The 45,579-nt window shown below is 30.8% G+C and carries 37 protein-coding genes and 9 tRNA genes; 14 read left to right on the top strand and 32 right to left on the bottom strand.

Annotation, left to right across the window (positions count from 1 at the left end; genetic code table 4):
• On the top strand, positions 1-184 hold a 184-nt coding region (locus N1F73_RS02220; RefSeq protein WP_260359857.1), incomplete at its 5' end, for a hypothetical protein.
• Positions 185-529: 345 nt separating this feature from the next.
• Here the strand turns inward: N1F73_RS02220 and hpt are convergent.
• From hpt to N1F73_RS02140, 16 genes are all read right to left on the bottom strand, one after another.
• On the bottom strand, positions 530-1,066 hold the full coding sequence (gene hpt, locus N1F73_RS02215) for a hypoxanthine phosphoribosyltransferase (protein WP_259290371.1): 537 nt from the start codon (positions 1,064-1,066) through the stop codon (positions 530-532).
• 18 nt (positions 1,067-1,084) lie between these two features.
• Entirely contained in the window at positions 1,085-1,747 is a 663-nt protein-coding gene (locus N1F73_RS02210) for a deoxynucleoside kinase (RefSeq protein WP_260359853.1), read from the bottom strand.
• Positions 1,747-2,418, bottom strand: a complete 672-nt coding sequence (locus N1F73_RS02205; RefSeq protein WP_259290373.1) for a deoxynucleoside kinase — start codon at positions 2,416-2,418, stop codon at positions 1,747-1,749. Before N1F73_RS02205 ends, N1F73_RS02210 begins: the two co-directional genes overlap by 1 nt.
• Positions 2,419-2,461: 43 nt before the next feature.
• A complete protein-coding gene (gene greA, locus N1F73_RS02200) occupies positions 2,462-2,950 on the bottom strand; it encodes a transcription elongation factor GreA (RefSeq protein WP_259290374.1) in 489 nt (162 codons plus the stop codon).
• 50 nt (positions 2,951-3,000) lie between these two features.
• Positions 3,001-3,711 (bottom strand): BC85_0335 family putative methyltransferase, encoded by a 711-nt coding sequence (locus N1F73_RS02195; RefSeq protein ID WP_260359844.1) that lies wholly within the window; start codon positions 3,709-3,711, stop codon positions 3,001-3,003.
• Positions 3,711-4,139, bottom strand: coding sequence for a Holliday junction resolvase RuvX (gene ruvX, locus N1F73_RS02190; RefSeq protein WP_260359841.1), 429 nt, complete (start codon positions 4,137-4,139; stop codon positions 3,711-3,713). Before ruvX ends, N1F73_RS02195 begins: the two co-directional genes overlap by 1 nt.
• Positions 4,132-6,753 carry an alanine--tRNA ligase gene (gene alaS, locus N1F73_RS02185; RefSeq protein WP_260359836.1) on the bottom strand — a complete coding sequence of 874 codons (2,622 nt, stop codon included), beginning with the start codon at positions 6,751-6,753 and terminating at the stop codon, positions 4,132-4,134. The genes ruvX and alaS overlap by 8 nt, the downstream gene beginning before the upstream one ends.
• Before the next feature lie 9 nt (positions 6,754-6,762).
• Positions 6,763-7,887 carry a tRNA 2-thiouridine(34) synthase MnmA gene (gene mnmA / locus N1F73_RS02180; protein ID WP_259290378.1) on the bottom strand — a complete coding sequence of 375 codons (1,125 nt, stop codon included), beginning with the start codon at positions 7,885-7,887 and terminating at the stop codon, positions 6,763-6,765.
• A gap of 51 nt (positions 7,888-7,938) precedes the next feature.
• Positions 7,939-8,241, bottom strand: coding sequence for an MMB_0454 family protein (locus N1F73_RS02175; RefSeq protein WP_259290379.1), 303 nt, complete (start codon positions 8,239-8,241; stop codon positions 7,939-7,941).
• Positions 8,241-8,804, bottom strand: coding sequence for an elongation factor P (gene efp, locus N1F73_RS02170; RefSeq protein ID WP_259290380.1), 564 nt, complete (start codon positions 8,802-8,804; stop codon positions 8,241-8,243). The genes N1F73_RS02175 and efp overlap by 1 nt, the downstream gene beginning before the upstream one ends.
• Positions 8,805-8,969: 165 nt before the next feature.
• Positions 8,970-9,704: a glycerol-3-phosphate 1-O-acyltransferase PlsY gene (gene plsY / locus N1F73_RS02165; protein WP_260359823.1), complete on the bottom strand. Its 735-nt coding sequence runs from the start codon at positions 9,702-9,704 to the stop codon at positions 8,970-8,972.
• 1 nt (position 9,705) lies between these two features.
• Entirely contained in the window at positions 9,706-10,725 is a 1,020-nt protein-coding gene (locus N1F73_RS02160) for a nicotinate phosphoribosyltransferase (protein ID WP_396888684.1), read from the bottom strand.
• 712 nt (positions 10,726-11,437) lie between these two features.
• On the bottom strand, positions 11,438-12,709 hold the full coding sequence (locus N1F73_RS02155) for a CNNM domain-containing protein (protein WP_259290026.1): 1,272 nt from the start codon (positions 12,707-12,709) through the stop codon (positions 11,438-11,440).
• A complete protein-coding gene (locus tag N1F73_RS02150; protein WP_260359814.1) occupies positions 12,709-14,178 on the bottom strand; it encodes a replicative DNA helicase in 1,470 nt (489 codons plus the stop codon). The genes N1F73_RS02155 and N1F73_RS02150 overlap by 1 nt, the downstream gene beginning before the upstream one ends.
• Entirely contained in the window at positions 14,168-14,623 is a 456-nt protein-coding gene (rplI, locus tag N1F73_RS02145) for a 50S ribosomal protein L9 (protein WP_259290028.1), read from the bottom strand. Before rplI ends, N1F73_RS02150 begins: the two co-directional genes overlap by 11 nt.
• A gap of 1 nt (position 14,624) precedes the next feature.
• On the bottom strand, positions 14,625-16,583 hold the full coding sequence (locus N1F73_RS02140) for a DHH family phosphoesterase (RefSeq protein WP_259290029.1): 1,959 nt from the start codon (positions 16,581-16,583) through the stop codon (positions 14,625-14,627).
• Positions 16,584-16,657: 74 nt separating this feature from the next.
• Here N1F73_RS02140 and N1F73_RS02135 point away from each other — a divergent pair, with 74 nt between their 5' ends.
• The 6 genes from N1F73_RS02135 (at position 16,658) to N1F73_RS02110 (ending at position 22,008) form a co-directional block, all read left to right on the top strand.
• Entirely contained in the window at positions 16,658-17,017 is a 360-nt protein-coding gene (locus N1F73_RS02135; RefSeq protein WP_259290030.1) for a hypothetical protein, read from the top strand.
• The gene (locus N1F73_RS02130) at positions 17,004-17,879 is read left to right on the top strand and encodes a UTP--glucose-1-phosphate uridylyltransferase (protein ID WP_396888683.1); all 876 of its coding nucleotides are present in this window, start codon (positions 17,004-17,006) and stop codon (positions 17,877-17,879) included. The genes N1F73_RS02135 and N1F73_RS02130 overlap by 14 nt, the downstream gene beginning before the upstream one ends.
• A gap of 35 nt (positions 17,880-17,914) precedes the next feature.
• Positions 17,915-18,427 (top strand): hypothetical protein, encoded by a 513-nt coding sequence (locus tag N1F73_RS02125; RefSeq protein ID WP_259290031.1) that lies wholly within the window; start codon positions 17,915-17,917, stop codon positions 18,425-18,427.
• A 42-nt stretch (positions 18,428-18,469) separates the two neighbouring features.
• Complete coding sequence (locus N1F73_RS02120; protein WP_260359812.1) at positions 18,470-19,009, top strand: NUDIX hydrolase; 540 nt, start codon at positions 18,470-18,472, stop codon at positions 19,007-19,009.
• 134 nt (positions 19,010-19,143) lie between these two features.
• Positions 19,144-19,234: transfer RNA gene (locus N1F73_RS02115), tRNA-Ser, on the top strand.
• 71 nt (positions 19,235-19,305) lie between these two features.
• On the top strand, positions 19,306-22,008 hold the full coding sequence (locus N1F73_RS02110) for a cation-translocating P-type ATPase (protein WP_260359811.1): 2,703 nt from the start codon (positions 19,306-19,308) through the stop codon (positions 22,006-22,008).
• Positions 22,009-22,563: 555 nt separating this feature from the next.
• Here the strand turns inward: N1F73_RS02110 and N1F73_RS02105 are convergent.
• From N1F73_RS02105 to gpmI, 4 genes are all read right to left on the bottom strand, one after another.
• On the bottom strand, positions 22,564-22,755 hold the full coding sequence (locus N1F73_RS02105; RefSeq protein ID WP_260359809.1) for a hypothetical protein: 192 nt from the start codon (positions 22,753-22,755) through the stop codon (positions 22,564-22,566).
• A 766-nt stretch (positions 22,756-23,521) separates the two neighbouring features.
• A complete protein-coding gene (gene secA / locus N1F73_RS02100; RefSeq protein WP_260359807.1) occupies positions 23,522-26,098 on the bottom strand; it encodes a preprotein translocase subunit SecA in 2,577 nt (858 codons plus the stop codon).
• 133 nt (positions 26,099-26,231) lie between these two features.
• Positions 26,232-27,137, bottom strand: coding sequence for an HAD family hydrolase (locus N1F73_RS02095; protein ID WP_260359801.1), 906 nt, complete (start codon positions 27,135-27,137; stop codon positions 26,232-26,234).
• A complete protein-coding gene (gene gpmI / locus N1F73_RS02090) occupies positions 27,137-28,627 on the bottom strand; it encodes a 2,3-bisphosphoglycerate-independent phosphoglycerate mutase (protein WP_260359799.1) in 1,491 nt (496 codons plus the stop codon). The genes N1F73_RS02095 and gpmI overlap by 1 nt, the downstream gene beginning before the upstream one ends.
• A 225-nt stretch (positions 28,628-28,852) precedes the next feature.
• On the opposite strand from gpmI, the gene dnaX reads away from it, so the two are divergent.
• The 6 genes from dnaX to rsmI are packed head-to-tail and all read left to right on the top strand — an operon-like array spanning position 28,853 to position 33,906.
• Positions 28,853-30,709, top strand: coding sequence for a DNA polymerase III subunit gamma/tau (gene dnaX / locus N1F73_RS02085; protein ID WP_260359798.1), 1,857 nt, complete (start codon positions 28,853-28,855; stop codon positions 30,707-30,709).
• A gap of 13 nt (positions 30,710-30,722) precedes the next feature.
• Positions 30,723-31,013 carry a YbaB/EbfC family nucleoid-associated protein gene (locus N1F73_RS02080; RefSeq protein ID WP_259290039.1) on the top strand — a complete coding sequence of 97 codons (291 nt, stop codon included), beginning with the start codon at positions 30,723-30,725 and terminating at the stop codon, positions 31,011-31,013.
• Complete coding sequence (locus N1F73_RS02075) at positions 31,013-31,600, top strand: toprim domain-containing protein (protein WP_259290040.1); 588 nt, start codon at positions 31,013-31,015, stop codon at positions 31,598-31,600. Before N1F73_RS02080 ends, N1F73_RS02075 begins: the two co-directional genes overlap by 1 nt.
• Positions 31,601-31,609: 9 nt before the next feature.
• Positions 31,610-32,278 (top strand): dTMP kinase, encoded by a 669-nt coding sequence (gene tmk / locus N1F73_RS02070; protein WP_259290041.1) that lies wholly within the window; start codon positions 31,610-31,612, stop codon positions 32,276-32,278.
• Positions 32,265-33,182, top strand: a complete 918-nt coding sequence (locus N1F73_RS02065; RefSeq protein WP_260359795.1) for a DNA polymerase III subunit delta' — start codon at positions 32,265-32,267, stop codon at positions 33,180-33,182. Before tmk ends, N1F73_RS02065 begins: the two co-directional genes overlap by 14 nt.
• Complete coding sequence (gene rsmI / locus N1F73_RS02060) at positions 33,175-33,906, top strand: 16S rRNA (cytidine(1402)-2'-O)-methyltransferase (protein ID WP_259290043.1); 732 nt, start codon at positions 33,175-33,177, stop codon at positions 33,904-33,906. The genes N1F73_RS02065 and rsmI overlap by 8 nt, the downstream gene beginning before the upstream one ends.
• 661 nt (positions 33,907-34,567) lie before the next feature.
• On the opposite strand, the gene N1F73_RS02055 is transcribed toward rsmI, so the two are convergent.
• From N1F73_RS02055 to N1F73_RS02010, 10 genes are all read right to left on the bottom strand, one after another.
• A complete protein-coding gene (locus N1F73_RS02055) occupies positions 34,568-36,580 on the bottom strand; it encodes a leucine-rich repeat domain-containing protein (protein WP_260359788.1) in 2,013 nt (670 codons plus the stop codon).
• 1,264 nt (positions 36,581-37,844) lie between these two features.
• Positions 37,845-39,458, bottom strand: coding sequence for a CTP synthase (locus N1F73_RS02050; protein ID WP_260359787.1), 1,614 nt, complete (start codon positions 39,456-39,458; stop codon positions 37,845-37,847).
• A 146-nt stretch (positions 39,459-39,604) separates the two neighbouring features.
• A tRNA-Phe gene (locus N1F73_RS02045) sits at positions 39,605-39,680 on the bottom strand.
• A gap of 4 nt (positions 39,681-39,684) precedes the next feature.
• Positions 39,685-39,761: transfer RNA gene (locus N1F73_RS02040), tRNA-Asp, on the bottom strand.
• Positions 39,762-39,764: 3 nt separating this feature from the next.
• A tRNA-Met gene (locus tag N1F73_RS02035) sits at positions 39,765-39,841 on the bottom strand.
• Between the two features lie 35 nt (positions 39,842-39,876).
• A tRNA-Ser gene (locus N1F73_RS02030) sits at positions 39,877-39,969 on the bottom strand.
• Position 39,970: 1 nt separating this feature from the next.
• Positions 39,971-40,046 (bottom strand) — tRNA-Ile (locus tag N1F73_RS02025).
• A gap of 26 nt (positions 40,047-40,072) precedes the next feature.
• Positions 40,073-40,149, bottom strand: a tRNA-Met gene (locus N1F73_RS02020).
• Positions 40,150-40,153: 4 nt separating this feature from the next.
• Positions 40,154-40,230, bottom strand: a tRNA-Ala gene (locus tag N1F73_RS02015).
• Positions 40,231-40,232: 2 nt separating this feature from the next.
• Positions 40,233-40,309: transfer RNA gene (locus tag N1F73_RS02010), tRNA-Pro, on the bottom strand.
• Between the two features lie 155 nt (positions 40,310-40,464).
• Between N1F73_RS02010 and N1F73_RS02005 the strand changes: the two genes are divergently transcribed.
• On the top strand, positions 40,465-41,505 hold the full coding sequence (locus N1F73_RS02005; RefSeq protein ID WP_260359785.1) for an HAD family hydrolase: 1,041 nt from the start codon (positions 40,465-40,467) through the stop codon (positions 41,503-41,505).
• Between the two features lie 56 nt (positions 41,506-41,561).
• Here N1F73_RS02005 and N1F73_RS02000 read toward each other — a convergent pair whose 3' ends face one another.
• A complete protein-coding gene (locus tag N1F73_RS02000) occupies positions 41,562-43,943 on the bottom strand; it encodes a transglutaminase domain-containing protein (RefSeq protein WP_260359783.1) in 2,382 nt (793 codons plus the stop codon).
• 79 nt (positions 43,944-44,022) lie between these two features.
• Positions 44,023-45,378: a M17 family metallopeptidase gene (locus tag N1F73_RS01995; protein ID WP_260359782.1), complete on the bottom strand. Its 1,356-nt coding sequence runs from the start codon at positions 45,376-45,378 to the stop codon at positions 44,023-44,025.
• Positions 45,379-45,579: the final 201 nt, after the last annotated feature.

The following is a 45,579-nucleotide window of genomic DNA, read 5'->3' as shown; positions in this document are numbered from 1 at the left end:
TAAAAAGTTCTACCGTGCTGTTAAAAGAAGTAGAGAGTTTGCGATTAATTTATATAACGTGATCAATGAATTAAGAAATTCAAACACAAGAGAAAAAGAATTGCTTGAAAAAAACTTGTTGGTTTCCGAGGAAATTCTTAAATTATTATCTAAAACTTATCAGGAATTAATTAATAAAATTTAAAATGTGCTTTAAAAAAGCACAATACTAGACAATAAAATTCTACATTTAAATCACAAATGTATAAAACAAAAAAAGCCCGTTTTTATTTTTTAAAAAAGGCTTTTTTTGTTTCTTAACTCACATTTCGCATAGATGAAATTAATTTTTATAGTAAGAAATGTTCTATATCTTGATAAATGATATTGAGTATTCATGCATCATTGACATCTTTATGATTTATTGTAATTAGTCAAATTAGCTCTGTTAAAATTGTGAATTCGAGTGTTAAAAAGTAATCTAAAAAAAATTCAAGCGTTGTTTTATTAGCCTGAACTTAAATTGATTAATATCAAATATTATTTTAGTTTATTTTTTATTCGGATCAAAAATACCAATAAAAGGAACGCTGCGGAATTTTTCCTCATAGTCTAAACCATATCCAACCAGAAAAGCATCAGGAACAACAAAAGCTGCTTTATCCGGATGAAGATCAACCTTACGATTGCTTGGTTTATCTAGCAGAGTAATTATACGATATGATTTAGGGTGTCTATTTTTTAGCATTGAACTTATTTTATGCAATGTAATACCTGAATCAATAATATCTTCAACAACTAAAACGTCTCTGCCTTCAATATCGGTTTCAATATCCATAATTATTTTGACATTACCGGTAGATGAGGTTCCCCCTTCATAGCTAGAAGCTATCATAAATGCTATCTCATTTTCAACAGTAATATCTTTAATTAATTGTGCCATAAATGGCACAGCACCTTTTAGTAAGCCAACTAGTAATAAATTTTTAGAATCGGCATATGTTTCGTTAACTCACTTTGCCATTTCTTTAATTTTGTCCTCTATTTGTTCACGTGTATAAAGAACTTTTGTGAATCTTTTATCCATACTTCCCCCTTTTTATTTTTATTGCCTTTTATTTTTAAAGTCATAGTTTTCAATACTTTTTATTGCTTCGCCAAGTATTTCAAATTCATTTTTATTATTAGCATCAATAACTATATAGTCGATATTAAAAGAATTCATTAAATGGACATATAAATCTTTATATAATGCGTGCAATTCTTTAAAATATTCTTCATTTTGGGCATAATTGTCAATTTCGCTTTTGCGTCCTCGTTTCATTATGCGTTGCTTAAATGTATCGAAATCAATATCTATAAAAATCGCTAAATCAGGATTTTCGTTAGTGTCAATTAAGTTATTAAACATTGCGTCAAAAGCCACTAAATATTTTTTGGGCTTGTGTTTTAAATTTAAAACAGCGAAAATATAATGCTCAAGATTGAAGCGATCTAAAAATATATGATTCTTGTTTCAATTCAGTTTCTTTTTATTGAATTCTTCAATAGTTTTATTGAAATTTGATGATAATGATTCAATAATATAAGCTTGAAAACCAATATCAATATTCTCTTTTTGTTCGTAAAATCAACGTAAAAAAGTATTGAACACTTCGTCATCTTCAGAAAATTCTTCAAGCAATATTGAATCTGAATAATATTTAGTTAAACCTTTGGCCAGAGTGCTTTTACCACTCCCGATCATTCCGCTAATTCCTATAACCATTATTTATTGTAACGTCCCTTTTTACTGAAATCAAAGCTTTCAATAATTTCAATCGCTTTATCAAAAACCTCTTCTTCGCTCATATCATTTGTATCAAGAATAATATAATCCATATTGAATTTATTTGCTTGACGAATAAAAGTGTCTTTATAAACTGAGTGTAATTGTCTAAAGTATTCTTCATTCATAGCGTAATTTTTAATTTCAACTTCACGACCGCGGGCGAATAAACGTTTTTTAAAAGTTTCAAAACTTACATCTAGATATATCGCTAAATCTGGTGTTTCTTCATCAGTGATTAAGTTTGAAAATAAAGAATCATAAGCCTGCATATATTTTTCGCTTTTTGTTGCTAAATTTACACTGGCAAAAATATAGTGCTCTATACTGAAACGGTCTAGAAAAATATGGTCTTTACTATGTTTTTTACCTAATTCATTGAACTCATTGAACAAATTCGCTAATTTAGATGTGTGATTTTCGACAACATATGATTGAAATCCGATTGTTAAGTTTGGTGTTTTTTTATACAATCATTCAAGAAATTGATTGAAAACTTCATCGTCTTCTTCAAATTCCTTCAACATCATTGAAGTGGGATAATGTTGCATTAATTTCTTGGTTAATACACTTTTACCACTCCCGATCATTCCGCTAATTCCTATTACCATTGTCTCTCCTTGCTAAAAAAATAAGAAAAAAAGTAATTTAAAATTACTTATATTCTACGTTTATTATTCTAATATTGTATTTTGTTGAGGCGTCAACTTCAACGATTTGACCAATTTTGCCATCTGCCAATGCTAACGCAAGGGCCGATTCATTCGAAATTTTGCCATTAAGCGGATCACTGTCATGAATACCCATAATTGTTACTTCACGCAATTCTTTTGTATCTTCTTTTTCGTAAGTTACTGTTGCACCAATACCAATTTTTGTAACACCTTTAATTTCGGTGTTTGATATAACTTCAGCACGTTCGATAATTGCTTCTAATTCACGAATTCTACCTTCAACAATCCCTTGCAATTCTCTGGCTGCATCATATTCAGCATTTTCAGAAAGGTCACCTTGTGCACGTGCTTCTTTAAGCGCTTGTTGAACTTCTAGTCTTTTAGTATTTACTAATTCGTAGTATTCATTTTTATATTTATCTAATGTTTCTTGCGCTAAATAAATTTTTTCTTCTTTTTTGTTTGGCATTTTTAATCCTCCTAATTTAGTTAATTTTTATTTTACCATTTATGTGAGATTTAATTATTATTTTGTTGTTTAACAATATAAATAAATTTGGATTTTATTGCTGATACTTCGTGTAAAACACCAGTAATTTTGAGATCTGTTACCAGTTGTTTTAGGTCAGAATTTTTGGTGCTATCTTGTCTTATAATTAACATCCCTTTTGGTTCTAAAATTGAATAAAATTGTTGAAACAATTCAATGTTTGATTGAGTAAGATTGCTAGCAAATATTAATTTAAATTGCTCTTTTTTCAATTCGCTAATTGAACTGGTTCTAACTTTTTTTGTGAAGTAATGTGGAAAATTTACAACCGCACTATTTCAAAGATTTGCATTAATTTCTTTGTCTACGATAGAAATATTAGCTTTAGTTTTTAAAAGTAATGTTGCTAATTCAAATTCGAGTTTAGGCGAAACAAATAACACATCATTAGCATCATTCAAAAAGACGGTATTAACTCAATTTTCAACATCATAATCATCGCTTTTGGAACCGAAAAAATCTTTTAAATCGTATGGAATCATACCTAAATCGTCGCCTCTTAATTCCATTAATTTTTGACGATTTCTTCTATCTTCTTCATTTTGCAAATTTTGTTTAATTTGGCGTACTTTTCAACGTGACCAAAAGTAAGCACCAATACCAATAGCGGCAACAATAAACATTGACGCAAATAATGTTCATTTTGCTCAATCTGGTAGATTAAGTTTAGCTGAAATCATTAGATTTTATGCCCACCATATTCTAAATATTCTTGCAAAATGATGACAGCTGACAGTGTATCTTTGACACTTTTACGTTTTTTAGCACTCATTTTTGTGTTTTTAAGTGTGTTTTCGGCTTTAATTGTAGTTCCATATTCATTTACTAAAAACGTATCAATATTGAAGTGATCTTTTAGTCTTTTAGCAAATTGTTCGCACATGATTGTGCGTTCGCTTTTGTCGCCATTGCTACGCAATGGATAGCCAACAACAAATCCATCTACATCGTTATATGTTTTTAAATATTGTGTAATTTTATCAATCACAACATCAAAATTCATTTCTTCAAAACGAACAGTATCTAAGGCATTTGCGGCAATTTGTAAAGAATCGGTAACAGCAAAGCCGCATGTCTTAGTTCCTAAATCGAGTGATAATTTACGCATTTAAAACCTCAGTAATATAGTCCAATAGATGAGGTGAATTATCCACCTTACCCATAGCTAGAATTGCTGATCCCCCACCACGACCGTTTGCTTTAGTGCAAATTTGTTTAAATAATTTGTTTGAGTCTGTTAATTTAGTTGCAATCGCCAATAAAATTTGATTTTGATATGGAGATCCTAAAATTATGTATGCATCTTGATATTTTTCTCTTAGAGTTGAAGCAATAACTTTAATTTGTGAGGCATCAACATCTAAATTAAGATATACATTTTTGTCTGCTATTTTTGTTATATTAACATTGTCGAAGTCAAACTCCACATTTGATTTTTCTTTATTAATTTTTCTAAAATCTTCACGAGCTTGTTCAATGTTGGTGTTAATGTTTTCTAACATTAATTCTAAATTATCGCTTTCGCTTAATTTCGATGGTTGATAATTTGCATCAAGAGTTTTGATTTTAGCAACGATATTATTTAATTCTTCAGTACTTGAGCTAATTTGCTCTTTCAATCATTCATCAACTAATTCGTTTGAGGTAATGACTCTGAAACGATATACGCCAGCTTGTTTTTTGTCAACATTAGTGATTTTGAAGTTTTCCATAAGAGCACTATTGCTTAAGTGAGTTCCACCACATAAATCGCTTGTTACATCGCCTCATTTTACAATCCGAACTGCTTTAGGGTCCATGTATTGGTCTTCTTCAATTGTCATAACTGCGTGTAGATTTTTTGCTTGCTCAATAGTTGAGATGATGTATTCACGCTTAATGTCGCGCGCAATTATGTTACGCATTTTGTCTTCGATTTGTTTAACTTGTTCTGGGGTTGGTTTATTATCACCTGGAAAGTCGAATGTAAATCTTTGTTCAGTGATGTCAGAACCTAATTGTTTAATTTGGGCTCCTAAAATATCTCTCATAACTGAAAACATTAAGTGAGTAGCTGAGTGATTACGAGCACAATTCATTCTTACATATTCATCAACAAAACACTCAACCGGATCAATAGCATTAATTTTGCCCTCAACTAAATGTATGTGGTTGCCGTATTTGTCTTTGAAAACATCAATAATTTTAATCTTGTTGCCGTTTTGCAGCATATATCCTTCATCGTGTTTTTGACCACCAGAAGTAGCGTAAAATGGAGTGTTATCTAAAACAACATATGAATTGTTTTCACCTTCTTTAATTCTTTTTTCACTGTCAAATAATTCAATAATTTTAGCAGTATATTGTGTGTAATCATAACCTACAAAGTTAGAAATTTTTTCTTTAATTAAAGACAGTGAATTAATAGCTTTTTGCATTCCACTTTGTTTGTTTCCTCTACTTGCGTCAATATGTTTTTGTTTTGCTTGCTCGAAAGCTTCCATATCAACTTCAATACCTTGCTTTTGTAAAATTTCAACAGTTAATTCAATAGGAAAACCATATGTTTCCAATAAATTGAAGGCAACTTGTCCATCAAAAACTTTTTCGCCTTTTTGGATATATGATTCAAGTAATGTCTTACCATTTTCAATCGTTTTAGCAAACACTTCTTCTTCATCTTTGATTGCTTTTTCTACTGGAACAATATCATAATTGAATGGCAATGAATCGTGCACAACTTTTACTAACTTGTGTAAAAATAAACCTTTAATACCTAATTGCATTCCTTTATAAATTGAACGTCTAATTAAACGACGAATAATGTAACCACGACCTACATTCGATACACTTTCTCCATCGGCTAAGGCGTTGACAACAGTTCTAATGTGGTCGGCAATTATTTTAAAGTTTGTATTCACTTCGCTTTGAATTGGGTCTTTTGTGAAGTAATTATTAATATCATAGGTGTAGTTTGTGTATTTTTCAATTTCGTGAATTATATTTAAAAATAAATCAGTGTCATAGTTTGTTGGTGCATCTTGCATGATAGAAACAATTCTTTCAAAACCGGCACCAGTATCAATATTTTTCTGTGCTAATTCAGTATATTTATTGTCGCCTTCATTATTGAATTGACTAAATACAATGTTTCAAATTTCAATATAACGGTCATTTTCAATATCATTTTGCAACAGTTCAATACCGCGCGAATCATATTTTTCACCACGATCAAAGAAAATCTCAGTACATGGACCACATGGACCCGAACCTACGTCCCAAAAGTTTGTATCTCTATCTCCCGAGATTAAATGAGAGGGATCAATACCCATACTCAATCATTTTTGTTTGGTTTCTTCATCTTCTTTAAAGTAAGTAAAATACAATTTATCTACTGGCAATTTTAGTTCTTTTAGTAAAAATTCATGAGCAAACTCGATAGCTTCATTTTTAAAATAATCGCCAATACTAAAATTACCTAACATTTCGAAAAATGTGTGGTGTCTAGATGTAACTCCTACGTTTTCAATATCATTAGTACGAATTGCTTTTTGTGAGTTGGCTAAACGATTTTTAGGTGGTATTTTTTTACCACTAAAATAGTCTTTTAATGTTGCTACTCCAGAGTTAATTCACAATAATGATGGATCATTAACTGGAATTAAACTTTTGCTCTCTACAATTAGATGACCTTTAGATTCAAAAAAATCTAATCATTTCTTTCTTATTTCTTTTGAATTCATTTTTATCTCCTATACATATGTTTTCTCTTGATTATTTAGGAAAATTTTTTCGATGGTTGCACCGCCAATACATTTATCGCCATCGTAAAGCACAACTTGTTGTCCTGGTGTTACGGCTTGTGCTTTTGATGGGTATTTTACGCGCACGTTGTTGTTGTCGAAGATTTCGATGCTAACAGGAATATCTTGTTGTCTATATCTAAATTTAGCACTTAAATTATTAGGATTATAGTCAGTGTTATTTAATGTCAAACCGCTGGCCTCTAACATGTCTGATTCCAAATAACTCATATCTGAAGCAGGAGCAACATAGACTATATTTTGTTTAATATCATGCCCACAAACATAGTGAGGTTCACTCATACCGCCTAGATTTAAACCTTTTCTTTGACCTAAAGTATAGTAATAACTACCTTCATGTGTCCCTAGTTCTTTATTGTCAACAATTGAAACAATTTTTCCGGGTTGGGCAGGGATGTAATTTTGTAAAAATTGAGTGAAATTGCGCTCACCAATAAAACAGATACCAGTTGAGTCTTTTTTAGAAGCTGTCGCCAAGCCTAATTCGAGTGCGATTTTTCTAATTTCTGGTTTTTCGTACTGAGCTAAAGGCATTAATACTTTTTCAAGTTGTGTGTTAGTTAATTGTGCTAAAAAATAACTTTGATCTTTATTTTGATCTTTGGCACGATATAAATGACCATTTTTAACATCAGCATAATGACCCATGGCTATATAGTCAGCGTTCAAATTATTGAATGCGTGGTCGGCGAATGCTGAAAATTTAATAAATTTATTGCATAAAATATCGGGATTAGGAGTGCGTCCTTTTTGGTACTCAGAAATAAAGTTTTCAAAAACATTATCTCAATATTCCTTAATAAAATCGACACGGTGTAGTTTAATTCCAAGTTTGTTTGCCACTAATTGTGCATCTAGATAATCTCTTTCTTGTGAACACATATCTTGAGCAATTTCTTTATTACCTAAAAAATCATTATTAACAAAAGAATCTCAATTACGCATAAATAAGCCTTCAACATCATAGCCTTGACGCAATAATAATGCAGCGGCAACTGATGAATCAACACCACCCGACATACCTAAAATTACTTTTTTATTTGAATTTGCCATTTTGCTCCTTACTAAATAATAAAGCCAACCACTAGTGTGGCTGGACAAAGTTTAATAATTACCAGTAAAACACACTCTTACATCGTGTGGTTTGATGTCAATCAAACTTTCAAAGCGAGTTTCGAACTCTTTAATGAATTGTTCAATAACATCACCCAAATTTTTATTTTTTTTAACTTTTACATCAATGATAAAAGACGCGTTTGAGTAATCTTTGTTGAAAATTATTTTGGCAATACCGTCTAACTTCAAAAAACTTGTGTCATTAGCACATTGTTGAATTAGTTGTTGCAATGTGTCTTCAGTAACTGAGTATGATTGATTAATGCCACACGATACTGTAATTAAATTCATTATTTATTTCCTCTACTTGTGTATTTACCAGTTTCGGTTGAGATAATAATTAAATCACCTTCTTTGATAAACATTGGAGTATCTAACTCATATCCTGTTTCAACTTTAACTTTTTTCTGTGGATTGTTTGTTGTGTTGCCTTTAACTGCATCTGGTGCTTCAATAACTTCTAAGGTAACAGATGAATCTAATTCAATGTCCAAAATTTCTTCTTGGAATTTTCTGATTTTAACACTGGTTCCTTCTTTTAAAAAGTTTAGTTCTCATTCCACATGGCTAACTGGTATTTCTACTTGCTCATATGTTTCGTTGTCCATTAAAATAATGTTTGCACCGTCATTGTAAAGATAATTCATTGGACGTTTTTCAATATGTGCTTTTTTGATCATTGTTCCACCGGTGTATGACTTAATAGTAATAGCACCAGTTCTTAGGTTTTTAACTTTTGCTTTAACGTTTGCTTGTCCTCTACCTTGTTTTGAGTGTTGAGCTTCAATTACAACAAAAATTTCCCCTTCGTCTTCAAATGTAATTCCACCTTTAAATGTGTTTACGTTAATCATAATTATTCTCCTATTATTTAATATATATTAATTTATAATTCAATTTTATTATAAAAGTTAAAATATAAAAATTAATTTAATAATTGTCTTTAAATTTGATTTAGATTAAAAACCGAAATAAATTGCGATAAAAAACCGAATCTAGACGATTCGGGTTTTTGTGGTCTAATTATTTAACTTTTTTGAACTTAATTTTGACTCAGTACCTTTCAATAATCTTTCAATATTACTACGGTGTAAGATAATAACTAGGATTGCAGCGATTAAGAAAAAAACTGGTGATACATATCAGTGAGATTGTAAATGTGAAATACTGATGTTGTTTGATAAATTAACAAAATTCAGTCAATATCCAGTTATACCTTGTGTAAATCAAGGAATAAAAATCAACGGAGCAATGATTGCTGATGTTAATATCGATCCTAAGGAAACTTTTCTAGAAATTAAAACTATACTGAAAAAAACAACAAAAGCAATTAATCATAAAACTGGATTAATAGACAAAATAAATGCTGATGAACAAGCAACACCTTTGCCGCCTTTAAAATTGAAAAAGACAGGGAAGCAATGACCAATTATGACCCCAAGGCCAATTGATTGTGGGCTCATTCAATATTCTTTAGCAAATTCAGGAAATAAATGATTTTCTAAACCGGCAAAAATTAATGTCGGAATGATTACTTTCATAAAATCAAAAGCAAAAACAATTAAAGCAAACTTTTTGCCATAGGTTCTCAATGAGTTAGTTGCTCCAGCGTTTTTTGAAAAGTGATTTCGAACGTCATCTTTTTTAAATTTTCTCGACATTATGATCGACGTATTGAGTGAGCCAATAAAATAACCAAAAATCATTAAAGCTAAGTTTAGAAGGACAACTATTGTAATTGAAAATGCATCCATTTTAAAATTCACCTTTGTAAGTTACTAATTTTGGATTTTCACGATAGCCACGTCCTTCTTTTGCTTGTTGATGACCATTCAAAATTGTTGCATCAGCTGAGTATGATATAGCAGGAGAAAAAATGCCTTGGCCAACGCCATATGCATCAACAGGCGCGTTCGCTTGTTCGAATTTTGCAATTTTTTCGGCAGTAAAACCACTACTTACAACAATTTTGACATCGTTAGCACCTTCGGCGTCTAATGCTTTACGCAATCTCTTAACTTGTTCAATATTAACACCGTAAAATTCAGGATTATCTTCTTGATTATCAAACATATGGTCTTTCATGTTTTTGGAAGTATCTAGACGAACACCCCACAAACTTTTACCTATTGCTTTGTATGAACTCAAAGACTCACGAATAACGTTATTGTGATAATCAACCAAAGAAATTATTTTTTCATCAGGAAACAACTTTGCGTAGGCTTTCATTGCTTCGTCAGTATTGCCATCAAAATTTTGAATTAAACAATGTGGTATTGAACCAAATGTGGAATCTGTGTCTTGAACAACGCTTTGTGCCTCAGTTGACATTGATGATGCACCCCCTAAATGAGCTGCCTTACCATCAATTTCTTGTAGAAGTCAGTGATCAGCACGATCGCCCATAAAAATCACATCTTTTCCATTAGCCGCCTTAACACAGCGATTCATATTTGTAGCAATAGTTGATGAACGAGCTAAAATACCATCAATCATCCCTTCGTATTTACCAAAATCTTGATAATGTCCTTCTAGCTCTAAAACGATATCTAAATTATTGATTATTTCGCCATCAGGAATATATCTGATTGTATATTTACTTGTATCAGTATTGTTTTTTAATAAATCTAGAACCTCATTCATACCAGCAACCATAACATTGTTTTTTCTTTGAAAAAACTGCAATTTTATAGTATTTTGTGGATTAAATGTTTCAATTATTTTTTCAGTTTTATGAAAATATGACGATATATATTTATCGTATTTAATACTCATTTATACCTCTTTTATTAATTTAAAATATTTATTTAATAAGTTTTCATATTATACATTGAAAACGTTATATTTCGCAAATACATTTAATATTATCAATACATTACAGTAAAAATTGACTAAATTTCAATATTTATTGAATTAAAGCAAATTAAAAACAAGTCAATTAATCAAAGACTTGTTTAATATTATTCATAATAAACATAAAACAGAAAGTTTTATTAGCGATAATAAACAACGAAAAGGAAAACAAATTTGTAATTAATCGAATAGGAGGAAACTATCGAAAACTTTTGTAGATTTCATATAGAAAGAAATAAAAATTAAGATAAGTTATTATCGAAAATGAATAGTAAACGAACGTGTGCGAGTGATCACTAAAAATAAAACGAGCAATTTTTATTAGCAATCGATTTTGAAATATAGAAAAAATACGAGATGATTATTTTGAGCGACTTAACTCGTACCGAGACAATTTCATATATTTCATAATAAGTATAAAACTTTTTCCACAAAAAAATTAATTTATTTTTAAAATAATTCTCAAATTAATATATAATGAAAAATTGCGTTTTTTTAAAAAACTCCGTTTTTAGACTGAAAAAGCTCATTTTTACTGCACAATTTAGCTTTTTTACTGGATAAAAAAGCATCTCTAAATTATTTATTCATTTGTGGAAATAAAATTCCATATAAAAAAATAGGATTACCTATTTTAAAATTCTGCAGTTGCCTCAACATTAACTGGTGCTTGTGTTCCGATTTCAACTTCAAAAAGGTAATGTTTTTGTTTTTTATTGGGTGCTGAGATAACTTTAAAAAACACACCTTGAAACTCAATTTTGGTTGACTTTGTAAGCTTGCCATTATTATTTTTTTTGACAAAATTTTGTACGTTTAAATTCAATAATTTGTCATCAATTTCGAAATCTAGATTCATGCGCGAAATTAACTCACGCATTTTAACGGCACCATTAACTCTAAATAACTCTAAACTAATCTCGAAGAAATCTTTTAATTCTTCTTCATCGTATTCATCGTATATTTCGCCGACAATTTCCTCTAAAATATCTTCAATAGTAATAATACCTAAAACTTCACGTGAGGAATTGTTGTTTGTTACGAAGGCCATTTGTGCTCTTTGCGAACGTAAAGTTTCTAGAGCAATTGCTAAAGTAGAATTAGCACTAATTGTCGGTATAGTTTTCATATAATCGATAATTTTCCCTTTTTCTAAAAAGAAAATATCTTTAAGCAATACAATACCCAAGAACTCACCGTTTTTTTCAATTGGCAAGCGTGAATAATTTGTTTCTTTAAATACATTGAGTGCTTCGGTAATATTTGCTTTATAAGACACAAAAGACATATCTTTAAGCTTTACAAAATGTCTTCTGACTTTGGTTGTGTCTAAATCTAGTGCATTTTGTGCCATGATACTTTCATTAGCTTCTAAAATACCTTCAGTGTGGGCCACATCAATTAAATTTTTAACATCTTGTTCGGTGTTGGTAACATAAATGTCTTTACTTATTTTGCTAATTAATCAAATAATTGGGAAAAATAAGTAATATAGACCTTGTAAAGGGTAGCAAAATATTTTTGCAACTTTTTCGGGATGTGACTTGGCAATTAACTTGGGTATTATTTCCCCTAAAATGACAATAATAGGAGTTAAAACAGCTGTTGAAATTAGTGCAGAATATTCACTGGCATTCCCTATCAGCGATTTTGACATTACGTATGAAAGCGCCGATGAAAGACCGATATTAGCAATATTGTTTCAAATCAAAATCAGTGCTAACATTCGATTGAAAAAGTTATATTGTTTTTTAATGATTTTTGACCCAAATTCCTTGCGGTCAATCATTGTTTCTAATTTTCCTGGGTTAAGAGTTGAATAAGCGGTTTCGCAACTTGAAAAGACTGAAGAAAGAATTAATAATACAATAAGTACAGGTATCAAAATAATTATTATTCGATCCATTATTCATTACCTTCATCAATGTCGATGCCTTTATAAAATTCAAAGTTTTCAAAACGACCTAAATGTAAAAGCATTCTTAAATTAATTACACCGGTTTCACCGGCACGGTGTTTAGCAATAATTAACTGAACGGGTTCACCCATTTTACCGTTAAATTGTTGGTCAGTATCAGTTTTGTTCTTGCGATTATAGTAATCTTCACGATATAAGAACATAACAATGTCGGCGTCATTTTCAATCGAACCTGATTCCCTTAAATCGGCTAACATTGGTCTTTTGTCTTCACGTGTTTCTGTTTGACGATTAAGTTGTGAAAGAACAATGATCGGAACTTCTAATTCTAGTGAAAGTGTTTTTAAATTACGTGAAATTCTTGTGATTTCTAATTGACGATTATCGCCACGATGTCCTTTACCACCGGCAATCAATTGCATATAATCGACTACAATTAAGTCTAATTTTTCTTTTTTGTGTAAACGGCGGCATTTTCATAATATTGTGTCGATATCATTGTCGTATGTATTGTCAATGAAAAGTTGCATTTTGTCAATAAAATTGTTCTTTATACTGGTTATTTTGATAATATCTGCGTCAGATAAACCATTTTTAGGATCTTGTGGTTTTTTCAATTTATTTTGTTCAACGCCAGTAGTAATTGAGTAAATTCTACCCATTAATTGTTCAGGTGACATTTCCAAAGAGAAAAATGCCACTCTATTTTTACGGCTAGGGTCATCTTTCTTTTTTTGTCTTGCAACATTGATTGCGATATTCAAAGCAAATGCGGTTTTACCAATACCAGGGCGAGCAGCTAACACGACCAATTCCGAACTATGAAGACCTTGTGTTATACGGTCTAAATCAGTATAACCGGTTCTGATTCCACTGATTTCTTGGCCGTTTGAAGCACGTAATTTTTGTAATTTTTCAAAATATTTATCACTAACTTCTTGAGTTGTATGGAAATCGCCGCCTTTTTTGGCACTGTCTAATTTTTGCAACAACTCCTGAATTTTAGTGATCATGTCTTGTGGGTTGATTGGTTTGCGACTATTTTGCAATGTCGCTTTAATTTGGTCGATTTCAAATTCCAAAGTTCTTAAACGTGTCAAACGTTCTAATTCAGCAAGATACATTTGAATATTCGAACGCAGACCATTAGATGAGTAAACATTGACTAATAATTGTGTGTTAACTAGCGGAATATTGTTGGCCTGTGCAGTTGCTAAAATTGTATCGTTATTGATATTTTTATCTGCTTCATAAAGACCAGACATAATGCTGAAAAGTTGGCGACAAGATAAATCGCCAAAGTCTTCTTCTTGCATAAATGGAATAATATTATCTGCTAAATTTTCATTTGATAAAATTAAACCCAAAACTGCGTATTCATACGCAACATTAATATATTTAGAACGCTTTATACCGGACGAAGGCATCTCGCTGGAAGGATAATTATTATTTGACATTGACTTTTACCTCTACTTTAAATTTGGCAACGATATCTTTGTAAACAACGATATCAATCTCGTGTAAGCCGTTTGAGACAATGTGCACTTTTTGCACTGCGTATTTATCTAATTTATATCCTTTTTTAACTAAATCTTTGTTAATATCTTTTGTTGAAATAGATTTATGAACAATTAAATTGCCATGTGCGTCAATTAAAGCGTCTAATTCATAAACTAATTTATCTGCTTCTAATTGTTGTTTTAATTCTAGCGCCTGTGAACGTAATTCCATTTCGTTGGCTGTTAAATCACTTAAACGTCTTTCTAATTGATATTTTGTTTTTTCGTTATATGGAACTCCAAAACCTTTGGCAACTAAAAAATTAGCACCAAAGCCATCAGATACTTCCACTATTGTGTTGGCTTTACCATGTTTTGAATCTTTAATTAAAATAACTTTCATTTTATTTCACTCCTACTATTGCTTGTTTGATGTTTTTGATAAATGTTTCTAAATCATCTGTCGATATTGCCGCAGCAGCTGCAAATCCGCCACCGCCGCCGACATTTTCGCAAATGATTTGCACATTAGTATCAATACCTCTGGCTGATAATTTATACTTATCGCCTTTTTCTTGTCGTGCGACAACAAAGCTAGCACGACGCCCATCAATTCTTAAAATTTCCTCAGCTGCAATTGAAATTATATCGTCGGGCATTGGGATATCTGCATAAGCTAAGAAAAAACCTTCTTTTACTTCTTCTAAAGAAGCTAATAATTCATTAACTTTATCATAAGTTTCAGCATTAATTTTTAATGCATTGGCTGCTGTTGTGGAATTAGCGCCCCGCGCTTCTAATCAACTAGCAGCTTCAAATGTTTTGGATGTTGCGTGTTTTTGAAACTGCAATGTGTCTAAACAAATTCCATTCAATAACATTTGCACCGTGATTAAATCTAGTTTAATTTTTTTGTCAGCAAACATTAACATTTCAGTCACCAATTCGCTAGCAGATGAAGAAGTTGTTGCCACAATTCTATTTTCTTTGGGGGCGAAATCTATTGATAATTTCATCCGGTGATGATCTAAGATAAATATATTTTTTGAACTAATATTTTTAATCGCTTCAGGATTATCTGTACGAGTTGGATGCGCATTGTCAACAAAGAAAACAACAGTATTTTCGTCACTAATTTTGTTTGCTTGTTGAGGTTTAATGATATATTCGCCAATAACATCTCAATATTGTTTGAGTACTTTTTTGGTGGTTTCGTCTTGTGTTGAAGAACAAATATATGCTTTTTTATTGTAAGCTTTTGCTAAAGAAATCACACCGATTGCACTCCCTAACGCATCCAAATCGGCAACAGCATGACCATAAACAATTACTTTATCAATTGCACTATTGCTCAATGTTTGTTCAACAACTTTAGTAAACGCACGAATACGTGTCCTGTCCACACTTGGTAAAATTTCAGTTGTTGAACCAAAATAAGTTGGCTGCGAGTGCGGAGAAATTACAATAACTTGATCTCCACCTCGTCCTTGAGCTTGTAAAAGTGCCGTTTTAGCTAAATCTGTTTTTAAAATGTAATTATTAGAACCATAAGCAAAACCAGCTGATATAGAAACAATAATGTTATTATTTTGCGTCTTAAGAATATTGTGCAAACTTTTGAAAAAATCAAATTGCACTTGGATCATTTTGTCAAGCGATCCTTTATTGGTAATGATTAAAAATTTACCATTTGAGTTATATTGACGAAATATTAAATTATATTTTTGAACCAGACCATCGAGCATTGAAATCACGTTTTGATTTAATTTATACAATTGATCTTCACTCAATATTGATTGATATAAAGCGTAATTATCAATTTCTAACTCACCAATAACACTCAATTCTTCGTCATACATTAATAGCGTGCGTTTTTGTAGTGATATATCTTTAATTGAAACATAATTATCTAAATCAAAAATATTCGCTATATAAAAATTGCCATTATGTTGAAACTCATATTCACGATTTTTTTTGTCAAAATTAATATTAATACTTTCGAAAAACGAAGTCAATGAGGTGCCAATTAGTTTATCGCCAAAGCGTTTGCGAATAAATTGTGAACAATCAACTATGTTTCCGTAAAAATCATAAATAATTGTACCTAACTGATTAAATTCGAGTATTTCATCAGTAAATCTCTCATAAGATGACTTAATTTTATTTTGCAGACTAATATAAGATTTTATGCTTGTTATAGAAAACAATCCCAAAAGTAACAAACTAAAACATAAAATTAATGTAAACATAATCGACCATATGAGTGATGTTTTCAAAACTAAAAAGACAACAGAAGTAATACTTGTCAAAATAAAGAAAACAGTTGCACTTAAATATAAAATTAATTTTTGTTTTAAATTCATAATTTAAATTATATATTAAATAACTTTATCGAATAATAATTCGGCAAACTCTCAATAACTAGTAAAATATATCTATGAAAAATATAATTGAGTTAGTGAAAAATTTATATTTAAGTCAGAGTGAAATTGAATATTTAAGTGTAAAAAATCAAGGCAAAGAAATATTTCAACAAATATTCAATGACGAGCAACATAAAATCGAAATCATTCACTCGTTCAACGCTAAAACATCGTGAATGCAAAATGAAAATATAGAACTTGTCGCTCTATTAAAAGGTCAAGCAACGATCATGGATGCAGATGAAAAATTGCATAACATTCAAGAAGGTGACATCATTAAAATTGAACCACTGACCAAACATAAAGTAACTCAAACATCACAGTATGCACTATGATTAGCAATTCATTTAGGAGAAAATAATGGCAAAAGTTAGAAAATTAATAATTCCCGCTGCCGGATGAGGAACAAGATTTTTACCAATGACTAAAATAATTCATAAAGAGTTAGTTCCAATATTAAACAGACCTTCTCTTGACTTATTAGTCGATGAGGCTTTAGACTCTGGCATTGAAGAAATAATTTTGATCATAAGTGAGCGTAAGAAAAATATATTAGATTTTTTCAATAAAAACGAAGCACTTGAAAATGAACTAAACAAGAAAAATAAAGATAATTTACTGAAAATTGTTCAACAAACCAATAGAAAAGACAAAATAAAATTTATTATTCAACATGAGCAAAACGGCTTAGGACATGCTTTGGCAGTTGCTAAAGAAATGATAAATAATGAACCTTTCGCAGTAATTTTAGGTGATGATTTGATTAAATCAAAAGTGCCAGCAATAAAACAATTGATTGATTTTTATAACGAAAATCAAAGCAATATTTTAGGAGTTCAAAGCGTTTTAGATTCGGATATCAATAAGTATGGAATTGTTAAACCACTTAACGAAAACGAACGTAATAACAAATATTTTGAAATAGCGGGTGCAGTTGAAAAACCTAAACTTGAATTAGCGCCATCGAATAAAGCAATTTTAGGACGTTATGTTTTTAACCCTGAAATTTTAGATATTTTAGCCAACATCAAATACGATGGCAAAAATGAAATTCAATTAGTTGACGCTTTTGATGAACTTGTCAAAAAATATAACCAAAAAATTTATGCGTATGAATTTGATGGTGTTCGCTATGACTTAGGTTCAGTGGAAGGTTTTGTTAAAGCTACAATCGATTATGCCTTGGCTGACGAGAAAATAAAAGATTCTATTTTAGAATATATAAAATCAAAATAAAAAATAATGTGTATTATTAGATAATAGGAGTAATTATGAAGAAAAAAATATTTAAATTATTGAGTGTTACAGCATTCCCAATTGTTGCTTTATCTGCTGGTTGCAGTTCAAAAAAAAGCAGCGAGGAAAAATACTTGGATGAGTTAATCAAAATCAGTGAAACTACTGTAAATAAATTAAGACCATTCACTAACGATGAAAACTCATTTAAAGAGCAAAATTTACAATCAATAACAAATTTAGAACAAGAAATAAACGCTTCAAAAGCTGTTATAGCGAAAAAAGATCACACAAAAGAAGAAGTGATTAATAGTACTGAAAAATTATTAGTTAAAGTAAAAATTGCACAGCAATACTTAGAAATTGAAACTCTTGTAAACAATTTACTTACTTTTAAAAATGTATTCAAAAGTTCTAAAGAACAAAATCCTGAAGCAAAAGAAAAATATGATAAATATATACAAAAAATTGATGAAGCGGTCGCAAATAGAGATATAGCTGAATTAAGAAAACTAGATAAAGAAATCAAAGAATTAGCATTAGTTTAATAAAGTTTCGTTGAAACTTTTTTTATTTTGTAAAATTATTTTATGAACAAAAACGAGAAGTTATTTTCCAATGAGTGAATGAGTGTATATAAATCTCAAAAAGGTTTCACATATTGCCAACGCAAAAGCGTTGATTCTATTGCTGCCCTACTTTATCGTCACAATGGAGACCAATACGAATTTATGATACATTATCAACCGCTTCCAGAAATAAAAGAAAAAATAAGTTGAGATCAATGCTATCCTTCTCCGGTAACGGGCAGTATTGAAGAAAATCAATTACCTATTGAGTGTTGTATCAACGAAATTAACGAAGAAGCAGGATATAAAATAACAGCCAAAAATATTGTATCTTCTTCAGTAGCTATTGCTACTACTCAAATGAATGAAAAAGTTTTTAATTTTCTAGTGGATGTTTCGGGCTTAAAGCAAGGTAAAATAACGACCGATGGTTCAGTATTTGAATCAGTATCTTATAATAAATGATATTCGCAAAACGAGTTTGCAAACATCGTTTTAAATGAACTAACTCTTTCTTCATTGTCATCACTTTATTTGTTATTTCTCACTAAAAATAAGTAAATACACAATTTTTTATGAGTATATTTACTTTTTTTAAAAAAAATACTAAAAATAGTTCGATTTATAAAAATATCTTAAATTTGATTTTTTTCTTTGTTGAAAAAAATTTTTTTATTATAATAAATAAGCAAAACGGGACAGTACTCAAGAGGCTGAAGAGGCGGCACTGCTAATGCTGTAGGGGTGGCAACACCCGCGGAGGTTCAAATCCTCTCTGTTCCGCCATTTTTTTTATAACTTTTTTAATATCATAGATTATTATTTATAATAATCTCATTAAAAAATAGAGGAGGTATATGGACAAAAATAAAGCAACAAAATACACAGGTTTAACTACCGAACAGGTGCAAAAAGCGAGAGCACAATATGGTGAAAATGTTTTGCAAAAAAGCAAAAAAGTAAATCCTTTTATTGCCTTTTTTAAACAATTCATTGACCCAATGATTATTTTGCTTTTAATAGGAGCAATGATTTCGCTTGGTTTAGCTATCTACGAACATATAAGTGGCAAAAAAGATAGCATTGATTTAACTATTTCATATGTTGAACCAGGGATTATTTTATTAGTTGTTGCACTAAATTCATTGCTCGGAGCATACCAAGAAGTCAAATCCGACAAAGAAGTAAGGGCACTAGAAAAAATCAATGAAACATATGCTAATGTAATTCGTGATGGGATTGCCCAAAAAATAAAAGCAAGTGAGTTAGTTCCTGGAGATTTAATTATTTTTTCTGCTGGTGACACAATTAATGCTGATTGTAGACTAATTGAATCAGCTAATTTATATGTTGTCGAGTCTTCATTAACTGGCGAAAATCTTGCTATTAATAAAAAAGCCAATTGGGATAAAGTAGATAATTTAACATTAGCCGAAAACACACATATTCTTTATTCAGGAACTTATATAATCAAAGGTAGCGCCAAGGCATTTGTTCAAAACACTGGTATTAATACTGAAATTGGTAAAATAAATTCCTTAATACAAAAAGAACAAAAAAGCAGTACTCCTTTACAATTCAAATTGAATAAATTAAGTAAGTTATTTGGAATTGGTGGAATCGTTTTATTATTTGTTAGTTTAGGCATTCAGGTCTTATTGAATAATTTAATAAGTGGTTCTTGAACTAATTTAGACGTGTATACACACTCAACAGTGACTGCAATAAGTTTAGCTGTTGCCGCTATTCCGGAAGGTTTATTAACATTTACCACAGTGTTATTGTCTGTCGGTGTTAAAAATCTAACTAAGCAAAAAGCATTGGTTAAAAATTTATTGGCTGTTGAAACATTAGGTTCTACGTCAATAATTTGTACTGACAAAACTGGAACATTAACCGAAAATAAAATGAAGGTTGTTGAAGCATTTGATTTAAATTCAAATCAATTCCTTTCAAAAGCTAACGAAAATAATAGTTTTAATACGTTGGCTCAGTATGTAACTTTATGTAGTGATGCTTACATAAACTACGATGAAAAAAGCAAAACATTTAATGAAGTGGGAGATCCAACTGAAACTGGAATGTTAAGATTTGCTTATGATTTGGGCATTGCAAAAGAAAATTTAATTGCCAAAAATTCAATTTTACATTCCTTACCATTTGATAGTGAACGCAAAATGCACTCAATTTTGACTACCATTGATGGTCAAAAATATATGATCACAAAAGGTGCGCCTGACATAATAATTTCTAAATCCATCAACATAAATCACTCGCAAATAACTCAAATCAACGATGAATGAGCAAAGAGAGCTTATAGAGTTATAGCTGTTGCTCGTAAAAAAATAAATAGTGACCAAATAAGCTTTGATGACGAAAATAACTTAGAATTTATTGGCTTAATCGCTATGATTGACCCGCCACGTGCCAATGTAAAACAAAGTGTTTTAATTTCAAAAAAGGCCGGTATTAAAACTGTTATGATAACCGGAGATCATATTGTCACAGCCAAAGCAATTGCTCAAGATTTGGGAATTTATAATGAAGGTGATTTGAGTATCACCGGTGAAGAATTAACAAAAATGAGCGATGAAGAATTAAGAAGTCAAATAACTAAAATTTCTGTCTACGCACGTGTTAATCCACAAGATAAACTCAGAATCGTGCAAGCATGACAGGCACACGAAAAAGTTGTCGCAATGACGGGGGATGGGGTCAATGATGCACCGGCCCTTAAGGTTGCTGATATAGGATGTGCAATGGGTATCACAGGTACTGATGTTTCCAAACAGGCTGCCGACATGATACTAGTTGATGATAACTTTAACACAATTGTAGGTGCCGTTAAAAACGGTCGTTCGACTTTCGATAAAATCAAAATTGTAATCATGAATTTACTGGTGTCATCACTTGTTGAAACAATAGTTATGCTAGTCGGGATGGTCGCTTTCTTTCTTGCTTATAAAAAATATTTTGGCGTAAATAACGAGTTTTATATTTTTGGGGCAAGTCAATTACTATGAATTAATTTAGTCTCACACGGATTACCAGCTATTGCTCTAGGGTTTGTCAACAGCGATAAAGATGTAATGAATCGGGCCCCATATAACAAAAAAGAGAGTTTATTTTCTCGGGGAATGGGAAAAGAATTATTATGACAGTCTTTATTGCTGAGTCTTGCGACGCTTGTTTCGTATGTAATTGGTGCTGAGTTAGCAATTAAAAACGGCTTAGACGTCGGTCAATACGCTTCATCAGCCGGCTTTATTACGCTCGGTTTAGCGTGTGGTATTAACACTATTAATTTAATGAGTGAAAAATCAATTTTTGTATCATCAATAAGAAAATATTGATTAGTTTGATCAGCTGTTTCATTTTCTGCATTCACAATTTTATTAATTGGATTAGTTCCACAAATAGCACAATATTTTAGAATGGGTAATTTAACACAAGCTCCTGAATTGATAGCAAGTTCGATTGCTTTAGGACTTATACTGATTTTCGCTTACGAAATCAAAAAAATTATCAATTATTTCCGTTCTAAAAAACAAAAAAGATAAAATAAAAACAAATGCATAAAAAAAAGGGGGGGCAATGCCGATCCATCTATGCGTTTGACAATCAAAAAAAATGCACAGAGGTATACTACTCTGGCATTTTTATTTAATTGATATATTTCTGATATTACACATTTTATAATTTTTTTCGTTTCTTTTTTGCATCATTTTCAATGACTTTAAAATATAAGTTTCATAAGTATAATTCTTATTAAGACTTATACATTCTAATTCAAATATTCCGATTTTTTTGCCTTGTCAAGCATAATAAAATGAATTAGATTTAGTTGAAAAACTAAAATAGAATTGAGCAAATTCACAACTCATGGTATAAATCAAATCAAAAAATGAACGAGTGGCAATTATTCTATGTATTAAAAAATCAAAAAAAGAACTAATAGAATATTTTTTTCTATTATTTTCGCCAATAGATGACGGATTATTAATCAGTATTTTTTCTAATTTAGTTTTTGGGTTATTTTCATTTTTTAAAATATTGAAAAAATATTCCAAAAATTGTTCATCCCTCATTGTGTTATTTCTTTTAAATGCTTTTTTTTAGTATTGCAATCCCGAAAGATGTGGAATATGTTCTTTTTTAATATGAATTAGATTTGTTTTTATACCATTATTGTCTTCAATATTATTGACATAAATATTTATTATTTGTTTTTCCGAAAACAATTTCTTATAAATATTTTCTAATTTTATAATTATTAGTTTAAAGTTCTCATCATTTATTTTAATCATAAAAAAAAATGACAGGTTAATAGCCAACAACAGCCCCCGCCCTTAGTTATCTAAAGCAACCTTATTTTATTAATGTGTGGCAATGCTCGCAAGTCGGTTGTTCCACTTATATCACACATTTATATGTTACATTATTTTTTGAACAAAACAAAGGAAATATTCAGATATTAAATTAAGACAAAATAATACTATCATAGTTATTATTAACACTGTTTTAACCCTAGCAATAAATATCTTAATAAAAAGTCATACACATTTCGTTGTGTAAGTGTTTATTCGTTATCTATGTATCAATATTAGTTAAAATCTAAATATTTATTTTGATTTATGCGAATTGATAGAAACATATCAATAATTGTCATTTGAGGTTAAATCAAAAATTGTTAAATCCATAACTGTAATGTCTTCTACATGAATAATAAATTCTTATCAGTGTCGGCGGTTTCTCTAATTTAATTATGTTCGATGAAATTATTATTTTTTTGTTTTTGCTTCATTGGTATTAGTTTCTAATTTTTCAAATTTGGCAGATGCATGTTTGTAGAATTTATTGTATAAAACCATTTTAAATGTTTGCTTTTTGAAATTTCTCTTCAATATTCATCATGTATGTCGCTTTGCAAAAACTATGGTTATTCCTATTATTTGACTTGTTTTGTGTCTCCAAAATATGAATGAAAAATTAACATTTCGAGAATGTTAATTTTTCTTTTTAGAATTATAAATTCAGTATTAAACATTGCTAAACTTATAACTTTATATCGTTTTAATCTTGATCTAGGTCAACAATTTTTTTCGCTGCCTGAGTAAATAAATCATCCATATTGGCTGGGGTTGGATTATTTTGCTCTGGCGGAGTAATTTGAGTGCTTTGTTTTATATCGTAGTAATATTGTAAAACTGTGTTTACGATTTCCTCTTCACTCATTTCGGGTGCAAAATCTAGAGTGCTTTTAATTTGAGAATACAATGGGTCCCGTAAAACTTCTAGTGGTACAAGAAGATCTGCTCCTTCACGGTCGGCAAATATTTTTCTAGTTACATCAGTCGCAATTCTATTCAACATCTGGGTAAAGTGTTTGCTACCTTCTTCAGTATATACTTGGTATGGGTTTTTTTGTGAATATTGCACTAAATTAACATTCGAGCGCAATTTATCCATTGTATTAATGTGGTTTTGTCAATAGCGATCAACTACTTCTAAAACAATATTTTTTTCTTTGTAGAATAGATAATCATCACTAGTTAGATTGATTACATTTTGACGTCATTTTTTATACATTTTCAATATATTTTCAGTCAAATATTCTTTCATATCACTCTCGTGAATTTTTTCAAGTTCTTCTAAAATAAATTTATTTCTAACACCACGACCTAAAAACTCAGTGTTTAAATAATTTTCTAATTTTTCATAAATAAACGTACCTGTTTTAGTTAAAAATTCTGGATTAGTTGCAATTGTGTTGATAGCGTTTTTCATCATTCTTTCAATAATGTATTCAATATCTTGATTGATTAAAATTAAATCACGTTGTGCATAAAATAAGTCACGTTGTTGACGAATAACATCATCGTAATGTAGAACACTTTTACGTGAATCATAGTTGAAACCCTCAATTTTCTTCTGAGCAGCAATAAAGCCTTTTATTAACGATTTAGTTGTAATTTCACTATCACCTTTATCGGCGTATTGTTCTTTAAATTCTTCATAGTTAGCAAATCTACGCATTAATTGATCGTCTAAAGAAACATAAAATTTAGAAACTCCAGGGTCACCTTGACGACCGCTACGCCCTCTAAGTTGGTTGTCAATTCTACGACTTTCAGCTCTGTCGGTACCAATTACGTATAAACCTCCCAAATCTTTAGCCTCTTGCGAAAGTTTAATGTCAGTACCACGTCCCGCCATGTTTGTAGCAATAGTTATTGATTTAACTTGACCTGCATTAGCAATAATTTCAGCTTCTGAAGCGTTTTGTTTAGCATTCAAAACAGTGTGCGGAATCATGGCTTGAGATAAAAAGTGGTGCAGTATTTCTGAGTCTTCAATTTGAGCAGTACCAACTAATACTGGTTGACCTTTTGCGTATAATTCTTTAATTTTTTCAGTAACAGCTGTTCATTTACCTAAAGCTGTGGCAAAAATCGAATCAGGCAAATCTTCCCTAATTACTGGTCTATTGGTTGGAACAACATTGACACGCATGTTATAAATGTCTATAAATTCTTGTTCTTCAGTTTTCGCAGTACCGGTCATCCCACAAAGTTTAGTGAACATACGGAAGAAGTTTTGGTATGTGATTGTAGCTAATGTTTTAGTTTCACTTTCAATCTCAACACCTGCGGCTGCTTGAATTGCTTGTTGTAAACCTTCTGAGTAAGCCCTTCCTTCCATTACGCGCCCTGTAAAAGCATCTACAAGCTCAATTTTGCCATCACGAACAATATACTCAACATTTTCACGCATAACTTTGTGTGCTCTTAATGAGTTTTGAATCCGGTGAATCATTTCAGAATTTTCAATATCATATAGATTTTTGTAACCAAAATAAGCGTTAGCTCTTTGAATCCCACTAAAAGTTAATGAAATTGCTTTAGATTCTTCATCAATTTCATAATCATCTTCAGTTAATGAACGCACAAAACGATCAGCTAAATAATATTCTCTTGTGTCTTCCCCTTCTCCTCCGGAGATAATTAAAGGTGTTTTGGCTTCGTCAATTAAAATAGAGTCAGCTTCGTCAATTAAGCAAAAATGTAGTCCACGTTGAACTTTTTCACTCATACTGTCAGCCATGTTGTCTCTTAGATAGTCAAAACCTAATTCCGAGTGAACTGAGTAAGTGATATCAGCTGCATAAGCTTGTCTTTTTGATTCAGAGTCTAATTGTGCTTTATTAATTCCAACGCTCATACCCAATCAATTGAAAACTTCACCCATTTCCAAGGCGTCACGTTCTGATAAATACTCGTTAACTGTCGAAACAATTGCCCCTTTACCTAAAAGAGCATTCAAATAAACTGGAGCAATAGAAGTAATTGTTTTACCTTCACCAGTTTTCATTTCAGCTACAGACGATAAATCTAGCAATAAACCACCTATCATTTGAACATCGTATGGTCTTTTACCCAAAACTCTTTTAGTTGCTTCTCTGGAAACAGCAAACACCTCAGCACGCATAGAATCTAACGATTCTCCGTTCGCTAAGCGTGATTTAAACTGCAATGTTTTATTTTTTAATTCGTCATCAGATAAATTAGCAATTAATGGCTCGTATTGATTAATTTTTTTTAGCGTTTTTTCAGCTATTCGCATTTCGGTTGATTTAAATTCTCATTTCATATTTTTCTATTTTACAACAATTTATCTCATTTAAATATTAATATTGATAGGGATTTAAAATATTGTGCACGACTTATGCAAATTTTTAGCCACTTTAATTCAAAATAGTGTCAGAAAAACTGACACTATTTTGTTAATCATTGCTTATTTTTGCTCTATTCTCTTTTTGACGATTAATTTTAGATTCTTCTTTTGCTTTTTTTAACTTTTGAATTCGAATTTTTTCCGCAATTTCATATTTCATTCTTGTACGATAGAAATAATCCATAAATGCCTCGCCAACACCATTTTGATTAGTAGCTGATGTAAAAAGTTTTACACTATCTTTAACGGATTTTGGAGCATCATCAACTGCGTATAGAAAACCTATTTTGTTGAATGTTGCTAAATCTTTTTCACTGTAAGCAATAGCCATCGAATCATTAATATCAGCATTCAATACTTTATTGATCAAATAATCAATTGAGTTCTGTAATGAAACATTTTTGGCGGTAATATAAATACTGTCATTATTGAAAACCATTTCAATTTTTAAGTTATTTTTCAATAATTTATTGTGTATTTGAGCAAGTACATCCGGTTTTGCACTAATTGAAATTGATAATACTTCGTTATTATTTCTATTCAAGTTTGTATTATTAAACACGATTTCGTTCGAGTCTGTTAAATCAAAATCAACTAGAAAATTAAAGTCAATAGCACAATCGTTTTTTGCAACCAACATCAATATTTTTTCAATAATACTTTTATCTATTGTTGTGAATTTTAAGTATTTTTTGTCTTTAGCATCAAATATTTCGGCACCATTGTTAGCAATAATATATCTGGAATTTGTTTCGCTAGCCAATGAGATTAATTTTTGAGAAATATTATTATCGAAGTTAAATAAAGGAGAAGTTGTTGTTTGAACGAAAAGCATGCCCTCTTTTGTGTATTCTAAAATCGATTGTTTTGTTTCGATATTTATTTCTTCTTTAGTGAAATCATAAAATGTATTTTTGATTTCGCTAAAAGCCACTCTTTTAAAAATTTTACCCATTAATAAAGTGCCTCTTCGGTCATTTCGATTGGTTTTTCAATTCCCATGTATTTCAAAATAGTTGGGGCTATATTACCCAATATTCCATCTTTTAATGTTAGAGTTTTGTCAGTAGTTACAAGCATTACAGGATTATCAGTATGTTTAGTTGCTGGTCCACCTTTTGCATCGATCATTACTTCACTATTACCATGATCTGCTGTAATGAATAGTGTAATATCGTTTTTAATAGCTCATTCTAGCACTCTACCTAATTGTAAATCTAATCACTCAATCGCTTGAATAGTGGCATCAAGAACACCTGTATGTCCTACCATATCAGGGTTGGCATAATTCATTATTACTAAATCATTTTCCGCACCGTGTTCGATTAATTTATCTGTTATTTCTTTAGCACTCATTTTTGGAGCTAAATCATATGTTTTTACTTTCAATGAATCAACCATGATTCTGTTTGAATTTTGATAAACAACATCAACTCCACCGTCCATAAAGTAAGTAACATGTGAGTATTTTTGGGTTTCAGCTAATCTTAATTGTTTTAAGCCCGCATTAGCAATTACTGCCCCAATAGGATTTACTACTTGCATTTCTTCAATAGCAACTTGCGAGTCAATCCCTTCATACTTCATCATTGACACAAAATTATCAATTTTTATTGAGTTATTTACTGAATAATCAAATAATTTTGAACCAATAAAACAGTGTGATAACTGTCTAGCACGATCGGGTCTAAAATTGAAAAATATTACCGAATCATCCTCTTTAACAAATGTACCATTCTCATTTATCGCCGGTAAGATAAATTCATCTGTTATATTTTGAGCATACATATCATTAACGTACTCTTTAACATCACTGAATTTATGTTCGCTTTTACCAGTAATAGCATCAAAATGTTTTTGTACTCTATCAAACATTTTGTCACGATCCATACCATAATATCGACCACCGATTGATGATATTTTGTATGAGTATTTGTTTGTTAATTTTTCTAGTTTGTCAATAGAATTTAAAATTGACTTAGGAGCAACATCACGTCCATCACCTATTGCGTGAATAGAAACATTTTTTACTCCATTTCTGTATGCTAATTCAATCAATGCGAATAAGTGGTCTTCATGTGCATGAACCCCACCGTCACTTAGTAATCCAACCAAGTGAAGAGTTTTATTTTTGCTTTTTACGTCGTTAATTGTCTTTAAAATCACTGAATTTTTATCAAAATCACCAGTTTTAATAGCGTGGTTAATTAGACTTAAACCTGTGTAAACAACACGCCCTGCTCCTATATTCAAGTGACCAACTTCTGAATTACCCATTTGTCCTGCTGGCAAACCAACATATTGGCCGGATGCCTGAATGACAGAGTGTGGATACTCACTTAAAAATTTATCTAGAACTGGTGTTTTGGCTAAATCAAAGGCATTACCAGGATATTTCTTGCCAAGGCCTAAACCATCAATTACGATTAGTACTGTTTTTTTCATTATTCCTCTTTCCGTTTAATTTTTATTATTATATTTATATATTACAACTTTTATTGATTTTGATTATTTGTTGTTTTTAGATTTAGTAATAAAATAACTATTTGTCAATATCAAAGATATGTGGACATCTCCTATATTTTTAATCTTTTAAACAAATATTTAATGATATTTAAGATTAAAAAGTCCATATTCATTATAATTAAATATATAGATTTGGAGGTGACAATGATTTATAAAGCGTTATATAGAAAATACCGTCCAAGAACATTTGATGAGGTTAAGGGACAAGACCACATTGTTCAAACATTAAAAAACATTATTTTAAATCAAAAAATTTCTCATGCCTATTTATTTGCCGGACCTAGGGGAGTAGGTAAAACATCGGTTGCAAAAATATTTGCCTCCACACTAAATTGTTCGCACGAAGCTGATTTAACAAAAATTTGTGATTATTGTTTAAATAATACAGATACTAATTTTGATATTATCGAAATGGATGCCGCTTCTAATAATGGAGTTAAAGAAATCAGAGATTTGCGTGATAAAATACAAAATCAGCCAGCCAATAGTAAATATAAGGTTTATATCATCGATGAGGTTCATATGCTGTCTAAGGGTGCTTTCAACGCATTGTTAAAGACATTGGAAGAGCCGCCGCTGCATGCTATTTTCATCCTAGCAACAACAGACCCTCAGAAAATACCTTTGACGATATTATCAAGAGTGCAAAGATATAACTTTAGAAAAATTACTCTAGGTGTTATTGTTGAACAACTTCGCAAAGTGCTAATAGATGAAAAAATAACATTTGAGGAAGAGGCGTTAAATTATATTGCTAGACTAGCTGCGGGCGGCATGAGAGATGCACTTTCGATAGCCGACCAAGCACTAGCTTACGGAAATGGTAATATTTCATTACAAGATATTACTTATGCATTTGGTATATCATCAAATAGCAATTTAGTTTCTATTTTAAATAACTTGTTTTTAGGTAAAATAAAAGACGCACTAGAATTATTTGAAGAGTTAAAAAATGGAGGATTGGACCCGAATCAATTTGTGATTGGACTCTCGGGTGCACTTAAAGATTTCTTAATATTCAATAAAACTTATGATCCTAAGCTACTAGAGTTATTGAATGAAAAAGATTTAGAAAACTTCATTATTGATATTAACTATGCCGTATACGCTAGTGATGCAATTTACAAATTAATGAAGGATTTAACTTATTCAGAAACTCAATTTCAATTGATTGAGTTCACATTAATCAAAATTGCGAATTCAATGCAAAATTCCAATAATTTTATTGAAAAAAATATTCAAAATGACACTGAAAATATTCTTCAAGAAAATAAAGTTCAAAAGGAAAAAACAATGCAAAAAGATAAATTACAAGACACAGTAAAAATTGCTTTAGAACAAACACAAGAGATGTTAATTGAAGCAAACGACCAAATGGAAAATACACAGGAAATCAATAACGACATTTTGTCGCAAAGCGAACAATTCATTGATGATGATGGTTTAATTTCGACAGCTGAATACTCAATTGATAGTGATAGTATAAGCGATACTACAGCAATTAAAATCGTCCCTAATTTCAAAATGGAATATAGAAATAAAAAAGATTATATGGATAATCTTGATGAAGAATTTTTGATTAATTTATTGAATATTTCAGATAGAGATGCACTTGATAAATATAAAAATCAAATCAACATTCTTTCACACATTCATCTTGATGAATATCAAAGGAATTTTGCCGAAGCTTTAAAAGAGACAAGATTATATTCAGCCGGAAAAAACTTTATGCTTTTTGGTTTAAAAGAGGACAAAGGTGCTTTAAAATATCTTGAAGATGTGGCAAAAAAATCATTGTTTCAAAATTTTATGGAGCAATATTTTGACTCACACAAACACATTTTCTTAGTGAGCGATTTAGCAAAACTAAAAAGAGCTGGTAAAAAAATAACAGAATTATTCAACTCAAATCAAAGACCTAAACCAATCGAGCTAGGCGCTGTTGAGTTTGATAAAAATTTAACCCCAACAAGAATGTTATTTGAGGAATTAAAAAATTAATAAGGAGTAAATAATGGACCAAAATATGTTAAGAAGATTGCAAAAAATGCAAAAAGAGATTGAAAATAAAACTGAAGAGTTTCATTCAACTGAATTTAAAGAAGAAAAATATGGTTTAGAAGTAGTTGCCACCGGAAACAAAAGAATAGTTTCGATAAAAATCAATGATGAGGACTTAGTCGATCCTGAAGACCCACAAACATTAGAAGATTTAATGAAACTTGTGATTAATCAATTATTTGCAAAAATTGATGAAGAACAAGAAAAATTAATGCCACAAATGCCAGGTGGTTTTGGTTTTTAATGAAAATCAAAACCATAGAAAAGGCAAATGAAATATTAAAAAAAATACCTGGAATATCTAAAAAACAAGCAGAAAAATTTACTTATTTTGTTTTAAACCAGAATTTTGAGTTCGCACAAGAATTAGCCCAAAATATTTTAGATATCAAAACAAAAATTGAATTTTGTAGCGATTGCAATTTTATTCGTGAAGATGGTAAATGTTTAAATTGCGATGAGCCAATTAAAAATAAAACTTTAATGATTGTTGAGAGTGTAACAACACTGAACAAAATAGATGATATGGGTATTTTTTTAGGTTACTATTTTGTTTTGCCTTACTTAATGAGTGCAAAGGGGCAAACAAAAAAAGAAAATGAGTATTCATATACTCAATTATTCGACTACATCGAGAAACACAATTTTGACGAAGTAATTATTGTTATTTCACCTTCACTAGAAGGCGAAATTACTACAACGCATTTATTGAAATTGCTAGCTAACAAACAAATTAAGGTTTCACGAGCAGCAATAGGAATGCCAATGGGTTCTAATTTAGAGTACCTTGACACATTTACTATCAAACAAGCAATTAAAAATAGAAATTAAGGAGTTTTTATGTTCATAACTTTTGAAGGCCCAGATGCCAGTGGAAAAACTACACTAATCAATAAATTAGCAGAGTATTTAAACAAAAATTACCCGCAATTAAAATTTATTACAACAAGAGAACCGGGCGGAAAAGACATTGTCGAAGCCGAAAAGATAAGAGAAATAATACTTGATAAAAATTCAAAATTAAGTTCTGTTTCGGAAGCTCTTTTATATACCACCAGTCGTAGAATCCATTTGGAAAGAGTTATTTGACCAGCTTTAAAAGAAAATAAAATTGTTATTTGCGATCGTTATGTTGATAGTTTTTTTGCCTATCAAGGATATGCTCGTGAGTTAGGGATCGAATACACCAAGACACTAACAAATTTAGTCATTGAAAATACAATTCCTGATATAACATTTTTTCTTGATATAACACCTTCACAAAGTAAAGAACGTATGAATAATTTAAGATTAGTCAATCAGCAAGATAGGTTAGATGATGAAAACGACGCTTTTCACAATAATGTTTATAACGGTTATCGTGCTTTAATTGATAGTGACCCTTCTCGTTTCATTATCCTTAATGCCGACCAACCTGTTGATATAGTCTTTAATGAATTAATAACCAAATTAAACAATGATAAAAGATTTAAAAAATATATTATAGAGGTTATGAATGATCGCTCCTAACCTGAAACGAATTATCGATTCTTCGGTTTTAAATAATAAAATCAACCATTGCTATTTATTGAAAAGCCAAATGGGAATGGATATTGATGATAATATCATTTACATGATAAATGCAATCAACAACCAAAACATTGATTCACTTGAAAACATTCAATATAGCAACATTATTGTTGCAGATGCTTCTAAAAATAACGGCGAGGGATTAAAAAAAGATGAAATAACCAATATTTTTGAACAAAGCAATTTCACTGAATTACAACCCGATTTTAAAAAAATAATTGTTTTTAAAAATATTGAATTAGCCAGCAATGTCGCTCTTAATTCATTACTGAAAACTATTGAAGAACCCGGCAAAAATGTTATTTTTATTTTGACAACAACAATGCCACAAAAACTACTCTCAACTATAAAATCTCGTTCATTTATCATCAATATCAATCGACAAAATAATTTTGAAATCGAAAAATCTATCAGTAATTTAGGTTACGATAAGACTCAATCATGATTTTTTTCTCACATTGTAACCGATGAAAATGAAATATTAAACAGTCGAAGTTTTTACGATTTTAAAAAAATCGAAAATCTAATCAATGTTTTTATTTCATCATTTAAAACTCCAACATTATTGCCTATCCACTTAACCAAAATGAACAAAAAGGATACACATGAAGATTTAATGTTTCATTTGCGTTGTTTAAAATTTATTTTCTCATTGAGTTGACAACAAACTAAATTAATGCCTAAACCGTTTCAACAACTTGTTAAAAAAATGAACGGAGTTAATTTTAACTTCAAAAAGGCTTTCATAAATATTGAACATTTTTTCGCTTCAATTGCGGCAAATGTAAATATATTTTTACAAGCGGCAGCCCTGCTAGTTAAATTACAGGAGTGTTATGAGTAAAATTTATATTGTTGGAACTCCTATAGGAAATTTAGAAGATATCACTCTACGTGCCTTAAGAATATTAAAATCAGTAGATATTATCGCTTGCGAAGATACGCGCGTTAGTTCAAAACTATTAAATTTTTACAATATTTTCGATAAAAAACTAATCACTTATAGCAAGATCAATGAACAAAAATCAGCACAATATATCATTGACATTGTTTTAAATGAAAACAAAACTCTTGCGCTGGTATCTGATGCTGGAATGCCGATGGTTAGTGACCCTGGTTTTGAATTAATTAATTTAGCAAAAGAAAAAAATATCGATATTGAATTAATACCCGGAGTAAACGCAGCTGTGAGCGCTTTTGTGTTGAGCTCGTTATCAAATACTTTTACCTTCCACGCTTTTCCAAAAGAAAAGAAGGGGCAAAGACAACAACAAATTAAAGAACTTAGCCTTAACACGGCACATATTTTTTATGTTTCACCACATAAACTAGTGGCATTTTTAGATGATATTGAATTAATATGAAAAGATAAGGCATATTTATTTGTTGCTAGAGAATTAACTAAATTACACGAGAGCACATATCAAGGCAATGTTGAAACAGTGCGTGCAGAATTAAATAAAACAAGTCAAAAAGGCGAATTTACCATCGTTGTCAAAATAAACGAAGAAGAAAGAAAAAAAGTGAATAAATATTCACAATTTTCAAAGGTTAATAATATTAATTAGCACATAATGTGCTTTTTTTCTATAAATTTATTGAATAATTTGATATTTATCGCCATTTTTAGTGTCTCAAACAGCTTTTAAAAAGCTATCAAAAAGCCTGCTCCAATTAACAACTCTTGTTGTAAATTCAGGCTGATATTGACGCTAAATAAAAAGGATGATTTTTTAGTTTGCAAATTTTAGAAACTTTTAAATCAGAGGCAATACCGGAAAATTTAAAACTATCTTCAGCTAAAATGGCGATACATGTCATTATTTGTAATAGTGTCGGTGCCTTTCGTAAAAAACTTTATTGGCATAATTACATATGTTAATATTTAATTTCACTAATTGAAACAATCTTTCAAATATTTTTTTGACGATGCCCTTTTAAAACACATTTAGCGTTTCCTTAATAATTTTTGATGGTGATAATAAATATTAAGTCTATTTTTACTTTTATGAATGTTGAAAGTCGTTTTTCGCTGTGTTGTAAGGCTCTTTAATTCTTTTATTATCATTTCCTCTTTTATATTCCGCTTTAAACTTATGTTTTTGAAGTGGGTCGCTGAAATTTCACTCAAAAAGTGCAATATTTTATGAAAACTAACGGGTAATTCTAATAGCTAATTTTCTGTTAGTGCATCAGTTAATAAATGAAAAACGCAGTCTTAGCTGCGAATTATTGTTGAGGTTTATGCAAGGCATTACCATAGGTGATATTTTCGTTGAATAATTCTTTAGTTAATCACTGAGGCAATTTTGAGTTACTGTGAGATAAATTTTCGCAGTTTTTGAAAGCGCGGGGACCGATCTCAGTTACATTTTGCATCTTAACACTTGTTAGAGCTGTGCAGCCTTTAAAAGCTTCTTCGCCGATCTTAGTCGCATTTGGCATCTCGATACTTGCTAGGGCTGTGCAGTCTCTAAAAGAATAAAAACCGATCTCAGTTACATTTGGCATCTTAATAGTTGTTAGAGCTGTGCAGCCCCTAAAAGAATGGAAACCGATCTCAATTACATTTGGCATCTTAATAGTTGTTAGAGCTGTGCAGTCTCTAAAAGCATTATAACCGATCTTAGTTACACTTGGCATCTCGATACTTGCTAATGCTCTATTGTTTTCAAAGGCAACAGGCGAAATAGTTTTTACTTCTTTTGACAGAACAACATTTCCGCTTGCTTGTTTTCCATCAATTAATATACCATTTACAATAGCTAATTTTTGTGGGTTTGAATCGATTAAATTTTCTAAAAATTTCGTGTTATTAAAAGAATTGCCGCCGATCTCAATTACATTTGGCATCTTAACAGTTGTTAGAGCTGTACAGTCTCCAAAAACATTATAACCGATCTTAGTTACACTTGGCATCTCGATACTTGCTAGGGCTGTGCAGCCTATAAAAGCATTATCTTCAATAGTTTTTACTTCTTTTGACAGAACAACATTTCCGCTTGCTTGTTTTCCATCAATTAATATACCATTTACAATAGCTAATTTTTGTGGGTTTGAATCGATTAAATTTTCTAAAAATTTCGTGTTATTAAAAGCATTGCGATCAATATTAGTCACATTTGGCATTTCGATATTTGTTAGGGCTGTGCAGCCTTTAAAAGCTTCCTGGCCGATATTAGTCACATTTGGCATCTCGATATTTGTTAGGGCTGTGCAGCCGGAAAAAGTTCTGTACTCAATATTAGCCACAATTGGCATCTCGATGTTTGTTAGGGCTGTGCAGCCTTTAAAAGCATAGTAACTAACCTTAGTTACATTCGGCATCTCGATGCTTGCTAGGGCTGTGCAGTCTTTAAAAGCACCCCTTCCAATAGTTTTTACTTCTTTTGACAGAACAACATTTCCGCTTGCTTGTTTTCCATCAATTAATATACCATTTACAATAGCTAATTTTTGTGGGTTTGAATCGATTAAATTTTCTAAAAATTTCGTGTTATTAAAAGCATCGCGATCAATATTAGTCACATTTGGCATTTCGATATTTGTTAGGGCTGTGCAGCCTTTAAAAGCATTGGAACTGACATCAGTTACATTTGGCATCTCGATGCTTGCTAGGGCTGTGCAGTCTTTAAAAGCATAGTAACTAACCTCAATTACATTCGGCATTGATAAATTAACTATCCAAGACATTTTATGAATGGATAATTCATCTTTAAGCATTCATTTTAAAGATTGTATATCATCAATTTGGTTGACTAGAGTATATCCATTCTTGTTCTTTGCAATAAATCCATTATCTATATATTTTTGAATATTGTTCTCATCAATAACAAAATATTTTATTTGATTATTGTTTTCGGGTTCTTTTGGATCAGTTGTTGTTGGTGTTTCGCTGCTGTTGTTTTCGGGTTCTTTTGGATTAGTTGTTGTTCCTGTTTCGTTGCTGTTGTTTTCAGGTTCTTTTGGTTTAGTTATTGTACCTATTTCATTGCTGGTGTTTTCAGGTTCATTTGGATTGGTTGTTGTTCCTGTTTCGTTGCTGTTGTTTTCAGGTTCTTTTGGTTTAGTTATTGTTCCTATTTCATTGCTGTTGTTTTCAGGTTCTTTTGGTTCGGTTGTTGTTCCTGTTTTACCTTTTTCAGGCAAATCCTTGCCATTATTACATGACAATGTGACTAATACCGAACCAATCGAAACTATTGAACTAGCTGATAAGAGAATTAATTTCTTGTTTTTCATAATAATGTTTTTCCTTTCTTAATGAGTTTTAACTTTTGCTTAATTTTATAAATTTGATTTTGTTAATTTTTTAATATTCATCTGAGCCGAATACTCTCTATATAATTGTAATTTCATCTCTTCGGAGAATCCGCAATGAAAATAAATTTATCGTCTCGTCATTGTATTAAGTCTATTTTTTATTCTTATGAATGTCAAAAGCTCTTTTTAACTGTATTTTAAAGCCCTTTAATTCTTTAATTATCATGCCATCTTCTTGATTTTATTGAGTAAATTAGCTGCTAATTATTTTCATTTAGTAAGAACAAATATTTTGGAAAGCTACGAGATTTATTTTTGATTAACAGCATTAATTTCATCTAATTGTTTAATCAAATTTATTTAAAATGTTACCTTATAACCACTTTTAAATTTACCGACCTAAGATGAACAAAATATCGACTCATCCCCCTGAAGTTTTGACCTTATCATTTCCTCCTTTATATTCTCTTTTAGACTTATGTTATTATTTTTTTTTTTTTTTTTTTTGAAGTGGATCGTTGAAATTTCACTTAAAAATATGAAAAAAGACAATATTTTATGAAAACTAACAGGTAATTGCAATAGCTAATTTCCTGTTAGTGTATCAGCTAATAAATGAAAAACGTAGCCTTAGCTGCGAATTATTGTTGAGGTTTGTCTAACAATAATTTCGTTGAATAATTCTTTAGTTAATCACTGAGGCAATTTTGAGTGACTGTAGGGAGTATTTTCGCAACCTTTAAATCTATCCATCATATTTAAATCAATTAAATTTCAAATATAAGGCACAATAAAAAAAGAAATTAAAGACACTAAATTTAAGATCTCAAACATTGTTCAAAGATATTGCGTAGATAGAAAATGGAAATATTTTTTGTTGATGTTTATTCATAAATACCTAAAAGATCTATATAAATGTATTTACTATAATCAACCATAAAACTAAAAATTTATGGTTTAGACTGAATAAAATCAGCAACTTAGGTTTATTTTCGATAACATCATTGATATTCAAGATTGAAATTTTAAAAATTTATTATTTATTCTAATTGCGATTTTATTATGCCGAGCAAAAACACACTGATAGAATTAAAAAATATGTGACATATATTTTTGACATAAAAATAAGATGATATAACAAAATTTATACTGAAAACACCACAGCGTGTTGCTGTGGTGTTTTTTATAAAAATGTTAATATTTTTTACCCACGTTTACTTTCTATGCTTTAAATTCAACCTTATTATTGCTTGTTTTTCCAAACAGCTTTTAAAAAGCTATCAAAAAGTGGATTCGAATTAACAACTCTTGTTGTAAATTCAGGGTGATATTGAACGCCTAAATAAAAAGGATGATTTTTTACCTCGCAAATTTCAGCCACTTTTAAATCAGGATGAATGCCAGAAAACTTAAATTCATTATCTTCTAATGAGTGGCGATATTTATCTGCTATTTCGTAACGGTGACGATGTCTTTCATAGAAAATTTTATCTCCATAAATTTTAGAAGCCAAAGTATTAGGCAAGGCTTGTATTTTGTCTTCACCTAATCTTAAAGTACCGCCTAAATTCATAGTATCTCCGTTTTCATAAAATGGAGTTAAGACAAATTCTTGATTTGTATTTTTTACTTCAAATTCTTTACTTGTTGCATTTTTCACCCCAAGACGCCGAGCTTGAGCAATCGCCATTGCTTGAAATCCTAGACATATACCAAGCGTTGGAATTTTATTCTCTCTTGTGTATTCAGCCACATCAACTTTTGAATAAAAACCACGGACTCCAAAACCTGGTAAAATCAATGCTCCATCAATGTTTTTAAACACATTTTCAATATTTTTTTCAGTAATAGTTGAAGAATCAATTAGCGAATAATTCAAATCAACATTTAGATGCGCAGCAGAGATTTTTAATGAGGAAATAATTGATAAGTAGGCATCTTCTAAGCCTGTATATTTTCCAACAAGTAAAATATTTACTGGTTTTGTTCTTTTTGCTAAATATTTCTCGATAAAATTATTTCACTCCTTATTTGCGTCCTGAATAATTTCTTTTTTAATTTGAAAGTGTTCATAAATTATCCGCACTATTCCGTATTTTTCTAAAAATAAAGGTATTTCATAAATATTAGTTTTGTCAGGAATATTAATAATATTTTGCGACGGAATAAAAGCACTTTCACTGATTTTTTTGATAATTGAACTATCAATTCCTTCTTGTGAACGCAACAATAAGATATTTGGATTAATACCAAACGAGCGCAGAGAAGCAATAGAAACTTGACTTGGTTTTGATTTATATTCCTTTGATGCACTCAGGTATGGTATAAATGCTAAATGAGTAAATAAGACATTTTTCGAATACATGCTAGCAAATTTTGATATTGCATAAATATAAGGGTTGGATTCAAGATCGCCTACAGTTCCCCTAATCTCAATTAACATAAAATCAGGCTCTTTTTTAGTAGCTTGTGTCAAAATAATGTCAATAATTTCATCAATAACATGCGGCACAATTTGAACCGTTTTTCCTAAATATTCACCCCGTCTTTCCTTTTCGAAAATTCGCGTAAAAATTCTGCCAGTTGTAAAATTAGATTCTTTTGTTAATTTAACATCAATAAATCTTTCGTAGTGTCCTAAATCTAAATCTGTTTCCCCACCATCGCTGGTTACATAAACTTCCCCGTGTTCCATTGGATTCATCACTCCTGGGTCAATATTTAAGTATGGGTCCATTTTTAGAACAAAAATACTAAATCCTTGTGCTTTTAATAAATTTCCTATACTAGCGGCACTAACCCCTTTGCCTAAACCACTTAACACACCGCCGGTTATAAAAATAAATTTTGTTTTCATAATCCTCCAAAAATTAAAAAAATAATACTTATATTATAAACAAGCACAATTTTATTGAAATAAAAAAAGCAAACAAGCTCATTTTGTTTGCATAACGATATTAAAATGTAATAAAAAAAGCCCAAAAGGGGGCGATTTTAATCATATGGTGGCTCCGGCAGGAATCGAACCAGCGACACACGGAGCTTCAATCCGTTGCTCTACCTACTGAGCTACAGAGCCACAATGGCGGTCCAGACGGGGATCGAACCCGCGATCTCCTCCGTGACAGGGAGGCGTATTAAACCACTTTACCACTGGACCATTTGGTGGCGGAGGTTGGACTTGAACCAACGACCTCAGGGTTATGAGCCCTGCGAGATACCGAGCTTCTCCACTCCGCGATGTGATAAGTTTTTTTGGGTGCCATAACAGCAAATGGCGGGTGATGAGGGATTTGAACCCCCGCGGGCCGTGAAGCCCCTGCTAGTTTTCAAGACTAGTCCCTTCAGCCGGACTTGGGTAATCACCCATGGTGGACCTAACTGGATTCGAACCGGTAACCGACCGGTTATGAGCCGGTTGCTCTAACCGTTGAGCTATAGGTCCATAACAGTTAGATTTGTTCCATATAATGGTAGCGTCGAAGAGAGTCGAACTCTTGACCTTCCGGGTATGAACCGGACGCTCTAACCAACTGAGCTACAACGCCATAATGGTGGAGGATATGGGATTCGAACCCACCACCCCCTGCGTGCAAGGCAGGTGCTCTAGCCAAATGAGCTAATCCCCCAATGGTGAAGAAGACAGGATTTGAACCTGCGACCACTTGGTCCCAAACCAAGCGCTCTACCAAGCTGAGCTACTTCTCCGCTGGCATGCTTTATCAATAAAAGCAAGATTATTATATCACAGCAAATGATAAGAAAAAGAATTTTTTTAAATTTTTTTTATTAGCTATTTTTTAAACAAAAAAGCCGTAGATGCCATGAATAATATAAAATATTATATAGGTAATGGAGATAAAATGAAACAAAGAATTAAATTAACAAAACAAAATTTTGACGAACTAAAAAAAACAATGAGCATGGATTTAGATTTATTTCTAAGTTTAACTAATATTAGCAATAAAGAAGATATAAATAAAATAATCATTTTTCGTTTCCTAAACGAACAAGATAATGATGAAATCATAGCGAAAATTAAAAATGTAAATGAAAAAGTATCTTTTGAACTATTTGAATTGAATATTAAAAATTTCGACACATTCGTTTTTGATATGGATGGAACATTATTAGATAGTAAAAAAAATATTGTGCCAAATAATTTAAAAATACTAAACCAATTACGAGCAATGGGCAAAAATATTGCGATTGCCACTGGTAGAGCTGTATTTATGTTAAAAAATTATTTAAATATTATTCCATATAATTTACCATTTTTATGTGCTAATGGTGGAATGGTTTATGATCATGTAAGTTTTGAAATGATTTCTGATTTTAATATTCCAAAACAACAAGCAAATTTAATCATGGATAAGGCCGATGAATTAAATTTAGGCTATTATGTTTTTTGAACTAATGGTTTAGCCGGATTTAATGTTGAAAATTCACAAGATTTCAAATCTCGTGATTATTCAAAAATGATGGAGCCTGAACATTGAAGTTTAAATCCTGGCAGAAATTTTTTAGATGATAAAACAATTTGCAAAATTTTAGTAACTTTTGATCCACATCAAAGCGAAGATATAAAAGTATTAGCCCAATTTGTTGAGCAATTTAAAAATCTAATCGGTGTGCAGACACAAAAAAACTTTTTCGACATAGGTGAACCTAGTTCAAAAGCACTGGCTCTTGAATCAATAGCTCCTAAATATAATATTGATTTAGGCAGAACTGTCGCTTTTGGTGATGCTAACAATGATGCACCTACTTTTGATGTAGTTGCCTTATCATGTGCACCACTAAATTCAATGACAAATGCTCTAGAGGGAGCCACTTTTGTTAGCGACAAAACATCAGACGAAGATTGAATATATGATTTTATAGAAAACAAACTATTAAAATAAAAATAACGAGTAAAAATAATAGTGATAGCACATCACTATTATTTTTTTATGACAAATTATTTTTCAAATTCGTATCGGAATCCGTGTGACTTAGCATAGTCATTAACATAAGAATTATATTTATCGGTAACTAATGTAATATTACTAATTTTTACAAAAGCATACTCAGAAATATGATTGATAGAAGCAGGAAGATAAACTTTTTTTAACTTAGGTAAATAATTAAAAGTAAAATCGGGGATATTAGTAATTCCTTGCTCTAAATACACTTCCTCAACATTTTCCTTAAACGATATTTCTTGGCCGCTTAATTTTGTTAATGGGTGAATATAAATTTTTGTGGCCCCATCAGGAATCGAAATTAGTTGTGAATAGTCATTATTGTATAAAAGACCTTTATATGAAGCAAATGAGTAATTACCCGGCTCTACTTCAATAAATTTCAATAGAGGAATATTAAATAGCTCTTTCCCATCACTTAGTGTTTTTGTGTATTTAGATATTGTTATTTTATCTTTTTGATATCCAGCAGGTGTTACTAAAATTTCAGTTAAATCTTTAGTGTATAGCATTGCGTCTGAAGACGCATAAACGCTATTACCTTCATCAACATTGAAACTTTCTAACTGCGCCTGCATACCTTTGTATTCAATGTTTGTAACATATTTACCAATTTGTAGCGTTTTTAAATTCTCGTTATTCAGCAGTGTATTTGCGATGTTTTCAACTTTTATATCGCCTAGTAAGTCTGGAATTACTACATGCTCACTTAAGGCGTTTTTGATTGCTAGACCTTTTCAATATTCGTATTGAATTTGATTATGGGTTAAAGTATAATTCAACACCCTTATGACACGATGGTCATTTGATATTTGTTCAGAATTCATTCTAAAATATCTTTTTTGAATAGTTCCTCAAGTCGGATCAGAATAAAATCACTCGTGTGTTTGGGGATCTTGAACTAAAACTCACTGGTGATCACCGGCCGATGATCAACCAATTACCATGACTGAATTTACACCAATCAAGTCTAACATTTCTTTGTATAAATTACTAAAACCACCACACACTGCGTATCTATACTCAATTATTTCTCAAGGATTAATATGAGGTCTATTTTTAGCATTAGCATACTTAATGTTATTTGTTATTCAATCAAAAATTGCTTCAATTTTTTCGTTCTTAGTCATTGACTCTTTAACGATAGAATTATGTAAAAATTCATTAACTTTTTGTCGTTGTGCTGGCGTATAGTTAATTTCACTGAATTTTTCAATAAATTCATTGCCACCAAAATTTAAAAACTTGATTGCTTGATTATTAATGAATGCATTTTGAGGATTCACACGACGATTTGTGTCTTTCAACGAGGCGTTAATTGCGTCGACTTCTGGATAATTAAGCAAGGGATTGCTTTCTTGTTTATATTTTTTTTGAGCTAACTTATTGTAGTTATCGCCGGCTCAGTCAGGTTTAGCATCTTCAGAATCTTTTAGCGATTCTTTAAGTGATTTAATTTGATTAAATTGTGAACTCATCGAATCGTAGTAATTGCGCAATTCGTTCAAATAAAATTCATTATCTTTTTTTATAGTTGGAAATTTAAAATCATAGATTTGGCTTTGTAATAAATCAACAACTTCTTCGTACTTATATTTTGCTTCATTTTTTGTTGAGGATAAATAATCACTTAGTTCATTTCTTAAATCAGTCAATTTAACTTCAAATTCGGCAATTTTTTGTTCAAAATCAACAGTATTTTCTTGTTGTTTTTCATTTTTATTTGTGTTATGTTCTTGATCATCAGCAATGTTATTTTCATCATTATTGTCTTTAACTTCAATATTTTCGTTGGTTTTTTGATCAGTGTTTTTATCAGCTTGTTCGTTTTTTTCACTATCGTCATTATTATTAGACTCTATATGTTGACCATTGTTAGATTGATTATCGCTTTCAACATCTTTATTTTCAGTGTTTTGTACCCTAGAGTCATTGTCGTCTTTGCTTGAATTGTCATTATTTTGCGACCCATGATTCTCATCACTTGAATCAACTTGATGATTATTTACAGATTCGCTTTCATCTTTTGTGTGTTTGTTGTTGGTTTTTTCCGACTCATTTTGATTATTTTCATTCACCCTGTCGTTTCTTTTATCATTACTGCTTTCGTTTGGAGTAGGTTTTTGCTTATCAACGGTTGGATTCGATGATTTATTGTGTTCATTATTATCGTTGTTAACAACGTTGATAGTTTTGATTTTCGGTTCGCCAATATCATTATTTTTCTCAGTTGTCGCAACACTATTAGTGATGTTATTATCATCTTGTTCATTGTTACTGCTTGTTTTTTTAGTATTTGAGCACGAAACTGCCATCACATTTAAAGCTAGACTAAGCGGGATACTAAATAATAATTTTTTTCGACTTCGTTTTTTCATATTTACCTCATTTTCATTATTATAATATGAATAAAACACAGCGGGAATCAAAAAAACAGGCATGGCCTGTTTTTATAAATTATTTTTGGATCGCAAATTCAACTAATGTATCAAGCAATGCACCCATTGGTTTGCCTTTTCTATCGGCGGTTCCTGCAATATCACAGTGAATGTATGGAACATTGTTAGTAAATTCTTTTAGGAACATTGCCGCAGTGTTGTGATCTGATGTTTCATCATTGTTGTAATTATTTAAATCGGCAACAATACTTGCGGTATTAGGTTCATGGAAATCTTCGTGTAGTGGCATTCTTCAAACTTTTTCACGTGCTATTTTTGCCGCTTTTTCAAATATTTTTCAATTTTGCTCATCTGTTGACCAAATACCAGAGTAATCAAGTCCTAATGTTCTAACCATTGCACCGGTTAATGTTGCAACATCAACTAATGTTGTGGCATTTAAAACTGTCGCACCATAATATAATCCGTCAGCTAAAACAAGACGACCTTCAGCATCAGTGTCTGTAACTTCGACCGAAATTCCAGCCATTGAATCATACACATTTTCCGGCAATGAAGCATCACCATCTTGGCGGTTATCGGTAATGCACATTACTGCTGCTAAATTTTTCTTGATTTTTAATTCAGCTGCAGTTTTAACTGTGTAAGCAGCTATAACTGAACCTGACATGTCATATTTCATACCTTCCATATGATAGCCTTTGGTATTCATCCCACCGGTGTCAAAAGTAATACCTTTTCCAACATAAACAATTTTTTCGTCTGAATCAGGATTCCCGTTGTACTCAATAACTACAACCCGTGGAGCGTGTGTTGAACCTTTATTGACTGACAAAATAAGACCCATACCTAAATCGCTGATGTCATTTTTTCTCAGTACTGTCACTTTTAAATCTTCATTTTGTTCGAATTCCTCTTTAATAACATCGGCCAATGTTTCAGAATTTAAAAAGTTTTCTGGCATCACTTGTAAATTTCTAACCGAGTTTTTATTCAAGGCAATAATTGCGTATTTTTGTGCTATTTCAGTAAATGAGGCATCTGGTAATAGGAATGTGAATTGTTTTTTTTCTGGTGCTTCTTTTTTCTTGTTAAACAAAACAGCCTCATAGAAAAATATTTTTGAATAAAATGCTTTAATTACAGCATCCATATCTAAATTTTTCGTTACAAATGTTTTTAAGTCTATTTGATAGTTTCTATTGCTTGTTACAATAAATTTATCAATAAAATTAAGTAGTTGATCATAATTCAAATCTTTTTCAATATAAATAAATCCTTCTTTGTTTTCAATAAACTCAGTTATAGCACCGTTTTTTGTTGAAATTTTTGGACTAATTTCATGATCTCTTTGACCACAAACTGCTTTTAATAAGAAATTTTCATTTCTAAATGTTGAATAATATTTAATCATTATCCCTCCTGTATGAGTAATATTATACACGGAAATCAACACTTAACCGACTTGTTAGAATGATAACTTTAAGTTATGAAATAAAAAACAAAAGTTCCTAGGGTAAATAAAAAACAAAAGTTCCAATTTTTAATAAAGTATTAACGTAATGAAAAAAAGCAATTACGAAATTAACAAGAGATATCAATTGGAGTATATAAA

The organism is Mycoplasma sp. HS2188, assembly GCF_025209835.1.
Lineage (GTDB): Bacteria > Bacillota_I > Bacilli_A > Mycoplasmatales > Metamycoplasmataceae > Mycoplasmopsis.
The sequence above is the reverse complement of the archived record's forward strand: the minus strand, read 5'-3'. Positions and strand labels throughout refer to the sequence as shown.